Raw genomic sequence first — 56,007 nt, 5'->3', positions numbered from 1 at the left:
GGTCGGCTGTGGTTCCAGCGATACCAGCGATCTGCAGGCCTTCATGGACGAAACCCGGGCCAAGCCGCGTGGTTCCATCGAGCCGTTGCCGCAGTTTCGCGCCTATGAACCCTTCACCTACGCCGCCGCGGCCCTGCGCAGCCCCTTCCAGGCGCCGGTGCGCATCGACCCCACGGTGCGCCAGCGCGGAACCGGCAACATCAAGCCGGACGCGAATCGGCCCAAGCAATTTCTCGAAGGCTTCAACATCGAGACCTTCAGCATGGTCGGCATCCTGGCCAACGCCAGCGGCCGTTATGCACTGGTCAATGGCGCCGGGGGCGTGCATCGCGTCAAGGTGGGGGACTACCTGGGACGCAACGACGGGCGCATCACCAAGATCACTGATGGCGAGATCGACGTGATCGAAATCGTCCCGGATGGCGAGGGTGGCTGGCTGGAACGGCCGCGCACCATCACCTTGAAGGAAAAGACTTAAATGGGCAGGGCGAGCACTGTGAACACTACTATCGCGGGACGACTGGGGCTGGGCCTGGCCCTGCTGCTGAGCAGCCTGGCCGGTCAGGCCCTGGCAGCCGATCTGCAGGCCTTGAACGTCGCCTCCCTGCCCGGGGATCGCATCGAACTCAAGCTGACCTTCGATCAGCCGGTGCCAGTGCCCAAGGGCTACACCATCGAGCAGCCGGCGCGGATCGCCCTGGATCTGCCCGGCGTGGCCAACAAGCTGGGCACCAAGAGCCGCGAGCTGGGCAATGGCAATGCCCGCAGCGTGACGGTAGTGGAGGCGGGCAATCGCACCCGCCTGATCATCAACCTCACCAACCTGGCCAGCTACGACACCCGGGCCGACGGCCGCAACCTGTTCGTCACCATCGGCGGCACCGCGGGTCGTCAGACGGCCAGCGCCCAGGCCAATCTGACGCCCAACCTGCCGCGCGCCGCCGCGCCGGCCACCGTGACCGCGCCCTCGTCCGCCCCCCTGCCCGGTGCGGTCGCCCGCACGCCGCTGCCGCCGACCCAGGCCGCCTCGACCGTGGCGGCCATGACCGCGCCGCGGCCGCAACTGCGCGGCAAGGCGATCCGCCATATCGATTTCCAGCGGGGTCCCCAGGGCGAGGGTAACGTGGTCATCGACCTGAGCGAGACCGGTATCAACCCGGACATCCAGGAGCAGGGCGGCAAGATTCGCCTGACCTTCGCCGGTACCCAGCTGCCCGAAGAGCTGCGGGTGCGCCTGGACGTCAAGGACTTCGCCACCCCGGTGCAGTTCGTCAATGCCTCCGCTGACAGCAGCGGGGCGTCCATCGTCATCGAACCGACCGGGACCTACGACTACCTGGCCTACCAGACCAACAATCGTCTGACCCTGAGCGTCAAGCCGCTCACCACCGAGGAAAAGGAAAAGCGCGCAGCCGATCGCTTCACCTATACCGGCGAGAAACTGTCGCTGAATTTCCAGGACATCGACGTCCGCTCGGTGCTGCAGCTGATCGCCGACTTCACCAACCTCAACCTAGTGGCGAGCGACACCGTGCAGGGCAACATCACCCTGCGCCTGCAGAACGTGCCCTGGGATCAGGCGCTGGATCTGATCCTCAAGACCAAGGGGCTCGACAAGCGTCAGATCGGCAACGTGCTGCTGGTGGCGCCGGCCGACGAGATCGCCGCCCGCGAGCGTCAGGAGCTGGAATCCCAGAAGCAGATCCAGCAGCTGGCCCCGCTGCGTCGCGACCTGATCCAGGTCAACTACGCCAAGGCCGCCGATATCGCCAAGCTGTTCCAGTCGGTGACCAGCGCCGACAAGACCGCCGACGAGCGCGGCTCGATCTCGGTGGACGAGCGTACCAACAGCATCATCGCCTACCAGACCCAGAATCGCCTGGACGAACTCCGGCGTATCGTCTCGCAGCTGGACATCCCGGTGCGCCAGGTGATGATCGAGGCGCGGCTGGTGGAGGCCAACGTCGACTACAGCAAGCAGCTGGGCGTGCGCTGGGGCGGTAACGCCAGTTCGGGCAACTTCGCGGTCTATGGCAAGGACGGCGCCACCACCGTCGATTCCACGACCGGTCAGGTGTTCCTGCCGGGGACCAGTACCGTAGGCGGCTTCACCTCCGCCAGTGGTGTGGCGCCCACGCCCTTCGTCGACATGGGCGTTTCCGGCAGCACCTCGGGCATCGGCGTCGGCTTCATGGTCGGTGGCAAGATGCTCGACCTGCAGCTGTCCGCGCTGCAATCCAGTGGCAACGGCGAAATCATCTCCCAGCCCAAGGTGGTGACCTCGGACAAGGAGACCGCCAAGATCCTGCGCGGTACCGAGATCCCCTACCAGGAAGCCAGCTCCAGCGGTGCCACCAGCACCAGCTTCAAGCAGGCGGCCCTGTCGCTGGAGGTCACGCCGCAGATCACCCCGGACAACCGCATCATCATGGAGGTCAAGGTCAACAAGGACGCCCCTGACTACCAGAACGCCCTCAACGGCGTGCCGCCGATCAGCAAGAACGAGGTCAATGCCAAGGTGCTGGTGAGCGATGGCGAGACCATCGTGCTGGGCGGGGTGTTCTCCAATACCCAGACCAAGTCCACCACCAAGGTGCCGATGCTGGGGGATATTCCCTATGTCGGCCGGCTGTTCCGCCGGGATTCGGTGACCGACAGCAAAGTCGAGCTGCTGATCTTCCTCACGCCGCGTATCATGAACAACCAGGCGATAGCGGTTGGTCGATGACATAAGTGCGTAATCTGTTTCTCGTAGGACCGATGGGCTCGGGCAAGAGCACCATCGGCCGGCTCCTGGCGAAGGAATTGCGGCTGCCGTTCAAGGATTCCGACAAGGTAATCGAAGAACGTACCGGTGCCGACATCCCCTGGATCTTCGATGTGGAAGGCGAGCAGGGCTTTCGCGAGCGCGAACGCGCCGCGATCGCCGAGCTGTGCGCGGAAAACGGCCTGGTAATGGCCACCGGCGGGGGCGCCGTGCTGCGCGAGGACAATCGCCAGGCGCTCAAGCACGGCGGACGGGTCATCTATCTGCATGCCTCCATCGAGCAGCAGATCGAACGCACCTCCCGCGATCGCAACCGTCCCCTCCTGCAGACCGCCGATCCCGCGGCGGTGCTGCGCAATCTCATGGCCATGCGCGACCCGCTGTACCGCGAGATCGCCGATATCGTCATCGAGACCGACGAGCGGCCACCCCGGCTGGTCGTGCTGCAGATACTCGACCGTCTGAAAGCCCTGGCGCCGCATTAAAGCCGCGTGCGTTCTGCGCTATGCTAGGCGCCCTTTGAATCAAGGTGACGGCATGCGGACTCTTCACGTCGAGCTCGGTGAGCGCAGCTACCCGATCTACATCGGCCAGGGCCTCCTGGATCGGCCGGACTGCTTCCTGCCCCATCTCGCCGGGCGCAAGGTGGCGATCGTCACCAATGAAACCATCGCGCCGCTCTATCTGGAGCGCCTGCTGCGCACCCTGGGCGACCGCCAGGTCAGCTCGATCGTGCTGCCCGATGGCGAGGCACACAAGAACTGGGAAACCCTGCAACTGATCTTCGACGGCCTGCTGCAGGATCGCCATGATCGCAAGACCACCCTCATCGCCCTCGGTGGCGGGGTGATCGGCGACATGGGCGGATTCGCCGCAGCCTGCTATCAGCGCGGCGTGGACTTCATCCAGGTGCCGACCACGCTGCTGTCCCAGGTCGATTCCTCGGTAGGCGGCAAGACCGGCATCAACCACCCGCTGGGCAAGAATATGATCGGCGCCTTCTACCAGCCCAAGGCCGTGGTCATCGACACCGACAGCCTGGCGACCCTGCCGGCGCGTGAGCTGTCGGCGGGTCTGGCCGAGGTCATCAAGTACGGCCTGATCTGCGACGAAGCCTTCCTCGGCTGGCTCGAAGAGCACGTCGAGGCGCTGCTGGCGCTGGACCAGCAGGCCCTCACCGCAGCCATCGAGCGTTCCTGCGCGGCCAAGGCCCAGGTGGTCGGCAGCGACGAGCGCGAGTCGGGCCTGCGTGCCATCCTCAATCTCGGCCATACCTTCGGTCACGCCATCGAGACCCACCAGGGCTATGGCGTCTGGCTGCATGGCGAGGCGGTTTCCGCCGGCATGGTCATGGCGTTGCAGATGTCCCTGCTGCTGGGCTGGCTCACGGCTGCCCAGCGCGACCGCGCCCTGCGCCTGCTGGTCCGGGCGGGGCTTCCCGTGGTACCGCCGGCGGACATGCAGCCGGCCGATTTCGAACGCCTCATGGCGGTGGACAAGAAGGTCCTGGATGGACAACTCCGGCTGGTACTGCTCAGTGACCTGGGCCAGGCCGTGGTGACCGCCGACTTCGCCCGCGACATTCTCGAGCAGACGCTGCGTACCGATTACCAAGCGCTGACCGCCCAGTAAGGAGAACAAGAGAGTCCCATGTCCAATCTGCACGCCGACGAAGCCTTCCTCGGTCACTATCAGTTCACTCACGACCCGTTCGCCGCCCGCGTTCCCGGTTTCAAATTCTTTCCGGCGCAGCGCAAGCCGGTGCTGGGCCAGTTGCATCATCTGGCCCGCTACAGCCAGCTGCTGCTGGTGGTCAGCGGCCCCGAGGGCAGTGGCAAGACGCTGCTGCGCCAGGCGCTGGCGGCCAGTACCAAGAAGGAAGCCGTGCACTGCGTGGTGATTTCCGCGCAGAACGGCGGCGACGCCCGCACCGTGCTGGCTCTGGTCGCCAAGGGCGTGGGCGCCGACAGCCAGACGCCGGCGGCCATTCTCGCGCAGGCGGCGGAAGTGCGCCTGGCGGGGCAGGAGGTCTACATCCTGGTGGATGACGCCGAGGCGCTGGCCACCCCCGCGCTGGAAGCCCTGCTGGAGCTGGCCGGTGGCGGCGAAAAGGAGCGCCTGCACGTCTTCCTGTTCGGCGAAGCGGAAGTGGTGATGCGCCTGGAAGACATCGCCCAGGGCGAAGAGCGCTATCACGCCATCGAATTGCTGCCCTACAGCGAGAGCGAGGCCGAGGAATATCTGGCCCAGCGCCTGGAGGGTGCCGGTCAGGGCCTGGAGATCTTTACCGACGAGCAGCTCGCGACCATCCACCAGCGCTCCGGCGGCTGGCCCGGTCGGCTCAACGAAGAAGCCCGGGATGTCCTGGTGGCGGGCATGAGCGCCCGGCGCAAGAAGGCCGCCGCACCGGCGAAAGGCTCGCGCAATCTGCTGGCGGCGTTGCCGCGCAAGCACCTGGTCATTCTCGGGGTGGTGGTGCTGGCAGTCGGCGCCGCGGCGCTGTCGATGAAGGGCGGCAAGAGCGAGACCCCGGCCACCGGCACGGCCGGACAGGACCTGCCCATGGGGGGGCAGAACACCGCGTCCGCCGGCAAGGACGCCCAGGGGGCGCCCATCCAGTTCGACGGCTCTTCCAAGCCGCTGCCCCTGCCGCTGGTGGGTGAGTCGCAGCCGGTCATCCGTGAACCCCTGGCGGAAGCGGCTGGTGGCCGGCAGGCGGGTACCGCGGCCGGTAACGACATGGGCGCTGGCGGCGTGCCGCCGACCGTGACCACCGACGCCCCGCCGGTCAGTGACGAAGACGAACTGCCCAGCCGGACACCGGCACGCACGCCAGCGCCCAGCGCGCCGGCAGTGGCTACCCCGGCGCCCCGGCATACCGCGCCTGCGCCTACCGCCGCGCCGGCACCGGCCAAACCGGCCCCGACGGCGACGCCTGCTCACGCCGGCAGTGCCGCAGCGGGCTGGTACGGCAGCCAGGCCGGTAGCAAATACGCCTTGCAGGTGGTGGGCACCAGCACCGAAAAGGCCGCGCAGGACTTCATCGCCGGCCAGTCCGACAGTGGCAACTTCCGCTATTTCAAGAAGAGCTACCAGGGCAAGGCACTCTATGTGGTGACCTACGGCAACTTCGCCAATCGAGCGGCGGCGGAAGCGGCGGTCAAGCAGCTGCCGGCCAAGGTACAGGCCAGCAAACCCTGGCCGCGGACCTTCGCCAGCATCCAGCAGGACATCGCCACCAGTCGCTGATTCTTGCCTGAGATGCAAATAAAGCCCCGGTGCTATCACGAGCGTGATGCCGGGGCTTTCTTTTTTGCGTCACCAAATTTTCATCAGGTGTCATCAGTGTTTGTCGTAAGCGATTTTTTCGCTACACTGGTCAGCCTTTGACTGTCCGAAAAAAGTTCAAATAAGCGGACCGTTTTGTGATGCCTTCGCAATAACCTGATTGCCGGTGAGAGCGCTATGAAAGCAGGCCTGTTCAATCCCGATAGCTTCAAGGACAACTGCGGCTTCGGCCTGATCGCCCATATGCAGGGCGAGCCCAGCCATGACCTGCTGGAAACGGCCATTGAAGCCCTGACCTGCATGACCCACCGGGGCGGTATCAACGCGGACGGCAAGACCGGTGACGGTTGCGGTCTGCTCATGCAGAAGCCGGACGCCTTCCTGCGCGCCATCGCCCGGGAGCAATTCGGCGCCGAATTGCCCGAGCAGTACGCTGCCGGCGTGGTGTTCTTCAACCAGGACGAGACCCGTGCCGAACGGGCCCGTGCCAACATGAACCTGGAGATCGAGGCCGCCGGCCTGACCCTGGTCGGCTGGCGTAAGGTGCCCATCGACACCTCGGTGCTGGGTGAATTGGCCCTGGCTCGCCTGCCGCGCATCGAGCAGGTGTTCGTCGCCGGTCCGGGTCTCGAAGACCAGCAGTTCGGGGTCAAGCTGTTCTCCGCCCGCCGCCGTTCCTCGGTGCGCAATGCCGAGGACGCCGAGCACTACATCTGTAGCCTGTCGTCCCGGGTCATCGTCTACAAGGGCCTGATGATGCCGGCGGATCTCGCCGCCTTCTATCCGGACCTCGGCGATCCGCGCCTGGCCACCGCCATCTGCGTGTTCCACCAGCGCTTCTCCACCAACACCCTGCCGAAGTGGCCGCTGGCGCAGCCCTTCCGCTATCTCGCCCACAACGGCGAGATCAACACCATCACCGGCAACCGCAACTGGGCCCAGGCGCGGCGGACCAAGTTCGTCAACGAACTGATCCCGGATCTCGACCAGCTCGGTCCGCTGGTCAACCGCGTCGGTTCCGACTCCTCCAGCATGGACAACATGCTGGAATTGCTGGTGACCGGCGGCATGGATCTGTTCCGCGCCGTGCGCATGATCATTCCGCCGGCCTGGCAGAACGTCGAGACCATGGACGCCGATCTGCGCGCCTTCTACGAATTCAACTCCATGCACATGGAGCCCTGGGACGGTCCGGCCGGCGTGGTGCTGACCGAAGGCCGCTACGCGGTCTGCCTGCTCGACCGCAACGGCCTGCGCCCGGCGCGCTGGGTGACCACCAAGAACGGTTACATCACCCTGGCCTCGGAGGTCGGCGTCTGGAACTACCAGCCCGACGACGTCATCGCCAAGGGGCGGGTCGGCCCGGGCCAGATCCTCGCCGTGGACACCGAGACCGGCGAGGTGCTGCAGACCGACGACATCGACAATCGCCTCAAGGCGCGCCATCCCTACAAGCAGTGGCTGCGCAAGAACGCCATGCGTATCCAGGCGACCCTGGACGACAACGATCACGGTTCGGCCTTCTACGACCAGGATCAGCTGCGCCAGTACATGAAGATGTTCCAGGTCACCTTCGAGGAGCGTGATCAGGTGCTGCGCCCGCTGGGCGAGCAGGGCCAGGAAGCCGTGGGCTCCATGGGCGACGACACCCCGATGGCGGTGCTGTCGCGGCGCATCCGTTCCCCCTACGACTATTTCCGCCAGCAGTTCGCCCAGGTCACCAACCCGCCGATCGACCCGCTGCGCGAGTCCATCGTCATGTCCCTGGAGACCTGCCTGGGCGCCGAGCGCAATGTCTTCGAGGAAACCGCCGAGCACGCCGATCGCGCCATCCTGAGCAGTCCGGTGGTTTCGCCGGCCAAGTGGCGGACCATCCTCAACATGCCCAAGCCCGGCTTCGAGCATGTCAAGATCGACCTCAACTACCCCGAGTCCATGGGCCTCGAGGCGGCCCTGCGCAACATCGTCGAGCAGGCCGAGGAGGCCGTGCGCGCCGGCAAGGTGCTGCTGGTGCTGACCGACCGCCACATCGAGCCGGGCAAGCTGCCGGTACACGCGGTGCTGGCCACCGGCGCCGTGCACCATCACCTGGTCAACCTGGGGCTGCGCACCAGCAGCAACATCCTGGTGGAGACCGCCACCGCTCGTGATCCGCACCACTTCGCCGTGCTGCTGGGCTTCGGTGCCACCGCGGTCTATCCGTTCCTGGCCTACGAGGTGCTGGGCGATCTAATCCGCACCGGCGAGGTGCTGGGCGATCTCTACGAGGTGTTCAAGTACTACCGCAAGGGCATCACCAAGGGCCTGCTCAAGGTGATCTCCAAGATGGGCATCTCCACCGTCGCCTCCTATCGCGGCGCCCAGCTGTTCGAGGCCGTGGGTCTGGCGGACGAGGTCACCGACCTCTGCTTCCCCGGGGTCACCAGCCGCATCAAGGGCGCGCGCTTCATCGACCTGGAAGCCGAGCAGAAGCTGCTGGCCGGCGAAGCCTGGAACAACCGCAAGCCGATCCAGCCGGGTGGGCTGCTCAAGTTCGTCTATGGCGGCGAATACCACGCCTACAACCCGGACGTGGTCAATCTGCTGCAGGCCGCCGTGCAACAGGGCGACTACGCCAAGTTCCGCGAATACACCGCGCTGGTGGACCAGCGTCCGGTGGCCATGATCCGCGACCTGCTCAAGGTCAGGACCAGCGACCAGCCCCTGGCGCTGGACGAGATCGAGCCGCTGGCCAACATCTTCACCCGCTTCGACGCGGCCGGCATCTCCCTGGGCGCCCTCTCGCCAGAGGCCCACGAGGCCCTGGCCGAGGCCATGAACCGCCTGGGCGGGCGCTCCAACTCCGGTGAGGGCGGCGAGGACCCGGCGCGCTACGGCACCATCAAGAGCTCCAAGATCAAGCAGGTGGCCACCGGCCGCTTCGGCGTCACCCCCGAGTACCTGGTCAATGCCGAGGTCCTGCAGATCAAGGTGGCCCAGGGCGCCAAGCCGGGCGAGGGCGGACAGCTGCCCGGCGGCAAGGTCAACGGCCTGATCGCCAAGCTGCGCTATGCGGTACCCGGCGTGACCCTGATCTCGCCGCCGCCGCACCACGACATCTATTCCATCGAAGACCTGTCGCAGCTGATCTTCGACCTCAAGCAGGTCAACCCCAAGGCGCTGGTATCGGTCAAGCTGGTGTCCGAGCCCGGCGTGGGGACGGTGGCTGCCGGTGTGGCCAAGGCCTATGCCGACCTCATCACCATCTCCGGCTACGATGGCGGTACCGGTGCTTCGCCGGTGACCTCCATCAAGTATGCCGGCTCGCCCTGGGAACTGGGCCTCGCCGAGGCGCACCAGACCCTGAGGGGCAACGACCTGCGCGGCAAGGTGCGGGTGCAGACCGACGGCGGTCTGAAGACCGGCCTGGACGTGATCAAGGCAGCCATCCTTGGCGCCGAGAGCTTCGGCTTCGGCACCGCGCCGATGATCGCCCTGGGCTGCAAGTACCTGCGCATCTGCCACCTGAACAACTGCGCCACCGGCGTCGCCACCCAGAACGACCGGCTGCGCAAGGAACACTTCATCGGTACGGTGGAGATGGTGATGAATTTCTTCACCTTCATCGCCGAGGAAACCCGCGAGTGGCTGGCCAGGCTGGGCGTGCGCAGCCTGGGCGAGCTGATCGGTCGTACCGATCTGCTGGAAATCCTGCCGGGCGAGACCGCCAAGCAACAGCACCTGGACCTCACGCCGCTGCTGGGCAGCGATCTCATTCCGGCCGAGAAGCCGCAATACTGCCAGGTGGAAAAGAACCCGCCGTTCGACCAGGGCCTGCTGGCCGAGGAAATGGTGCGCCTGTCGCTGCCCGGGATCGAAAAGCTCGAAGGCGGTGACTTCAGCCTGAACATCGGCAACTGCGACCGCTCCATCGGCGCCCGTGTCTCCGGTGAAATCGCCCGGCGTCACGGTAACCAGGGCATGGTCAAGGCGCCGCTGACCTTCCGCTTCAAGGGTACCGCTGGCCAGAGCTTCGGCGTCTGGAACGCCGGCGGCCTGCATATGTATCTGGAAGGCGATGCCAACGACTACGTGGGCAAGGGCATGACCGGCGGCAAGCTGGTCATCACCCCGCCCCAGGGCGCGGGCTTCAAGAGCCAGGAATCGGCCATCATCGGCAACACCTGCCTCTATGGCGCCACCGGTGGCAAGCTGTTCGCCGCCGGCACCGCCGGTGAGCGCTTCGGGGTGCGCAACTCCGGGGCCCACACCGTGGTGGAAGGCACCGGCGACCACTGCTGCGAGTACATGACCGGCGGCTTCGTCTGCGTGCTGGGCAAGACCGGCTACAACTTCGGCTCGGGTATGACCGGCGGCTTCGCCTATGTGCTGGACCTGGACAACGGTTTCTATGACCGGGTCAACCACGAACTGGTGGAGATCCAGCGCATCAACAGCGAGGCCATGGAAGCCTATCGCAGCCACCTGGAAGGGGTGCTGGCCGAATACGTGCGCGAGACCGGCAGTGCCTGGGGCAGCCATCTCCATGAAAACCTGGACGACTACCTGCGCAAGTTCTGGCTGGTGAAGCCCAAGGCGGCCAGCCTGGCGTCGCTGCTGGTCAGCACCCGCGCCCGTCCGGAATAACGACTTCGATGCCGGTGCCGCAAGGCGCCGGTTTCACCGTGATAGCTCGTGGCGCCCTGCTGAAGGGGCGTCGCTTCAAGAGGTTTGGAAATGGCTGAACGTCTGAACAACGACTTCCAGTTCATCGAGGTCGGTCGCAAGGATCCGAAGAAGAAGCTGCTGCGCCAGCGCAAGAAGGAATTCGTCGAGATCCACGATCCCTTCAAGCCCCAGCAGGCCGCCGAGCAGGCGCACCGCTGCCTGGGTTGCGGCAACCCCTATTGCGAATGGAAGTGCCCGGTGCACAACTTCATTCCCAACTGGCTCAAGCTGGTCTCCGAAGGCAACATCCTGGCGGCGGCGGAGCTGGCGCACCAGACCAACACCCTGCCCGAGGTCTGTGGCCGGGTCTGCCCGCAGGATCGGCTCTGCGAGGGCGCCTGTACCCTCAATGACGGTTTCGGCGCGGTGACCATCGGTTCGGTGGAGAAATACATCACCGACACCGCCTTCGCCATGGGCTGGCGCCCGGACATGTCCAAGGTCAAGCCGACCGGAAAGCGCGTCGCCGTGATCGGTGCCGGTCCGGCCGGCCTGGGCTGTGCCGACATCCTGGTACGCAACGGCGTGACCCCGGTGGTGTTCGACAAGCATCCCGAGATCGGTGGCCTGCTGACCTTCGGCATCCCCGAATTCAAGCTGGAAAAGACCGTGCTCAGCCGCCGTCGCGAGGTCTTCGGCGGGATGGGCGTGGAATTCCGCCTCAACACCGAGGTGGGCAAGGACGTGACCATGGACCAGTTGCTCGAGGAATTCGATGCGGTCTTCCTGGGCATGGGCACCTACACCTACATGAAGGGCGGCTTCCCCGGCGAAGACCTGCCTGGCGTGCACGACGCCCTGGATTTCCTGGTGGCCAACGTCAATCGCAACCTGGGCTTCGAAAAGGATGCGGCCGACTTCGTCGACATGAAGGGCAAGCGCGTGGTGGTCCTGGGCGGTGGTGACACCGCCATGGACTGCAACCGCACCTCCATCCGCCAGGGCGCCAAGAGCGTGACCTGCGCCTATCGCCGCGACGCCGCCAACATGCCGGGCTCGCGCAAGGAAGTGAAGAACGCCAAGGAAGAGGGCGTGAAGTTCCTCTTCAACCGCCAGCCCATCGCCATCATTGGCGAAGACAAGGTGGAAGGCGTCAAGGTGGTGGAGACCCGTCTGGGCGAACCCGATGCCCGCGGTCGCCGCAGTCCCGAGCCGATCCCCGGTTCCGAGGAGATCCTGCCGGCCGATGCGGTGGTCATCGCCTTTGGTTTCCGCCCGAGTCCCGCGCCCTGGTTCGAGCAATTCGGCATCGACCTCGACAGCCAGGGCCGCGTGGTCGCGCCAGGGCTGCACGAGTTCAAGCACCAGACCAGCAACCCGAAGATCTTTGCCGGCGGCGACATGGTGCGCGGCTCCGACCTGGTGGTGACCGCCATCTTCGAAGGCCGCAACGCCGCCGAGGGCATCCTCGACTACCTGGGCGTCTAAGCCCGGGCCGTTGGACAGGAGCCGACCGGTGCAAGCCGGTCGGCTTTTTTGTGGATGGGGTCCTGTCGCCACGAGGCGCCGTGCAATATCCGCCAAGCAATCGCGGCCATGGGCCGCTCCTGCAAAAAGCATCACTCTGTAGGAGCGGTCGCTACGGCGCACCGGCATGGCCGCGATCAGCCCGCCGAGCCGTAGGATTGAAAACCGCACAGCGTTTTCCATTTGGATGACCGTCCGGCGATAGGCGAGGCTGTACCGTCACCCTATGGAGCAGCACCCCATCGCCCCGATAGACAAAAGGCACGACCCCTCGCCGTGCCTTTTGCCAGCCGCTTTGCGACAATGCCGGCACTTTTGCTGCCGGATGTCGCCATGACTGCCCTGAAGAACGACCGTTTCCTGCGTGCCCTGCTCAAGCAGCCGGTGGACGTCACCCCGGTGTGGATGATGCGCCAGGCCGGGCGCTATCTGCCCGAGTACCGCGCCAGCCGGGCCCGCGCCGGGGACTTCATGAGTCTGTGCAAGAACCCGCAATTCGCCTGCGAGGTGACCCTGCAGCCGCTGGAGCGCTATCCGCTGGATGCCGCCATCCTATTCTCCGACATCCTCACCATCCCCGATGCCATGGGTCAGGGCCTCTATTTCGAGACCGGCGAGGGGCCGCGCTTTCGCAAGGTGATCAACACGCCGGCCGACATCGAGGCGCTGCCGATCCCCAATGCCGAATCCGACCTGGGCTATGTGATGGACGCCGTGCGCACCATCCGCACGGCGCTGGACGGCCGGGTACCCCTGATCGGCTTTTCCGGCAGCCCCTGGACCCTCGCCACTTACATGATCGAAGGCGGCTCCAGCAAGGATTTCCGCAAGGCCAAGGCCATGCTCTACGACACCCCCGAGGCCCTGCACCTGTTGCTGGACAAGCTGGCCCAGGCGGTCACCGCCTACCTCAATGGCCAGATCCGCGCTGGCGCCCAGGCGGTGCAGATCTTCGATACCTGGGGCGGCAACCTGTCCGCCGCGGCCTACCAGGAATTTTCCCTGGCCTACATGCGCAAGATCGTCGCCGGGCTGATCCGCGAACATGAAGGACGCCAGGTACCGGTGATCCTCTTCACCAAGAACGGCGGTCTCTGGCTGGAAAGCCTGGCCGACAGCGGGGCCGAGGCCCTGGGCCTGGACTGGACCTGCGACATCGGCGAAGCGCGCCGCCGTGTGGGTGCCAAGGTTGCCCTGCAAGGCAACATGGACCCGAGCGTGCTCTACGCCAAACCGGTGGCCATCCGCGCCGAGGTGGGGCGCATCCTGGAAAGCTACGGCCAGGGCAGCGGCCACGTCTTCAACCTGGGCCATGGCATCACCCCCGAGGTGGATCCGGCCCATGCCGGTGCCTTCATCGAGGCCGTCCACGAGTTATCGGGGCGCTACCACCAAGGCTGACTGTGCCGGGATCGGCACGACCGGTCCCAAGTCGAGCGAGCGGGGCGTGGCCGGTTACGGCATAGTCAGGGTTTTCCCGACGGAGCGCCGCCATGGCCCAGATGACCCCGGAAGACCTGCAGCACCTGGCCGAAGAGGTGCTCGCGGCCCACGGCTTCAGTCAGCCGCAGGGCGCGGCCATCGCCGCCATGATGGTGGCCGGCCAGCGTGACGACTGCGCCTCCCACGGCATCTATCGACTCCTGGGCATCGTCAAGACGCTCAAGGCCGGCAAGGTGGTGGCGGATGCCGAGCCACGCGTCGAAGACGTGGCACCGGCCATCGTCCGGGTCGATGCCGGGGGCGGCTTCTCGCCGCTGGCCTTTCACACGGGCCTGCCGCTGCTGGAAGCCAAGGCGCGCAATTGCGGTCTGGCAGCCCTGGCGATCAACAACTGCGTGCACTTCTCGGCGCTCTGGGTGGAGATGGAAGCCCTCACCGCCAGGGGCCTGGTGGCCTTGGCCTGCAATCCGACCCAGGCCTATGTCGCCCCGGCCGGTGGGCGTCGCCCCCTGTTCGGTACCAATCCCATCGCCTTCGGCTGGCCACGGCCGGAAGGGCAGCCCTTCGTCTTCGACTTCGCCACCAGCGCCGTGGCCCGCGGTGAAATCGAATTGCATCGACGCGCCGGCAAGGCCCTGCCCGAGGGCTGGGGGGTGGATGCCAAGGGTGCTCCCAGCAGCGATGCCCGCACCGTGCTGGAGGAGGGCGCCATGCTCACCTTTGGCGGTCACAAGGGCTCGGCGCTGTCGGCCATGATCGAATTGCTCGCCGGTCCCCTGATCGGCGATCTCACTAGTCCGGAGTCTTCCGTGGTCGACGCCGGCGCGGGCGGGTTGCCCTATCACGGCGAACTCATCCTGGCCTTCGATCCCCAGCGCTTTCTCGGCGCGGCAGTGGCCGACTATCAGCAGCGTGCCGAGCAGCTGTTCGCCGGTATCGAGGCCCAGGGCGCCCGCCTGCCGTCGCAACGGCGCTATCAGGCACGGACTCGTAACACTACCCGTGGCTGGGTGGAGGTGCCGGACGAACTCCTGGCCGACGTCCGGGCCCTGCTGCCCGGCTGAGTCGGGACGCGATCCGTATCACCTGGAGGAGACTGCGACAACGCGGTCTCTGAACCCCGCCCCGGACCCAAGGTCCACGACTGGCCCCCTTAGTGCCAGCCTGGGTCTTCATGTACGCCGACGACACCGATCGCCCTCATCACCGCGGCCTGTTGCTGCTGAGCATCACCCTGATGGTGCTGGTGTACTTTCTCGACAACCTGTCGATCGCCCTGGCCAACCGCTATGTCTACGGCGGCCTGGGTATCGACCCGCGCAGCTACAGCCTGGCGACCGCCTGCTACAGCGCCGCGGTCATCGTCATCAGCGCTCCACACCAGTGGTTCGCCCAGCGCCTGGGCTATCGCAACCTGATCTTCGCCGCCGTCGGTATCCACCTGGTCGGCCAGGTGTGCTGCCTGGTCGCTACCGATCTGCCGACCTTCATCATCGGGCGAGTACTGATGGGCGCCGGCGCCGCCACCTTCTTTGCCGGGGCGCGGGTCCTGGTGCAGATGTATTTCTCCGGTCCCCAGTTGCCGACCGGGATCCGCGCCTTCGCCTCGGGTGTGCCCCTGGGGGGTGCGCTCGCCTCCTTCACCACCGCGGAATTGCTGGAAGGCCATCAGTGGCGCGCCATCTTCATGGTGCCGGCGCTGGCCTGCGCGCTGGTGGCGGTGTGCGTCTGGCTGTCGCTGCCGCGGCGCTCCCATCCGCTGCAGAATTCCGGAGCGCCGTCGCTGCTGTCCATGGTGCTGCTGGCGGTGGGCAGCCTGCTGCTGACCACCACCACCCAGCGACTGGCCTTCGACTTCTTCAGCGATGGGCTGTGGCTGGCCCTGGAGCTGCTGCTGGGAACGGCCATCCTCGGACTCTATGTCTACTACGAGCGCGGCCTGGCGCGGCCGACGCTGGACTTCAAGCACGCCATCACTCCGGGCTTTCTCGCCGGCATGCTGTTCATGATGCTCAACTACTTCCTGCTCGGCGCCTACAACTTCATCATCCCCCAGTACGTGGTCAACGGCCTGCAACTGCCGGTCTATACCGCCGGGGGCGTCATGGCGCTGGGCTGGCTGTGCGGTCTGGCACCGCTGCTGATGATCACCTCGGTGCGGCTGCGCGAGCGCTTTCCCTGGGGCGGCTTTCGCAAGTACCTGGTGGCGGGCTACCTGCTGCTGGCCGGCTATGGCTTCTGGATGGTGCGCCAGCACGCCGACGTGCCCCTCTACCAGCAGCTGGTCCCGGGGCTGATGATGCATGGCACCTACCTGATCGGCACCTTCGCGGTGATCATCATGTACACCTTCATGCGCGTCGAGCCGGCCTATTTCAGCCAGGCCTACCAGATCAAGAACATGACCCAGCAACTGGTCATGCCCATGGGCATCGTGCTCTCCAACGTCTTCCTGCAGTGGCGCGACGCCTTTCACGCCGCGGTGCTCAGCGCCGCGGTCAATCCCTATGCGCAGAACTACCAGGCCTATGGCGAACGCTATCGGCAAGCCACCGGCGCCGACAGCGCCCTGGCGCAGATCTCCAGTCTGGTCACCCGCCAGAGCCAGGTGCTGGGCTATCTCGACTATTTCTGGCTGGTCGGCTGGATCGGTCTGGCACTGGCCCTCTACATGGCCGTGCAACGGCATTTTCGCTGAAGCGCGACGTTTGCCGGCCCTTAAGCCGACGTTCAGCTAGCGACCACCATAATGCGGGCTTTTGCAGGTCGCGGCAGCTGCCGGGAGCCTGCGCCGGTCGGCCGCGCCCCAGTCGGTCCGGAGCTTGCATTGCTGGGCTGTCGGGCTTTGTGGAACAATGCGGGCAACGACATTTTTCAAGGGTGGCAGCCGTGATCGACGCTGATGGTTTTCGCCCCAATGTCGGCATCATTCTCGCCAACGATGCCGGCCAGGTACTGTGGGCCCGCCGCATCAATCAGGATGCCTGGCAGTTCCCCCAGGGTGGGATAGATGACCGGGAAACGCCCGAAGAGGCGCTGTACCGGGAGCTGAACGAAGAAGTGGGGCTGAGCCCCGATGACGTCCGCATCCTGGCCTGTACCCGGGGCTGGTTGCGCTATCGTCTGCCGCAGCGCATGGTGCGCACCCACAGCCGTCCGCTGTGCATCGGCCAGAAGCAGAAGTGGTTTCTGCTGCGGCTGACCGCGGAAGAGCAGCGGGTGCGAATGGATGTGACGGGCAAGCCGGAATTCGATGGCTGGCGCTGGGTAAGCTACTGGTACCCACTGGGCCAGGTGGTGACCTTCAAGCGAGAGGTCTATCGGCGGGCGCTCAAGGAGTTGGCACCCCGCTTGCTGGCCTGATTACCGGTACGGCCGGTGCGAAAGAGGTGAGGAGAAGCTGTGGTCATGCAGGATGAACGACACGTGATGCACGCCGGCGGCTCCGCCGGGCGTCGGCTGCGGAGGCGCTAGATGCTTGCAGTTCTGCGCAAGATCGTCCAGGAGGTCAATTCCGCCAAGGATCTGGGGTCGGCACTGTCCATCATTGTGCAGCGCGTTCGCGCGGCCATGCAGTCGCAGGTCTGCTCCGTCTATCTGCTGGATCCGGACACCAACCGTTTCGTGCTGATGGCCACCGAAGGCCTCAACAAGAAGTCCATCGGTCGCGTCAGCATGGCCCCCAACGAGGGCCTGGTCGGCCTGGTCGGGACCCGCGAAGAGCCGCTCAATCTCGAAGACGCCGCCAGTCACCCACGCTTTCGCTACTTTGCCGAGACCGGCGAAGAACGCTATGCCTCCTTTCTCGGTGCGCCCATCATCCACCACCGGCGCGTCATGGGCGTGCTGGTAGTGCAGCAGAAGGAGCGTCGCCAGTTCGACGAGGGTGAGGAGGCCTTCCTGGTGACCATGAGCGCCCAGCTCGCCGGGGTGATCGCCCATGCCGAGGCCACCGGGACCATCCGCGGTCTGGACCGGCAGGGCCGGGGTATCCAGGAGGCCCGTTTCGTCGGCATCCCCGGTTCGCCCGGGGTCGGCGTAGGCAAGGCGGTGGTGGTCCTGCCACCGGCCGACCTGGAAGTGGTCCCGGACAAGACCGTGACCGACATCGACGCCGAGTTGCAGCTGTTCCGCACCGCCATCGAAGGCGTGCGGGCGGACATGAAGGCGCTGTCCAAGCGCCTGTCCACCCAGTTGCGCAAGGAAGAGCAGGCGCTGTTCGACGTCTACCTGATGATGCTCGACGACGCCGCCCTCGGTAACGAGGTTACCACCATCATCAAGAGCGGCCAGTGGGCCCAGGGCGCCTTGCGCCAGGTGGTGATGGAGCACGTCCAGCGCTTCGAGCTGATGGACGACGCCTATCTGCGCGAACGCGCCGCCGACGTGCGCGACCTCGGTCGCCGGTTGCTGGCCTATCTGCAGCAGGCCCACCAGGCCTGCCTGATCTATCCGGAAAACACCATCCTGGTCAGCGAGGAGCTCTCGCCGGCCATGCTCGGCGAGGTGCCCGAAGGACGTCTGGTCGGCCTGATCTCGGTGCTTGGCTCGGGCAACTCCCACGTCGCCATCCTGGCGCGCGCCATGGGCGTGCCCACCGTCATGGGCGCGGTGGATCTGCCGTATTCCAAGGTGGACGGCATCGACCTCATCGTCGATGGCTACCACGGCGAGATCTTCACCAATCCGTCGCCGACGCTGATCAAGCAGTATGGCGACGTGGTGGAAGAGGAGCGTCAGCTGACCCAGGGCCTCGACGCCCTGCGCAGCCTGCCCTGCGAGACCCTCGACGGCCACCGCATGCCGCTGTGGGTCAACACCGGCCTGATGGCCGATGTGGCGCGTGCCCAGCAGCGCGGCGCCGAAGGCGTCGGGCTGTATCGCACCGAAGTGCCCTTCATGGTCAACGAGCGCTTTCCCAGCGAGAAGGAACAGCTCTCCATCTATCGCGAGCAGCTGGCCGCCTTCCATCCGGCGCCGGTGACCATGCGCACCCTGGACGTCGGCGGCGACAAGGCGCTGTCCTATTTCCCGATCAAGGAAGACAATCCCTTCCTCGGCTGGCGCGGGATCCGCGTCACCCTGGACCACCCGGAAATCTTCCTGGTGCAGACCCGCGCCATGCTCAAGGCCAGCGAAGGCCTGAACAACCTGCGCATCATGCTGCCGATGATTTCCGGCGTGCACGAGGTGGAGGAGTCTCAGCATCTGCTGCACCGTGCCTGGTGCGAGGTGCGTGACGAAGGCGTCGACATCCCCATGCCGCCGGTGGGCGTCATGGTCGAGGTCCCCTCGGCGGTCTACCAGGCCCGTGATCTGGCGCGCCAGGTGGACTTCATCTCGGTGGGTTCCAACGACCTGACCCAGTACCTGCTGGCGGTGGATCGCAACAACCCGCGGGTGGCCGACCTCTACGACTACTTCCACCCGGCGGTGCTGCAGGCGCTGCAACAGGTGGTGGACGGCGCCCACGCCGAAGGGGTGCCGGTCAGCATCTGCGGCGAGATGGCCGGCGATCCGGCGGCGGCGGTGCTGCTCATGGGCATGGGCTTCGATACCCTGTCGATGAACGCCACCAACCTGCCCAAGGTGAAGTGGCTGCTGCGCCAGGTCACCCTGGAAAAGGCCCGCGAGCTGGTGCAGCAGATGCGCCAGATCGACAATCCCCAGGTCATCCACAGCGCCCTGCACCTGGCCTTGCGCAATCTCGGACTGGGCCGGGTGATCAACCCGGCAGCCAGCGTCCAGAGCTGAGCGTGTCAGGCGGGAAGGCTGCTTCCCGCCTGACAGGTAGCGGCGTACCATGCCGCCTCTTGCGCCCGAGGTGATGATGGATCTCTTGCTCTTCCTGGTGCTCGGCGCCTGCGCCGGACTGCTGGCCGGTCTGTTCGGGGTCGGCGGTGGCCTGATCATCGTGCCGGTGCTGATCTACAGCTTTACCGCCAAGGGCCTCGATCCGGACATCCTTACCCACCTGGCGGTGGGCACTTCGCTGGCCACCATCGTCTTCACCTCGCTGAATTCCGTCTGGGCCCATCATCGGCTCGGTGCCGTGCGCTGGCGGCTGTTCGCCTGGATGGCCCTGGGCATCGTCTTCGGCAGTGCCCTGGGCGCCCTGACCGCCGCCGCCATCCATGGCCCGCTGCTGCAGAAGATCATCGGCACCTTCGCCGTTCTCATCGCCTTGCAACTGGCGCTGGACCTGCGCCCCAGGCGCCAGGCCGGCGAGCCCGGCAAGCCGGCGCTGACGGTGGCGGGGGTAGTGATCGGCTGGGCTTCGGCGATCTTTGGCATCGGCGGCGGTTCGCTCACCGTGCCCTTCCTGATCTGGCGCAGCCTGTCGATGCAGCAGGCGGTGGCCACCTCGGCGGCCTGTGGCCTGCCCATCGCCCTGTCCGGAGCGCTGTCCTTCATCCTGGTCGGCTGGCAGCAGCCGGGTCTGCCCGCCTGGAGTCTGGGCTATGTCTATCTGCCGGCCCTGCTGGGCATCGCCCTGACCAGCATGTTCTCGGCCCGTTTCGGTGCGCGGCTGGCCCATCGCCTCTCGCCCCGGCTGCTCAAGCGCCTGTTCGCCCTGCTGCTGTTCGGCGTCGGTCTCAATTTCCTACTCTGATCCCTTTCAAGGAGGCACCATGCTGCCGTATCCGCAAATAGACCCGGTGGCCCTGTCGCTGGGGCCGCTGAAGATCCACTGGTACGGCCTCATGTACCTGGTGGGGATCGGCGGCGCCTGGTGGCTGGCCAAGCGGCGACTCAACCGCTTCGATCCGCGCTGGACCAGCGAGACCCTGTCCGACCTGGTGTTCTGGGTGGCGCTGGGGGTCATCGCCGGGGGGCGACTCGGCTACGTGCTGTTCTACAATCTGGCGGAGTACATCGCCAATCCGACGCTGATCTTCGAGGTCTGGAAGGGCGGCATGTCCTTCCACGGCGGCCTGCTCGGGGTGATCCTGGCTGTCTGGTGGTTCGGCAAGCGCCACAACAAGGGCTTCTTCGAGCTGATGGACTTCATCGCGCCGCTGGTACCCATCGGCCTCGGTGCCGGCCGCATCGGCAACTTCATCAACGCCGAGCTCTGGGGCAAGCCCACCGATGTCCCTTGGGCGATGATCTTCCCGCCCTACAGCGATCCGGCCCAGCTGCCGCGCCATCCGTCGCAGCTCTATCAGTTCGCCCTGGAAGGCGTGGCGCTGTTCGTCATTCTCTGGCTGTACTCGCGCAAGCCGCGGCCGACCATGGCCGTGTCCGGCCTGTTCGTGCTCTGCTACGGCATCTTCCGCTTCATCGTCGAATTCGTCCGGGTGCCCGACGCCCAGCTCGGCTATCTGGCCTGGGGCTGGCTGACCATGGGGCAGGTACTCTGCGTACCCATGGTGCTGGGCGGTATCGCGCTCATGGTCTATGCCTACCGCCGTGCGCCGCAGCCGGTCGTCCGCGCCGAATGACGTCTGGGGGCCGCCCGCATGACAAGTGCGGGCGGCCTGTTATAGTTCAGGGACCACCATTACAACCGCGCAAGGGATCAGCCGTATGAATCCGTTCCGTAGCCTGGCCGCCGTGCTGGCGCTGGCCCTGACGATGCAGATCCTGCCGGCGCAGGCACAGCAGGCCCAGGGTGACGTCACCGAATATCAGACCGCCGACCAGGCGTTCGGTGAAGCCCAGGCTCCCGCCGCCTTTTCCATGATCGGCGATCTGCTGATCGCGCGACCGCTGCTGATCGCCGCCACCGTGATCGGTGCGGGCGCCTTCGTGGTCAGTCTGCCGTTCACCGCCGCCGGCGGTAACATCGGCAAGGCCGGCAAGGCGCTGGTGGTCGAGCCGGGCAAGGCGGCCTTCGTGCGCTGCCTGGGCTGCACCCAGAGCGGGTACGGGCGTACCGAGTAGGCCCTGGCGCCCTGGCGCCAGGCCAGGCTGTTTAAGCCTGGCCGCTGATCTTCAGATACTTGTCGTGCAACTGCTCCTTGGTCTCGACATGGTTCTCGTCGAGGGGGATGCAGTCCACCGGGCAGACCTGCTGACACTGGGGTTCGTCGTAGTGGCCCACGCACTCGGTGCACAGGTTCGGATCGATCACATAGATCTCCGCACCCTGGGAGATGGCGCCGTTCGGGCACTCGGGCTCGCACACATCGCAGTTGATGCAATCGTCGGTAATGATGAGGGACATCGTCGGCTCCACGCCGCGCGAACGCGCAGCGATCCAAAAGTCAGGCGCGCATTTTGCCCCATCCGCGCGCCGGCTGCACCCGACAGTCCTTGGGGTTAATCAGCTACCCGGGGCAAAACGCTCCAGCAGCGCCTGATGCACGGTGGGATGGACGAACTTGGTCACGTCGCCGCCGAGCGCCGCGATCTCCCGCACCAGGGTGGAAGACAGGTAGGAATAGTGCTCCGACGGGGTCAGGAACATGCTTTCCGCCTGGGGCGCGAGCACCCGGTTCATGTTGGCCAGCTGGAACTCGAATTCGAAATCCGACACGGCGCGCAGGCCGCGCAGGATGATGGTCGCCTGCTGTTGCTCCACCAGGGTGGCCAGCAGGCAGCTGAAGCCGATCACCTCGACGTTGGGCAGGTGCGCGGTCACCGCCTTGGCCAGCTCGACCCGGCGCTCCAGCGGAAACAGCGGATTCTTCTTGGGGCTGGCCGCCACCGCCACCACGACTTCGTCGAACAGCCGCGAGGCGCGCTCCACCAGATCGCCATGGCCCTTGGTGATGGGGTCGAAGGTGCCGGGGTATAGCACTCGGTTCATGACGCTGTCCTGGGGGCGAAGCTGTTGGGGCTTGGATGGTAGCTCAGGGGCGGAGTGAGGCCAAGGCGACAGCCGCCGGGATCGCCGACCCGTGGGCGTTTATCGGCCGGATGGCGCTGCCCGCTGACTGACCAGCCAGTCGGGGATGCGTCTTTCCAGATAGTAGTCCGGATCGCGGAAGGCGCCGCCGACGAAACCCACGTGGCCGCCGTGGGGCAGGCGCTCGAACAGGGTATCGGGCGCCAGTTCGGCGCGGGCGGGCAGGGCGTCGGTGCCGATGAAGGGATCGTCCTCGGCCTGGATCAGCAGGGTGGGGATGCGGATTCCCCCCAGGTAGTAGCGACTGGAGGCCTGGCGGTAATAGTCCCGGGCATCGCGAAAGCCGTGCAGGGGCGCGGTGTAGCGGTCGTCGAAGTCCCAGAAGGTCTTGAGCCCCTCGGGCGGCCCCAGGCGTGCGAGGATCTCGTGCTGCTCGGGGTGGCGCTCGCGGTCGAACAGCGCTTGCTTGTCGCGCACGTAGCGCGCCAGTTCACGGATGAAGTGCCGCTGGTAGATGCGCGAGAAGCCGAGGCCGATGCGATCGGCGCAAAGGTCCAGACGAAAGGGCACCGAGACCGCGGCTGCGGCGGTGAGACCACTGTCCGCGCCGCGCTCACCGAGATACTTGAGCAGCACATTGCCACCCAGGGAAAAGCCCACCGCATACAGCGGCGCGTGCGGACGACTGGCCTGCAGATGGCGCACCACTGCCGCCAGGTCTTCGCTGACGCCGGAGTGATAGCCGCGCGGCAGGCGGTTGGGTTCGCCGGAGCAGCCGCGCCAGTTGAGGCCGACGCTGGCCCAGCCGCGGGCGGCGAGGGCGAATTGCAGGCCGAGTACGTAGTGGGAGCCGGAGCTGCCGGTGAGGCCGTGGGCGATCAGCACCAGCGGCGCGCGCGGATTCTCGGCGTGGTACCAGTCCAGATCGAGGAAGTCGCCATCCTCCAGCCACAGCCGCTCCCGCGGCCGGGTGATGGGTGGCAGGCGGCGCCACAGCGAGCCCCAGAGGGTCTGCAGGTGCGGGCCGGGCAGCCAGCGCGCCGGGCGAAAGGGTGCGCTGTTCACGCCTGGCGGCGCCAGAGGGCGTAGTGGACGTTGCCGGTCTTCTTCTCGCGGTGCAGCTGCCAGGTCGCGGGCAGGGCCAGGCGCGAGGGCTGGGTCTCGCTCTCGGTGTAGATCCAGGCGTCCGCGGCCAGCCAGCCCTGGGCCTCCAGAGCCGCGCAGGCCGGCTCCAGCAGGTCCTTGGCAAAGGGCGGATCGAGAAACACCAGGTCGAAGGGCGTCGCCGCCGGCTTGGCCAGCGCCTGCAGGGCGTCGGTCTGGCGCACCTCGGCGTGGGCGCAGCCGAGGGCCTGCAGATGGCCGCGCAGGGCATTGGCGGCCTGGGCATTGAGGTCGAAGGCCAGCGCCGGGCCGGCGCCGCGGGAGAGGGCTTCCAGCAGCAGGGCGCCACTGCCGGCGAAGGGATCCAGCACCCGCGCGCCCGGGGTGACGGCGGCCAGCCAGTTGAACAGGGTCTCGCGGACCCGATCCGGGGTGGGTCTCAGGCCCAGGGCATCGGGAAAGACGAAGCGCCGGCTGCGCCAGTCGCCACCGATGATGCGCAGTTGGTTGGCGGTCTTCTGGGCCATGCTAGTGCTCCGGAACGCCGCTGGGCGGCAGGTTGGGAAGAGGGCGGGGTGGCGGCAGCGGCTGCTGGGCGACCCGTGGGCCGGCGCTGACCACGACGAACTTTTCCGGGTCCAGATGGCGCTGCAGGGCGGCATGCACCTGTTCCACCGTCAGGCGGCGGACCTGCTGGAGGAAGTCGTCCAGGTAACTACTGGGCAGGTCGTAGAAGCCGATGTTGCCCAGTTGGGCGACGATGGCGCCGTTGCTGGCGTTGGCCAGCGGGAAGCTGCCTTCGATCTGCCGCTTGGCGCGGTCCAGTTCGGCCTGGGTGGGGCCCTCGGCCAGGTAGTCGCGCAGCAGGTCGCGGACCAGCGCCAGGGTGGCATCGCCCAGTTCGGCGCGGGTCTGCAGGCCGATGGTGAAGGGACCCGGCTGACGCATGGGGGTGAAGCCCGAACTGACGCCGTAGGTGAGCCCACGGCGTTCGCGCAATTCGGTCATCAGCCGACTGCCGAAGCCGCCCCCGCCGAGGATCTGGTTGCCGACGAAGAGGGCGGCGTAGTCAGGATCGCGGCGGGTGATGCCGAGTTGGCCGAGCAGCAGGCGCGTCTGCTGGGCCGGGACCTCCAGCTGCACCACTGCCGGTGCGGCAGGCGCTGGCACCGGCAGTGGCGGCAGGGCAGGACCGCGGGGCAGGGCGCGCGACAGCCGGGCGGCGATCTGTTCGGCGCGCGTTCGATCCAGGTCGCCAGTGAGGGCGATCACCGCATTGCCGGCGGCATAGGCACGGGCATGGAAGGCCCTGAGGCTGGCCTCATCGAGATGGGCCACTCCGGCTGCGGTGCCCCGGGGCGAATGGGCATAGGGGTGATTGCCGTAGAGGCGCTCCTGCAGCGCTTCGCCGGCCAGGCTGGTCGGTTCGCGGCGGCTGGCGGCGATCAGCGTCAGCAACTGGTCACGGATGCGCTGGATGGCCTCGGCGGGAAAGGTCGGGCGACCGACCACCTCGGCCAGCAGCGCCAGGGCCGGTTCGCTGTGGGCCGGATCGGCGAGGGTGCGCAGTCCGACCACCGCCTGATCACGATAGGCGCCATTGCTGAAATCGGCGCCCAGGCGCTCGAAGCCGTCGGCGATGGCGCCGGCATCGCGTCCCGGGGTGCCTTCGTTGAGCAGGCCGTTGGTCAGCATGGCCAGGCCCGGGGTGGTGCCGTCCTGGCTGCTGCCGGCGGCGAAGATCAGGCGCACGTCGAACATCGGCAATTCCGGCGCCGGCACGAACAGCACCTGGGCGCCCTCGGCGGTGCGCCAGCGCTGGATGTCCAGCTGGCGACCCAGGGGCGGTGCGTCCTTGAGCGTCCTGAGGCTGTCCACGGCGGGGTAGGCGCGCGCCAGGTCGCCCACTGGGGTAGGGGACTGGCAACCGGCGAGCAGGCACAGCGACAGCCAGAGCAGCGGCTTCATGGACGATTCTCCGCGGTGGCTGCGGGCTTGAGCTGGGCCAGGGTCAGGCGCTCGCGGGTGAAGTAGGTGCGCGCCACCCGGCGCAGGTCGTCGGGGGTGACCCGGCCCAGTTCGTCGAGCAACCGATCGCCCTGGCGCCAGCCGAGGCCGACGCTTTCCAGCTGACCGATGCTGCTGGCCTGGGCGGTGATGGAGTCGCGGCCATAGACCAGCCCGGCCACCAGCAGGGCGCGGACCCGGGCCAGTTCCTCGGTGCTGGGCGGCTCGCGCTTGAGCAGGTCCAGTTGCGCCCAGAACGCCGCTTCCAGCTGGTCGAGGGTCTTGCCGCGCTGGGTGTTGGGGGTACCGCTGAGCAGGAAGAGGCTGTCGCCACGGGTGTAGGCACCATAGGCGGCGCGCACGCTGCTGGCCACTTCCGCACCGCGTTCGAGACGACTGGGCAGGCGCGCGCCCGAACCGCCGCCGAGCAGGGCGGCCAGCAGTTGCAGCGCATAGGCATCGCGCGGCTGGGCGGCGGTGGCCAGGCTGGGCACGTTGAAGCCCATCAGCAGACTGGGCAGTTCGCGGGCCTGCAGGTCCAGGCGGCGCTCGCCCGGCGCCGGCAGTTCCAGCGGGCGGCGCGGCGCGGGCAGGTCGCTGCGCGGAAGGGTGCCGAACCAGCGCTGTACCTCGGCGCGGATCGCCTGGGGCTCGACGTCGCCCACCACCACCAGGGTGGCGTTGTTGGGCGCGTACCAGGTCTGGTACCAGCGGCGCAGGTCGTCCACGCCGAGGCGCTGCAGGTCCTGGGGCCAGCCGATGGTGGGATTGCGATAGCCGCTGGCCGGGTAGGCGGCGGCCTTGAAGCGTTCGAAGGACAGTGCCTCGGGGCGGTCGTCGGTGCGCAGCCGGCGTTCCTCCTTGATCACCTCCAGCTCGCGACTGACTTCGTCGGGCGCCAGCCGCAGATGCTGCATGCGATCGGCTTCCAGCTCCAGGGCCACCGGCAGGCGATCACGGGCGAGCAGCTGGTAATAGACGGTGTAGTCGTCGGTGGTGAAGGCATTTTCCTCGGCGCCCAGGTCGCGCAGCAGGTGCGAGGCCTCGCCGGCGTCAAGCTTGCGGCTGCCCTTGAACATCAGGTGTTCCAGGGCATGGGACAAGCCGGTCGCACCGGGCGCCTCCAGGCTCGAACCCACGCGGTACCAGAGTTGCACCACGGCGACCGGCGCCCGGTGATCTTCACGGACCACCAGCTTGAGGCCGTTGTCGAGGGTGAATTCCTCGGTGTTCTGCCGGCTGGCATCGGCCAGGGCGAGGGTGGGGAGCAGGCTGAGCAGGACGACCAGGGCGGTCCGACGGGAGCGGGAGGCGGACATCGCGAGAGCAGGCCTTGTAGCGCGGTAGGGGACGAAGCGGCTGCGTCCTGGGGACGGTCGCGCGTTTTTCGCCGACGGGGAAGTCTTCCGCCCGGCAGGCTGCTAGGATACGCATCCCTTTTCCCGACGGCCATGCCTGACGGTCGAGCCCCGCCTGGCGGAGCTCCCGCAGCCGGCTCGTCCGTTCGATACAGAGCCCCGCATGTTTGGATCCGACGACAAGAAGTCTCCCCCCACGGAGAAGAAAGGCCTGTTCGGCTGGTTCCGCAAGAAGACTGCCGAACCCGTAGAGACGCCTGCCGAAACCCCCGCGCCCGACGCCGAGGAGCGCCTGCCCGCGCCGCTGGCCAGCGAGCCGGTGCAGCACCCGGAGCCGGTGCCCGAGCCGCCGGAGGCGATCCCCTCGCTGACCCCGGTGCCGGTCGCCGAAGAGGAGGCGCCGTCGCCGGTGGCGCTCACGGCGCTGGTCGAGCCGCTGGTGGCCGATCCCATCGTGCCGCCGGTCGAGGTCGAGCCGGTGATGGCGCCCGAGGTGGAGCCCGACCCGGTGGCCGTGCCGGTCGCACCGCTGCCCCCGGTTGTGCCGGCGCCCGCTCCTGAGCCTGAGCCTGCTCCCGCCCCGATCGTACCGGTAGCGCCCCTTGCTCCGGTCCGTCCCGAGCCCGTGGTGGTGGCGCCCGCGCCCGAACCTGCTCCGCCAGCCGTCGCCACCCCGCCGACCGAACCCGCCAAGCTGGGCTTCTTCGCCCGCCTGCGCCAGGGCCTGTCCAAGACCAGCGCCAGTCTCGGCGAGGGCATGGCCAGCCTGTTCCTCGGCAAGAAGGCCATCGACGACGACCTGCTCGAAGAGCTGGAGACCCGCCTGCTGACCGCCGACGTCGGCGTTGAGGCCACCGGCGTCATCATGCGCAACCTGACCCAGAAGGTGGCACGCAAGCAGCTGGCCGACAGCGAGGCGCTCTACCAGGCGCTGCAGCAGGAGCTCACCGAGATGCTGCTGCCGGTGGAACAGCCGCTGGTGATCGACACCTCGCACAAGCCCTACGTCATCCTGGTGGTCGGCGTGAACGGCGCCGGCAAGACCACCACCATCGGCAAGCTGGCCAAGCGGCTGCAGAACGACGGCAAGAAGGTCATGCTGGCGGCCGGCGATACCTTCCGCGCCGCGGCGGTCGAGCAGCTGCAGGTCTGGGGCGAGCGCAATCGCATCCCGGTGATCGCCCAGCACACCGGCGCCGATTCCGCCTCGGTGATCTTCGATGCGGTCCAGGCGGCCAAGGCCCGCGGCATCGATGTGCTGATCGCCGACACCGCCGGTCGCCTGCACACCAAGGACAACCTCATGGAAGAGCTGCGCAAGGTGCGCCGGGTGATCGGCAAGCTGGACGCGGCGGCGCCCCACGAGACCCTGCTGGTGCTGGACGCCGGTACCGGCCAGAACGCCCTCAATCAGGCCAAGCAATTCCACAATGCGGTGCCCCTGACCGGCCTGGCGCTGACCAAGCTCGACGGCACCGCCAAGGGTGGGGTGATCTTCGCCCTGGCCAAGCAGAGCGCCCTGCCGATCCGCTATGTCGGCGTCGGCGAAGGCATCGACGACCTGCGGCCCTTCGAGGCGCGGCCCTTCGTCCAGGCCCTGTTCGCGGAGCGGGGCGTCTCATGATCCAGTTCGACCGCGTCTCCAAGCGCTATCCCAACGGTCACGTCGGCCTGCAGGAACTAAGCTTCCGTGCCGAACGCGGCGAGATCCTCTTCGTCACCGGTCATTCCGGCGCCGGTAAGAGCACCCTGATGCGGCTGATCCTGGCCATGGAAAGACCCACCGGCGGCAAGCTGACCCTGGCCGGCCAGGACATCTCGCGCATCACCAATGCGCAGATTCCCTTTCTGCGCCGGCAGATCGGCGTGGTCTTCCAGAACCACCAATTGCTCTATGATCGTACCGTGTTCGACAACGTCGCCCTGCCGCTGCAGATCCTCGGCCTGTCCAAGCCCGAGATCGCCAAGCGCGTGGCCGCGGCGCTGGAGCGGGTCAGCCTCAAGGACAAGCTCGACGACTATCCGGCCGAGCTCTCCACCGGCCAGCAACAGCGGGTCGGCATCGCCCGCGCCGTGGTGCACCGTCCGGCCCTGCTGCTCGCCGACGAACCCACCGGCAACCTCGATCCGCGCCTGGCCTCGGAGATCATGGGCGTCTTCGAGGACATCAACAGCCTCGGCACCACGGTGCTGATCGCCAGCCACGACCATGCGCTCATCGCCCGCCTGCACCATCGCATGCTGACCCTGCAGCGCGGTCGCCTGATCGGTGACGAAGAGGAGAGCCAGTCATGAGTGGCAACGAACTGCCCCGTGGCCAGGAACAGGGCGGCAAGCCCCAGCGTCAGCAGCGCCAGGCCCCGCAGAAACCCAAGAGCGACTGGCGCAGTCCGCTGCATGCCTATCTCGAAGCCCACCGCACCGGGCTGAGAGACAGCCTCAGGCGCATGGTGCAGCAGCCCATAGGGACCTTCCTCACCTGCCTGGTGATGGGCATCGCCCTGGCGCTGCCCATGGGCGTGTCGCTGCTGCTGAAGAACGTCGAGCGCCTCGGCGGCTCCTGGCAGCGCGCGGCGCAGATCTCGGTGTTCCTCGACCTGCGCACCGGTCAGGATCAGGCCGAGGTACTGATGAGCCAGATCAAGGTCTTGCCCGATGTGGCCGAGGCACGCTGGATCAGTCCGGACGATGCCCTGAAGGAATTGCAGCAGGACGCCGGCCTGGGTGAGGCGCTACGCGAATTGCCGCAGAATCCGCTGCCCGGCGTCATCGCCGTGACGCCCAGGGAAATCGACAAGAGTCGCCTCGACATGCTGCGCAGCCAGCTGGCCGAGATGAACGGCGTGCAGCAGGTGCAGCTGGACATGCAGTGGGTCGAGCGGCTCACCGCCATCCTCAAGCTCGGCGAGCGCTTCGTCTTCGGCCTGACCGTGGTGCTGGTGATCGCCCTGCTGCTGGTGATCGGCAACACCATCCGCCTGGCCATCGAGAATCGCCGTACCGAGATCGAGGTGGTCAAGCTGGTGGGCGGCACCGACGGCTATGTGCGCCGGCCCTTCCTCTACATGGGCGCGCTGTTCGGCCTCGGCGCCGGCATCGCCGCCTGGGCCCTGCTGGTGTTCGGCCTGAGCTGGCTCAATGCCGCGGTACTGGATCTGGCCGGCCTCTACGGCAGTGATTTCGCCCTGGGCAGCGTAGCCGTCGAGGACGGGCTGCAGCTGCTGATCGGCGCCGTGCTGCTCGGCTACATCGGCGCCTGGCTGGCGGTTGCCCGCCATCTGCGCGAACTCGCCCCACGCTGACGAACGGCCGTTTCCGACACCTGCGGAAACGGTCTAACCCCCTGATGACACAAGCATTTCACCGTGTTCTTCAGCTGGGGTTAAGGGAACCTCGGCTAGTCTGGCGCTGTCCAAAAAATCAGTGTTAGACTGTCCAGTGCTTAGTGAATCGGAGGATTCGCATGACCACTTCGTTGCAACCTGTTCCTACATTGGTTCCCGGCGCCAGCCTGGAAGCCTATGTACATTCGGTGAACAGCATTCCGCTGCTCACTCCGGAGCGGGAGCGTGAACTGGCCGAGCGCCTCTTCTACAAGGAAGACGTCGAGGCCGCCCGGCAGTTGGTGCTCGCGCATCTGCGTTTCGTGGTGCATATCGCCAAGAGCTATTCCGGCTATGGTCTGGCCCAGGCCGACCTGGTCCAGGAAGGCAATGTCGGCCTGATGAAGGCCGTGAAGCGCTTCAATCCCGAAATGGGCGTACGCCTGGTGTCCTTTGCCGTGCACTGGATCAAGGCCGAAATCCATGAATTCATCCTGCGCAACTGGCGCATCGTCAAGGTGGCTACCACCAAGGCACAGCGCAAGCTGTTCTTCAATCTGCGCAGTCAGAAGAAGCGGCTGGCCTGGCTGAACAACGACGAGGTCCATCGCGTGGCCGAAACCCTGGGTGTCGAACCCCGGGAAGTGCGCGAGATGGAAAGCCGTCTGACCGGGCATGACATGGCGTTCGATCCGGCCAGCGATGCCGATGACGATGCGGCCTATCAGTCCCCGGCCCAGTACCTGGAAGACAGCCGTTACGATCCGGCGCGTCAGCTGGAGGAAGCCGACTGGACCGACAGCTCCACGGCCAATCTGCACGAGGCCCTGGAACACCTGGACGACCGCAGCCGCGACATCCTCTACCAGCGTTGGCTGGCCGAGGAAAAGGCGACGCTGCACGAGCTGGCGGCCAAGTACAACGTGTCGGCGGAGCGTATCCGTCAGCTGGAAAAGAACGCGATGAACAAGCTCAAGGGCAACATCGCCGCCTGATCTGCTTCGTGATCGAAAAGCCGCGCCCCAGGGCGCGGTTTTTTTATGCCTGCGGCTATGACGATCGAGTTCGGATGCCTGGCTAGGGTGGAAAACCGCGCTGCGTTTGCCGCGTGCGCTCCGCGGCGGCAAGACGGCCTGCCTGAATCATGCGCCTGCTGTGGAAAAGGCTGCGCCGTCTGCCACGCTACGTGCCTGGCGCTACTGCCCGGTCATCCGCCGCAGGTAGTCGCTGCCGCCCAGCTGCCGTTCCTGCTGGCGGATCCAGGCGGCGCGTTCGGCGACGTAGGCGCTGGGGCGGCTCGGGCTCCATTCGCGGGGATTGGGCAGCACGGAGGCCAGCAGGCTGGCCTGGCGGTCGGAGAGGTAGGGCGCGCCTATGCCGAAATGGTGACGGGCCGCGGCCTCGGCGCCGAACACCCCGTCGTCCCATTCCACGCTGTTGAGATAGACCTCGAGGATGCGCTGCTTGGACCAGAAGGTTTCCAGCAGCACGGTGAACCAGGCTTCGAAGGCCTTGCGCAGATAGCTGCGGCCGCTCCAGAGAAAGAGGTTCTTGGCGGTCTGCTGGCTGATGGTGCTGGCGCCGCGCAGTGAGCCGCCGGCTTCGTTGTGGCTGAAGGCCTGGCGGATCGCCGCCATGTCGAAGCCCCAGTGCTCGGCGAAGTGCTGATCTTCACCGGCGATCACCGCCATCTTGAGATCGTCCGGCAGCTCCTTCCAGGGTCGCCAGTCGCGCTGCAGGTCGATGGGCTTGCCGTCGATCCAGGACTCGACCTTGCGCTCCACCATCAGCATGCTGCCCGGCGGCGGCACCCAGCGCAGGATCAGCACCAGGGCGGCGCTGAGGAGGGCGAACCAGAGGGCGATACGCAGGAGGCGGCGGAGGAGGGTGAGCAGCATCGGCTTGGTCTTTGGCGGTTAGCGGGCCATTATAACCAGCGCTTCTCTTCCATCGCCCGGTAAAACCCATGTTGCGTCTCTTCCTGCTGTTCGCGGCCCTGGCCGGCTTCACTGGTGTCGGCCTCGGCGCCTTCGCCGCCCATGGACTCAAGGGCCGGCTGACCGCCGACTACCTGGCCGTGTTCCAGACCGGCGTGCTCTATCAGCTCATCCATGCCTTGGCGCTGTTCGGCGTTGCCCTCTTGTCGCTGCACTTCCAGGGGCGCCTGGCGGCCTGGGCCGGTGGCTTTTTCATCGCCGGCATCCTGCTGTTTTCCGGCAGCCTCTATCTGCTGACGCTGACCGGCATCGCGCAGCTGGGCATCATTACCCCCTTCGGCGGGCTGTGCTTTCTCGCCGGCTGGGCCTGCCTGGCCATCCTCGCCTGGCGTCTGGGCAGCCTCTGACCGCGCACTGGCCGTCGTTCCCGGCCCGGCGCCGCTGCAATGCACGCCCGACCGGCGTAGAATGCCGGCTCACCCCGTGACGATGCCTTTGCCATGCAGATTCTGTTGAACGGCGAATCCCTAGAATTGCCGGACGGCGCCACCGTCGCCGACCTGCTCGTGCGTCTCGACCTGACCGGACGGCGAGTGGCGGTGGAACGCAACCTCGACATCGTGCCGCGCAGCCAGCACGCCACCACCGCCCTGGTGGACGGCGACCGGCTGGAAGTGGTCCACGCCATCGGCGGCGGCTAGCCGCGCAAGAGGAATCCAGATGAAAGACACTCCCTTTACCCTGGCCGGGCGCACCTATGAGTCGCGCCTGCTGGTCGGCACCGGCAAGTACCGCGATCTCGAAGAGACCCGCGTGGCCATCGAGGCCTCCGGTGCCGAGATCGTCACCGTGGCGGTGCGCCGTACCAACATCGGCCAGACGCCCGGCGAGCCCAATCTGCTCGACGTGATCTCGCCCGAGCGCTACACCATCCTGCCGAACACCGCCGGCTGCTATGACGCGGTGGAAGCGGTACGCACCTGCCGCCTGGCGCGCGAGCTGCTCGACGGTCACAACCTGGTCAAGCTGGAAGTCCTGGCCGACCAGAAGACCCTGTTCCCCAACGTCATCGAGACGCTCAAGGCTGCCGAGACGCTGGTCGCCGATGGCTTCGACGTCATGGTCTACACCAGTGACGATCCCATCGTCGCCCGCCAGCTGGAGGCCATCGGCTGTATCGCCGTCATGCCGCTGGCCGGTCTGATCGGCTCGGGCCTGGGCATCTGCAATCCCTACAACCTGCGCATCATCCTCGAAGAGGCCAAGGTGCCGGTGCTGGTGGATGCCGGGGTGGGTACCGCGTCCGACGCCACCATCGCCATGGAACTGGGTTGCGAAGCGGTGCTGATGAACAGCGCCATCGCCCATGCCCGCGAGCCGGTGCTGATGGCCGAAGCCATGAAGCACGCCATCGTCGCCGGTCGCCTGGCCTATCTGGCCGGGCGCATGCCGCGCAAGCTCTATGCCACGGCCTCCTCGCCGCTGGACGGCCTGGTCGACTAGGACCTGGCGCCTTCCATCACGCGCCCGGCCTCTGCCGGGCGTCTCTTTTTCCCACTATCGATAACGCCATGACCGATCATCAAGACGACCAGACCCCCGACCGCCCCCGGCGCACCATCAAGAGCTTCGTGATGCGCGCCGGCCGCATGACCGAAGGCCAGCAACGCGGTCTCGACCAGGGTTGGCCACGCTTCGGTCTGGAGCTGACCGACGGCCTGCAGGATTTCGACCAGGTGTTCGGGCGCCAGGCGCCACGTACCTTCGAGATCGGTTTCGGCATGGGCCATTCCACCCTGGAAATGGCCGCGGCCGCGCCCGAGCAGGATTTCATCGGCGTCGAGGTGCATCGCCCGGGCGTGGGCGCGCTGCTCAATGGCGCCATGACCCAGGGCCTGACCAATCTGCGGGTCTACAGCTGCGATGCCCTCGAGGTGCTGCGGCAGTGCGTGGCCGATGCCAGTCTGGACCGGGTGCTGCTGTTCTTTCCCGATCCCTGGCACAAGAGCCGTCACCACAAGCGCCGTATCGTCCAGCCGGCCTTCGCCGAACTGGTCCGGCAGAAGCTCAGGGTCGGCGGGGTATTGCACATGGCCACCGATTGGCAGGCCTATGCCGAACACATGCTCGAAGTCATGAACGCCGCCCCGGGTTACCGTAACCTCGGCGACGCCTCGGGCTATGTGCCGCGCCCCGAGGAAAGACCCATCACCAAGTTCGAACGCCGTGGCGAGCGACTGGGGCATGGCGTCTGGGATCTCAAGTTCGAACGCCAGAGCTGACCGTGTATCTCTGACGAATCGATCTTGAGCTGCCGACGGGCAATTGGCATGATGGCCAATTGCCCTGCTGTGATGGCGGTTGCAGTCGAATTCACAGAGACACCTGGATGTCAGTCCTCTTCAAGAACGTCAACCGGTCCCGTGCCGCCCTTCGTGAGCGGCGGATTCCATGAGGGATCTGGTCCGTCCCGATTCGCCGACGGCCGAGTTGCACGCCGTACGCCGCTGGCTCGAAGTCGAGCGTAGCGCTCGCCAGCGCACCGAGCGCTCGCTGCACCTCATCGCTTCGGCCTTCGCCCTCTGCCGCGACGCCATGGCCGTGCTGACCGAAAGCGGGCAGATCATCGAAGCCAATGACGCCCTGCGCGCCCTGATGCTCAGTGCGGAGCGCAGTGTCAGCGGTCAGTACCTGTCGCACTACATCAAGTTGCCCGAGGCGGCCATCCGCACCTTCGAGCGCGACGGCTATGCCCTGTGCGAAGCCCAGTTCCACGTCTCCGCCAAGCGGATCACGCCGGTGGAGATCAGTCTGAGTCGCTTCGCCGGCGAGGCGGATCGCGAAGGCTACGTGGTCGCCAGTCTGAGGGACATCACCGAGCGCAAGCGCGCCGAGCAGGCGCTGGAGCGCATGGCGCTCAGCGACGCCCTGACCCAGTTGCCCAATCGCACCTCCTTCTACCAGGACTTCGAGGCGCGCCTGCAGGACCTCGAAGAGACCGGCAACCTCGCGGTGCTGTTCATCGATGTGGACGGCTTCAAGGAGGTAAACGACTCCCTGGGCCACGCCGCCGGTGACGAATTGCTCTGCGCCCTGGTGCGCGAGTTGCGCCAGGTGCTGGGGGCCGGTGAGGTGCTGGCGCGCTGGGGTGGCGATGAATTCGTCGCCCTGCTGGACGTGAGCGATCGCGACCAGGCCCGCCAGGTCGCCGAGCAACTGGTGCAGGCGGTGGGTCGGCAGCAGTGCATCGCCGGCCACGATATCCGCGTATCGGCCAGCATCGGCCTGAGTCTGGCGCCCGAAGAGGGGCTGGATGTGGAGACCCTGCTGCGCAATGCCGATGCCGCCATGTACGCGGCCAAGGCGGCCGGCAAGAGCCGGGTGCGCTGCTACGATCCGCAACTGACCTGCGAGGCGCGCAGCAAGGTGACCCTGCTGGCCCATCTGCACGGCGCCATCGAGGCGGAGCTCATCACCTTCGTCCTGCAGCCCAAGTTCGATGCCCGCCAGCGCATGGTCAGCGCCGAGTTGCTGGCGCGCTGGAACTGTCCGGGCGTCGGCGCGGTGCCGCCCAACGTCTTCGTCGCCCTGGCCGAGCAGAACGGCATGGCCTCGGCCCTCGGGCGGCTGGCGATCCGCCGCGCAGCCGCTTGCGCCCGGGCCCTGCAGGACGCCGGTCTGCAGATCCCGGTGGCAGTCAACATCTCGCCGCTGCAGGTGGCCGATGATGAACTGGCCGAGGTTCTCGCGGCCGCCTGCGCCGAATTCGGCATCGAGCCCAGGGCGCTGGAGCTGGAGGTGACCGAGTCGGTATTCCTGCAGCAGGGCACGCCGGAGCGGCGCCTGGCCGCCTTGCGCGAGCAGGGCTTTCGGGTGGCGATGGACGATTTCGGCACCGGCTATTCGTCGCTGGGCTATCTGCACCGCCTGCCCTTCGACACCATCAAGATCGACCGCAGCTTTCTGCTGGCGGTGGACGCCGACGACCGATCCCGGCAGTTGCTGGCGGGCATCGTCAGCCTGTGCCGCGCACTGGACATGCAGATCGTCGCCGAAGGGGTGGAAACCCAGGCCCAGTTCGAATTGCTCAAGGACCTGGGCGTGGACACCTTCCAGGGCTTCCTGCTGGGTCGCCCGCAATCCCTGGAGTGCCTGCTGGACGGTATCCGCGCCCGCTGCCGCTAGCTACGGCGTTCGGCCAGCACGCCCAGCAGGCAGACGCCGATCAGCAGCACCGGGGCCAGGGCATAGTTGTTGAACTGCGCCAGGCCCTTGACCACCCAGGGGGTCAGGAAGGTCATGGCGGCGCCATAGATGGCCAGGCAGGCCAGGGCGAAGGCCGGTATCCGAACGGCGGTCGGCAGGCTGCCCAGCCGCGCCTGGATGAAGGCGTTGACCTGGCTGCCGAACAGCACCAGCAGGGTGGCGGTGACCGCCAGGGCCACCTCGTCCAGGTGGCTGCGGCTCCAGCGGGAGAGGTCGGCGATATGGTCGAGTACGAAGTCCAAGGCAGAGCTCCTCGTCAGTCAGGCAGAAAGGATTGCAAGAGGTCGTTCAGGAACAGCTGGCCGCGGGCGGTTGGGCGCAGTCGCTGTTCATCCTCGGCCAGCAGGCCGGCGCGGCGCGCCGCGGCCAGTGCGGGCGCCAGGCTGTCCAGGGGCTGACCGGTGCGCTGCGGATACCAGGCGGCGGGTACCCCGTCCACCAGGCGCAGGGCGTTCATCATGAAATCGAAGGGCAGGTCGGCCGGCGCCAGCGATTTCGCGCCGGCCTGGAAGGCCTTGGCCGGATCCAGATAGTCCTTGGGCAGGCGGGTCTTCCAGGTGCGTTGCAGGGTGCCGTCCGGGGCGCTGAGCTTGGCATGGGCGCCGGCGCCGATGCCGAGGAAGTCGCCGAAGCCCCAGTAGTTGAGATTGTGCCGCGCCTGGCGCCCGGGCTGGGCATAGGCGGAGGTCTCGTACTGGTGGTAACCGGCGGCCGCCAGCCGCGCCTGGCCGGCTTCCTGGATGTCCCAGAGGGTGTCGTCTTCGGGCAGCTCCGGCGGCTGGCTCCAGAACACCGTGTTGGGCTCCATGGTCAGCTGGTACCAGGACAGGTGGGTGGGCGCGAGCGCGATGGCCTGCTCCAGATCGCCGAGGGCATCGGCGACGCTCTGCTCGGGCAGGCCGTGCATCAGGTCCAGGTTGAAATTGTCGAAGCCTGCGGCGCGCGCCCGGTCGGCGGCGCGAATGGCTTCATCGCGGCCGTGGATGCGCCCCAGGGCCTTGAGCTTGGCGTCCTGGAAGCTCTGGATGCCGATCGACAGCCGATTGATGCCCAGACCGCGGTAGGCGACGAACTTGGCCTGCTCGAAGGTGCCGGGATTGGCTTCCAGGGTGATCTCGATATCCGGCGCGAAGCTCAGCCGCCGGGCCACGCCATCCAGCAGACGGCCCAGGGCCTCGGCGGAAAACAGACTGGGCGTGCCGCCGCCGAAGAAGATCGAGGTCAGCGGGCGGCCATGGACGTGCGCCAGGTCGTTGTCCAGATCCGCCAGCAGGGCGTCGACATACTCGGCCTCCGGCAGGGTCGGGCCGGCCGCATGGGAGTTGAAGTCGCAATAGGGGCACTTGCGCACGCACCAGGGGATATGGATGTAGAGCGCCAGTGGCGGCAGGGCGAACACTTGGGTCACAGGCCGAGTCGTTGCTTGAGCTGGGCCATGGCGCGGGCGCGATGGCTGCGCTGGTTCTTTTCCGCCGGCGCCAGTTCGGCCGCGGAGACCGCCTCGCCATCGGGCTGGAACAGCGGGTCGTAGCCGAAGCCATGCTCGCCCTGGGCGGCATAAAGGATGCGCCCGGGCCAGAGGCCCTCGCAGAGGATCGGCAAGGGATCGTCGGCGTGGCGCACCAGGGCCAATACGCAGACGAACTGGCCGGTACGCTCGGCGTCGGGAACGTTACGCAGCACGTCGAGCAGCTTGGCGTTGTTGGCGGCATCGCCCTTACCGTCGGCGTAGCGGGCGGAATAAATGCCGGGAGCACCGCCGAGGGCATCCACCGCCAGGCCCGAATCGTCGGCCAGGGCCGGCAGGCCGGACAGGCGCGCCGCGTTGCGCGCCTTGAGGATGGCGTTCTCGACAAAGGACAGCCCGGTTTCCTCGGGTTCCACCTGGCTGAATTCGCCCACCGAGCGCACCCGCACCCGGTCGCCGAGCATGGCTTGGAGTTCCTTGAGCTTGCCGGCGTTGTGGCTGGCGAGAACCAGTTCGGTAAGGTCGGACATGGGAGACACCGCGTCGCGTTGAGAAGGGCGGCGTATTGTACGCGAAGCCGTGCCCAGGCTGGCTGCGCCACCCGTGCCTTACGTCATATCGCGACGCGCAGGTCGTGCAGGTGCGGCGCGCTGACCCGGTAGATGCCGATCTCGCCGAGCAGGTTCGGCCATAGCTTGCTGGCCCAGCCATGACGATGCAGGCGGTCCACGGCGAGACGATCCAGCACCTGGGCGCGCTGTTCGCGGCAGAGGCGTTCGAAGTCCTCGAAGGTGCAGAAGTGGATATTCGGCGTGTTGTACCAGGTGTAGGGCAGGAAGTCCGAGACCGGCATCCGTCCCCGGCCGCCCAGGTACAGCCGGCAACGCCAGTGACCGAAGTTGGGAAAGGTGATGATGCACTGGCGGCCGACCCTGAGCATCTCCTGGAGGATGCGATCCGGGTACTGCATGGCCTGCAGCGACTGGGTCATGACCACCACGTCGAAGCTGTCGCTGGCGAAGTTGGCCAGGCCGCCGTCGAGATCCTGCTCGATGACGTTGACGTCCTTGAGCAGGCATTCGGCGATCTTGTCCGGGTCGATCTCCAGGCCGTAGCCGGTGACCTGCTTGTGATCGCGCAGCCAGGCGAGCAACTCGCCGGTGCCGCAACCGAGGTCGAGGACCCGGCTGCCGGCGGGGATCCATTCCTGAATGATGTCCAGATCGGCGCGCACGGCAGCTATACCTCGATGCGGGTCATGTAGTGGGAGAAGGCCTGCAGATAGCGCGGGATGGGGATGAGGAAGGCGTCATGGCCCTGGGGCGCGTCCACCTCCAGGTAGCTGACGTCCTTGCGCGCGGCCATCAGGGCGTTGACGATCTCCTTGGAGCGCGCCGGCGAAAAGCGCCAGTCGGTGGTGAAGGAGACGATCAGGAAGCGCGCCTGCACCCCGGCGAGGGTCTTGGCCAGGTCGCCGCCCTGGGCATGGGCCGGATCGAAGTAGTCCAGCGCCTTGGTCATCAGCAGGTAGGTGTTGGCGTCGAAGCGGCCGGAGAATTCCTCGCCCTGGTAGCGCAGGTAGCTCTCCACCTGGAATTCGACACTGTGGAAGTCGTAGTTGAGCTGGTCGGTCTTGAGTTCGCGACCGAATTTCTCGCCCATCGCCTCGTCGGACAGGTAGGTGATGTGGCCGACCATGCGCGCCAGCATCAGGCCGCGCTTGGGGATCACGCCCTTTTCCTGGAAGTGGCCGGCGTGGAAATCCGGGTCCGAGAGGATGGCCTGGCGCGCCACCTCGTTGAAGGCGATGTTTTCCGCCGACAGCTTGGACGCCGAGGCGATGGCCAGGCAGTAACGGATGCGCTCGGGATAGCTGATGGTCCACTGCAGCGCCTGCATGCCACCCAGGCTGCCGCCGATCACCGCCGCCCACTGCCCGATACCCAGGCGATCGGCCAGCCGGGCCTGGCTGTTGACCCAGTCCTCCACGGTCAGCACCGGGAAGTCCGCGCCATAGGCGCGACCGGTCTCGGGGTTCGGACTGCCGGGGCCGGTGGAGCCGTTGCAGCCGCCCAGGTTGTTGAGGGCGACCACGAAGAACTTGCGGGTGTCGATGGGCTTGCCGGGACCTATGCAGCTGTCCCACCAGCCGGGCTTGCGGTCGTCGAGGCTGTGGTAGCCGGCCGCATGGTGATGGCCGGAGAGCGCGTGGCAGATCAGCACGGCGTTGCTGCGGCTGGCGTTGAGCTCACCATAGGTCTCGACCATCAGGTCGTAAGCCGGCAGGGTGCGACCACAGGCCAGGGCCAGGGGCTCGTTGAAGTGCAGCAGCTCGGGGGTGACCAGGCCGACGGAATCTTCGGGAATGACGCTGGGCATTGACGGCTCGTCCGGGGCGGGGCTCGCCAGTCTAAAGAGCACCGCCGGGAGCGGCAAGGGCAGGCGTGGCGCGGCGGCCAGGGACCGCGCCGCGCGTGGCGGGTGGGGCTAGCCGACCCGCGCCAGCGGCAGGGCGACCACGTTGTCGTGGCGCTGGGACGGTGCCGGCCGGTTGATCTGCTTGAGCATGTCGCTGACCTCGCTGAGCTGCCCGTGCAGGACGTCCTCGTGCACCTGCAGCCGGCGCACCTGCTCCTGGCTGTTGAGATTCTGCTGGGTGAGCTGCTTGAGTGCCAGCATGCTGGTTTCCAGCAACTGCTTCTGCTCGCGGGTGTGCTGCACCAGCGGGGTCAGGGCGCCGTCGTTCCAGCGCAGCACCTGGGCATGGGCGCCTTCCTGCAGCGCCTGGACCTCCTGGGCCACGGTGGCGAAGAAGCGGCGACCCAGGGCGCTCTGCTCGGTGAGCAGGGTCTTGACCTGCCGCTGCACCTCCTCGGTCTTGAGTTGCAGCTGGCGCAGCTCGCGGACATAGGGGCGGATGCGCAGTCGCGGCGCTTCCAGGGGATGCAGCGGATTCTCCACATTGTGCCGCTGGTAGACCGCGCCGAGCACCTTGTTGGCCCGGTCCGCCTCGTTGTCCAGGGCCAGCAGGTCATGCTCGACCACGCGGAAGAAACGGGTGATGGACTGGTTGATGCCGACGGTGGTCAGGCTGGTGCGGAATTCCCGGCGGGCGGTGTCCAGGTGGGCATCCAGCCGCTCCGGCGCGACCAGGTCGGTCAGCAGCTTGCGCTGCCCGGCCAGCATGTTCTGGGTGGTGCGCAGATCCAGCAGGCGGCGGTGGTAGAGGTCGTATTCCTGGCGCGTGCGAGCGGTCTGCAACTCCAGGCCGGCACCGGGCAGTTCCTCGTCGGCCAGTTGCGCGTACTGGGCGCGAATGGCTTCCAGGCGCTGTTCGATAAGCGTGCGGCTGGCGCCCAGCAGACCACTGGCCTGCTGCACGATGCGCTGCTGCAACAGGCGCTCGCGGGCGCCGACGATGCGTTCGGCGAGCAGCTGTTCGAGGCTGTCCAGCTGGCTGCGCGCGAGCAGTTCCAGATCGCCGCGGACCTTGCCCAGCAGCGCCTGCTTGGCCGACAGCGGCAGGATGTGCTCGGCCGGCAGCGCCAGTTGCCGGGCGCTGGCCTGGCGGACGTTTTCCAGGGACTGGGCGACATGGGCAACGCCGCCGAGGTCGTCCCAGAGGCTGTCGATCTTGTTCATTACCGCGAACAGCCGCTCCGGGGCATCGCCCAGCGATGGCTTGACGCACTGCTCCCAGAGCGCGAGATCCGAGGCGGTCACGCCGGTGTCGGCACCGATCAGAAAGAGCACGGCCTGGGCGTGGGGCAGCAGCGACAGGGTCAGTTCCGGCTCGGCGCCCAGGGCGTTGAGACCGGGGGTATCGAGGATGCGCAGGCCCTGGCGCAGCAGCGGATGGTCGATGCTGATCAGCGCATGGCGCCAGGCCGGGATGCTGACCAGACCGTCGCTGTCGAGTTGTTCCAGCTGCTCGGGATCGAAGCCCAGCTGCACGGCGGCGGCGGTTTCCACCTCGCGGGTCTCGGTGACCTTGGCCAGCAGGGCGGCCATGGCGTCCGGGTGGCGGTCGTCCAGGGGGAAGCGTTGCCAGGCCTCGGGCGCCTTGCGCCAGGCGGTCAGGCTGCGTTCGTCGAGGCGGCTGTCGATGGGCAGCAGCTGCAGATAGGGTCCGTCGGACCCGGCGTCATAGAAGATCTCGGTGGGGCACATGGTGGTGCGCCCGGCCTGGGACGGCAGCATGCGCTGGCCGTAGTCGGCGAAGAAGAGGGCGTTGATCAGCTCGGTCTTGCCGCGCGAGAACTCGCCGGCGAAGGCCAGGGTGATGCCGTCGGCCTGCAATTCGCTCTGGCAGGTCGCCAGGGCGGCGTCCAGGGCGGGGGAGGCGAGACGATTACGCTGCAACCAGTCGCGGTAGCGGCCCAATTGGGTATCGAGTTCGGCTTTCCACGTGGCATAGGCACCGACGTGGCGGAACAGGCGTTCCATAGGGGACTTCCTTGACCTGAACAGCAAAGACTGGACGGTGCCCCAGCGTCCGGCGGGACGTCAATGCCGCCTCCGCCACGACGCGGCGGGCGGTCGTGGCGGGTGCGCGAATGGCGCGTCAGAGGAAGGGCGCGAGAATCTGCGGCATGCCGGTGGCCGCGGCCAGCTGGCCGATGACGAAGCGATCCAGCAGATTGATCACGATGAAGGCGAAGATCGGCGACAGATCCAGGCCGCCGAGGCTCGGCAGGATGCGGCGGAAGGGCGCCAGCAACGGCTCGCAGATCTGGTTGACCAGTTCGGCCGCCGGATTGTGGGTCTGGGGCGCGACCCAGGAGAGGATGACGCTGACGATCAGGGCGAAGAAGAACACCTTGAGGAACAGCGACGCCACGCCCAGCAGCGCCCAGATCAGCAGGGCAGGGAACAGGCCGCCGATGCTGGCGCCGAGCAGCACCACCACGACCATCATCAGCGCCAGCTGAACCAGGATCGCCAGCACCAGGGCCGCCAGATCGACGCCGCCGAAGCCGGGGATGATGCGCCGTACCGGCTTGAGCAGCGGCTGGGTGGCGCGCACGGTGAATTGCGACAGCGGGTTGTAGAAGTCGGCCCGCACCAGCTGCAGGATGAAGCGCAGCAGGATGATCAGCAGATAGAGGCTGCCGAGGGTCTGGATGACGTAGACGAGAGCTTGGGCGAAAGCGGACATGGATACTCCTTATCGATCCGGCAACTGGGCCAGTTCCGCAGCCCGGTCGGCCGCGGCGGTGAGGGCTTCTTCCACCAGGTCGGAAAAGGCCCCGGCTTGGAAGGTTTCGATGGCGCGTTCGGTGGTGCCCTTGGGGGACATCACCGAGCGGCGCAATTGTTCGGGGCTGCGGTCGCCCTGACAGGCCATGGCGGCGGCGCCGCGGGCGGTGTGCAGGGTCAGCTGCTGGGCGACCTCGGCCGGCAGGCCGAGCTTGGTGCCGGCCTCGGTCATGGCTTCCATCAGCAGGAAGAAATAGGCCGGACCGCTGCCGGAGACGGCGGTGACCGCATCCAGCTGCTGCTCTTCCTCGACCCAGAGGGCCAGGCCGACCGCGGCGAGGATCTCCTGGGCACGGGCGCGCTGTTCGGCAGTGACCTGGTCATTGGCGAACAGGCCGCTGGCACCCAGGCGCAGCTGCGAAGGCACGTTGGGCATGCAGCGCACCAGGGCGCGCCGGCCCAGCCAGAGTGTCAGGCTGGCGCAGGTAATGCCGGCGGCGACCGAGACGATCAGCTGATCCGGGCGCAGGTGGGGCGCCAGCTCCTGGCAGACCTCGGCCATCACCTGGGGCTTCACCCCCAGCACCACCACGTCGGCATCGGCGAGCACGGCACTGTTGCTGGCCTCGACGCGGATGCCATGGTCCCGGGCCAGGGCTTCGCGCTTGGCCGGGTTGCGATTGCTGGCGCTGAGCTGCCGGGCCGGCATGCCCTGGGCGAGTAGCCCGCCGATGATGGCGCCGGCCATGTTGCCGGCGCCGATGAAGGCGATGCGGGTGTCTTTCATCGAGACTTCCTAGGTTGAAGGGGTGGCGCCGTAGTCACGGGCGCCAAAGAGGGCGGTACCGACGCGGACCCAGGTGGCCCCTTCGGCGATGGCGGCTTCCAGATCCTGGCTCATGCCCATGGACAGGGTGTCCAGGCCCAGGTTCAGGGCTTCGCTCAAGGTGCGCAGTCGGGCGAAGGCCGCGCGCTGGCTGGCCGGGTCCTCGGTGGGTTCGGGGATGGCCATCAGGCCACGCAGGCGCAGGTTGGGCAACTGGCTGACCGCGGCGGCCAGGGCCGGCAGGTCGTCGGGGTGGCAGCCGGACTTGCTGGCCTCGCCACTGACGTTGACCTGCAGGCAGATGTTCAGCGGCCCGCGCTCGGGCGGACGCTGTTCGGCCAGGCGCTGGGCGATCTTCAGGCGATCCACCGAATGCACCCAGTCGAAGTGGCAGGCGATGGCGCGGGTCTTGTTGGACTGGATGGGGCCGATGAAATGCCACACCAGTGGCAGGTCGGCCAGCGCCGGCTGCTTGTCCAGCGCCTCCTGCAGGTAGTTCTCGCCGAAGTCGCGCAGGCCCGCGGCGGCGGCCTCGCGCAAGGCGGCGGCGGGCTTGGTCTTGCTCACCGCCAGCAGGCCGACAGTCGCGGGATCGCGGCCTGCCGTCCGGCTGGCGGCGGCGATGCGTTCGAGTACGGTTGCGCTATTCTCGGCTATCGTGGACATTCAGCCCCTGCTTGCGTCGGCGCATCCGGCAGGCCTCGGCGTACCGGATGAGTGAGTGGCGGTGACCAGGTCAGACCGCCAGTGCTGCGCGGCATTCTACCTGCTTGCTCGACATCTGGGAGTCCCATGGATATCACCGAATTGCTGGCCTTTTCCGCGCGGCAAGGCGCCTCCGACCTGCACCTGTCCGCCGGCCTGCCGCCGATGATCCGCGTCGACGGCGACGTGCGCCGCATCAACCTGCCGGCCTTCGAGCACAAGCAGGTGCACGCGCTGATCTACGACATCATGAACGACAAGCAGCGCAAGGACTTCGAGGAATTCCTGGAGACCGACTTCTCCTTCGAGGTGCCGGGCGTGGCGCGCTTCCGGGTCAATGCCTTCAACCAGAATCGTGGCGCCGGCGCGGTGTTCCGGACCATCCCTTCCAAGGTGCTGAGCATGGAAGAGCTGGGCATGGGCGAGGTGTTCAAGAAGATCACCGATGTTCCGCGCGGCCTGGTGCTGGTGACCGGGCCGACCGGTTCGGGCAAGTCCACCACCCTGGCGGCCATGCTCGACTATCTCAACAACACCAAGTACCACCATATCCTCACCATCGAGGACCCCATCGAATTCGTCCACGAATCCAAGAAGTGCCTGGTCAACCAGCGCGAGGTGCACCGCGACACCCTGGGCTTCTCCGAGGCCCTGCGCTCGGCGCTGCGCGAGGACCCGGACATCATCCTGGTCGGCGAGCTACGCGACCTGGAGACCATCCGCCTGGCGCTGACCGCGGCCGAGACCGGGCACCTGGTGTTCGGCACCCTGCACACCACCTCGGCGGCCAAGACCATCGACCGGGTGGTGGACGTCTTTCCGGCGGAAGAAAAGTCCATGGTGCGCTCCATGCTGTCCGAATCCCTGCAGGCAGTGGTCTCCCAGACCCTGCTGAAGAAGGTCGGCGGCGGCCGGGTGGCGGCCCACGAGATCATGATCGGCACCCCGGCCATCCGTAACCTGATCCGCGAGGACAAGGTGGCGCAGATGTATTCCTCGATCCAGACCGGGGGCGGCCTGGGCATGCAGACCCTGGACATGTGCCTCAAGGCGCTGCTGGCCAAGGGGCTGATCAGCCGCGACGCGGCCCGCGAGAAGGCCAAGACGCCGGAGAACTTCTGATGGATTTCGACAAGTTCCTGCAGCTGATGGTGGACAAGGGGGCGTCCGACCTCTTCATCACCACCGGCGTGCCCCCTTCGATGAAGATCAACGGGCGCATGACGCCGGTCACCAAGGATTCGCTCACGCCGGATCAGTGCCGAGCCATAGTGCTGGGGGTGATGAACGACGAGCAGCGCCAGGAATTCCAGCAGAAGCGCGAGTGCAACTTCGCCATCAGCGCCCGCGGCATCGGCCGCTTCCGGGTCAGCGCCTTCTATCAGCGCAACCTGGTGGGCATGGTGCTGCGCCGCATCGAGGTCAACATCCCCACGGTCGAGCAGCTGCGCCTGCCGGAGATCATCAAGAAGCTGGCCATGACCAAGCGTGGCCTGGTGATCTTCGTCGGCGCCACCGGCACCGGCAAGTCCACCTCGCTGGCGGCCATGATCGGCCACCGCAACAAGAACTCGGCGGGGCACATCATCTCCATCGAGGACCCCATCGAATACATCCACCAGCACCAGGGCTGCATCGTCACCCAGCGCGAGGTGGGCATCGACACCGAGTCCTTCGAGGTGGCGCTGAAGAACACCCTGCGCCAGGCACCGGACGTCATCATGATCGGCGAGATCCGCAGCCGCGACACCATGGAGCACGCCCTGGCCTTCGCCGAGACCGGTCATCTGTGCCTGGCCACCCTGCACGCCAACAATGCCAACCAGGCGCTGGATCGCATCATCCACTTCTTCCCGGCCGATCGGCACGGCCAGACCTGGATGGACCTGTCGCTCAACCTCAAGGGCATCGTCGCTCAGCAGCTGGTGCCCACCACCGACGGCCAGGGCCGCCGCGCGGTGATCGAGGTGCTGCTCAACACCCCGCTGGTCGCCGACCTGATCCGCAAGGGCGAGGTGCATGAACTCAAGGCGCTGATGAAGAAGTCCGGCGAACTGGGCATGCAGACCTTCGACCAGTCGCTCTACAGCCTCTATCGTGACGGTGAGATCAGCTACGAAGCGGCCCTGGCCCACGCCGATTCCGCCAATGACCTGCGGCTGATGATCAAGCTGGGGTCGGAGACGGATGCCGATCACCTCAATCAGACCACCCGCAATCTCTCGGTGGACATGGGCGACGATCCGCCCAAGCGCTTCCGCTAGCCTTCGGCTGCCAGGGTCCTGGCCTCGCGCAGGGCCGCCACCAGGGCCTGGCGCGCCTGCTCCTGCTGCTCGGCGTCCGGGGTGCGCAGGATGTAGGAGGGATGATAGGTGGCAATGATCCAGCGCTCGTCCAGCCGCAGCGGTCGGCCCATGAACTGCGCCAGGCCCCGGGGCTTGCGCTTGAGCAGGGCTTCCAAGGCCGTCGAGCCCAGGGCCACCACCACCGTCGGCTGGATGTCGCGCAATTCCTGCTCCAGCCAGTAGCGGCAGGGGGCGATCTCCGGTCCCGGGGTGACGTGCTTGCGCCTGCGCCCCTGGGGAATCCACTTGAAGTGCTTGACCGCATTGGTCAGGAACACCTCGCTGCGCTCGAGGCCGGCCTCGGCCAGGGCCGCCATCAGCACCTGCCCGGCCGGGCCGACGAAGGGCCGACCCGCCAGGTCTTCCTGATCACCGGGCTGTTCGCCCAGCAGCAGGATGCGCGCGGTGCGCGGGCCTTCGCCGGCCACCGGCTGGGTGGCCTTTTCCCACAGCTCGCAGCGGCGGCAGTCATCGAGGGTGGTGGGCAGCGGTCGCTCCGGCTGCGCACGTTCCGCGGCGATCAATACCTCGCGACCGCTCTGGCGACCCACGGCCTCGGCCTGAGCCAGGCGCTGGGCGCCGGCGCGGGCTTCGCTGAGCAGCGCCGGGATCAGCGACCCTTCCGGCAGATCCTTCCAGAAGCGCGCCGGCATGTTGCCCCTGAGGGTGCGCGGATTGGCCCGCGCCGGATTGAAGGTGCTGCGGTAATAGGCGCGCCAGAGTTCATCGCCGGCGTTGCGGTCATCGTCTTCCGGCGTCTGCCGCGCCAGCTGCTGCAGCTCGGCGGGGCAGGGTTCCACCAGTTGCAGCGCCTGGCCGTCCCAGAGCGCGGCGGCCTCGGGGGTCGCGATCAGCCAGCTGCTGTTGCCCATGCGGTCGCAGAAATGCGGCGCCGCCAGGGCCAGGACGTCGTGGGCCGGCTGGTGCCAGGCCACCCAGGCCGGCGGACCGGCGCTTTCCGCCCGCGGACGAAAGCGCAGGAAGGCATGCACATGGTGGATCTCGCGGCGGATCGCCTTGACCCGACGCTGCAATTCGCTGCCATCCTCGTCACCGGCGAGCATCGCCGCGCGTTCTCCCCGCGCGACCCGCCAGAGCACCTGGTAGAGCAGGGCCCAGCGATCATCGCTGCGAAAGCAGGCGGCGTAGTTCAGGGCCTCCGCCAGTTGGGGCGGAATGCGTATGGCGCCACTTGGCGGAGGCGCCGTGCCTTCGACCGGTTCGTCGAACAGATCGCCCAGGCCCCGACTCTCCTGCCAGCTCACCTGGGCCGGGGCGATACCCGCCTGCAGCAACCGGCGCGCTTCCTTGCGCCAGCCGGCGAAGGTGCCGTCGAAATCGACTCTCTGCATCTAGAGCAGGGCGAGCTGGGCGGGCGGCTCGGCAAGTTGCCGGCGCAGGTCGAGGGACTCGGCCAGGCGCGGTTGCGGGCGATAGTCCTGGGTGATGATGAAGGGCCGCGCCTTCTCCACGCTGCATTTCAGGCGGATCAGGTCGGCGTAGCGGATGCGCCGCTCGCGTCTGAGCTCTACCAGTCGCTTGGCCGAAAGCACGCCGATGCCGGGCACCCGGGCGATCAGCACCTGGTCGGCCCGATTGAGATCCAGCGGGAAGATGGCGCGGTTGTGCAGCGCCCAGGCCAGCTTGGGGTCCACGTCCAGCGGCAGCTGGCCATTTTCGGTAGGCAACTCCTCCGCCTGGAAGCCATAGCCACGCATGAGGAAGTCGGCCTGGTACAGGCGGTGCTCGCGCAGCAGCGGCGGCGGTTGCAGCGGCACCGTGCCGGGGCTCTCCGGAATGGGGCTGAAGGCCGAATAGTAGACGCGCTTGAGGCGATAGGCGCCATACAGCGTCTGGGCGGTATCGAGAATGGTGCGGTCGTCGGTGGCATCGGCACCCACGATCATCTGGGTGCTCTGGCCCGCCGGGGCGAAACGCGGTGCCTTGGCTTCGGCCTCGGCTTCCTCCAGGCCCAGGCGGATATTGCCCATGGTCTTGCGGATACTGCTGCCGTTCTTTTCCGGCGCCAGCTTGATCAGGCTGCTCTCGGTGGGCAGCTCGATGTTCACCGACAGGCGATCGGCATAGAGACCCGCCTGGGCGATGATCTCGGGATCGGCGTCGGGAATGGTCTTGAGGTGGATGTAGCCGCGGAACTGGTGCTGCTCGCGCAACAGCTGGGCCACTCGGGTCATCTGCTCCATGGTGTAGTTGGAGGAGCGGATGATGCCGGAGCTGAGAAACAGTCCGCTGATGACATTGCGCCGGTAGAAGTCGAGGGTCAGCTGCACCACTTCCTCGGGCGTGAAGCGCGCCCGCGGCACGTTGCTGCTGCGACGATTGACGCAGTACTGGCAGTCGTACTGGCAGAAGTTGGTCAGCAGCACCTTGAGCAGCGCCACGCAGCGCCCATCGGGGGTGAAACTGTGGCAGATGCCCATGCCATCGGTCGAGCCCAGGCCGTCCTTGCCCTTCGAGCTGCGTTTGGGCGCGCCGCTGCTGGCGCAGGACACGTCGTACTTGGCGGCATCGGCGAGAATGATCAGCTTGTCGGCGAGCTCCATCGAGATCTCCTGGACTGTGATTGCATACAGTATCCAGGAAGCGGAGCGTCGTTCAATGGCTTTGCGCCGGGCGGCGCCGAGTGGAGCGACACTCCGCCGGGCGGTAGCGACCCGGCGGAGCGAGGGGAGGGATCAGGACTTGCGGGTACGCTTGGTACGCGGCTTGTCCGCGACGGGATCGGTTTCCGCCGCCAGGGTGTTGGGCTGCTGCAGCACGCGCTTGGCCGACGCGAACCTCTTGGTCCAGTAGGGCTTGCTCAGGTGGTCGACGCGCACGCTCTCGCCACTGCGCGGGGCATGGACGAAACGATCGTTGCCCAGATAGATGGCGACGTGATCGATGCCGCTGCGTTGACCGGTCTTGAAGAACACCAGGTCGCCGGCCTTGAGATCGCCACGAGCGACCTTGGGGCCCTTGAGCTGGGACAGTTCACGGGAGGTACGCGGCAGCTTGACGTTGTGTACGTCGCGATAGACGTAGTTCACCAGCCCGCTGCAATCCAGGCCGTTCTGCGGATTGGTACCGCCGAAGCGATAGGGCGTACCGACCAGGTCCATGGCGCGGGTTGCGACCTGGGCACCGACGTTGCGGGTGGCAGCCTGGGCGGTGGCCTGTTTACGGTGCAGGGCGCTGGTGGCGCGGGCGGCGTGCTTGGCACGGGCGGCGGAGGCGGCCTGGGTAGGGTCCACCTTCGCGACGCGGCGAGCGGCGGCCTTGGGTGCGGGTGCAGCGGAGGCGTGCCGGGCGGCGGTCTTGGGAGCTGAGGCGGCGGTGACATGCCGGGCTGCGACCTTGTGGACCGGAGCGGCAGTGCGCGCTGCAGAGTTCTCTTTCGCCTGCACCGCCGCTGGCAGTACAAGACAGGCGGAGAGCCATGTCAGAAGAAATAGACGCATTGTCGTAGGGGTGTCTGAAGATCGAAGCAGGGGATTCTATACCAACCCTGTGGATATTTTGTGCACCTCTCATCAAGAAATTATGTAATTTTTAGCGGAAAGTGAGGTCCCTTGAGCGCCAACCAGTGAGACTCCCTGGGCATTCATCCAGTTTTCGACATAAAGTCACGGTGAAGGTAAGGGTGTAGGTAAGGCGGGTCTTTTCCTTAAGTCGCGAGGTCGTAGGCATGCGGTATCAGGACACTCACAGCAAGGTCATGGGCTATCTGCTGTGGATCTTCGGTTTTCTCGGCGCCCATCGCTTCTACTATGGCAAGCCGGTCACCGGCACGATCTGGTTCTGCACCCTGGGCCTGCTGGGCATCGGCTGGCTGATCGATCTGTTCCTGATCCCGGCCATGGATCGCGAGGCGGATCTGCGCTTCCAGTCCGGCTCCCTCAACTACAGCCTCGGCTGGATCCTGCTGACCTTTCTCGGCCTCTTCGGTGTCCATCGTCTCTACCTGGGCAAGTGGATCACCGCCATCCTCTATTTCTTTACGGCGGGTTTCTTCCTGCTGGGCGTGCTCTACGACTTCTGGACGCTCAACTCGCAGATCTCCGAAGAGAACCGCCGGCGGCTGGTGCGCTAGGTTCGGTTGAGTGGCAAGCAGAAGGGGCTCCGCGGAGCCCCTTCTGCTATTCAGGCGTCACGCCGGTAGGTGGTGCGGCCCCCCACCAGGGTGCGCTCGACGCGTCCCGCCAGGGTGAGGCCCCGGAAGGGGCAGTTGCGGCCACGGGACAGCCAGGGTGTCGCGGCCTGGGTAATCGGCTGCTGGGCGAACAGCACCAAGTCCGCCGGCAGGTCCTTGACCAGGCGGCCCGCGTCGAGGCGCAGGGCCTGGGCCGGACCCTGGGTCAGGCGGGCCAGCAGGGTCGGCAGATCCAGCAGGCCGTCTTCCACCAGCGTCAGGGCCAGCGGCAGCAGCAGTTCGACACTGCTGATGCCCGGCTCGGTGGCGGCGAAGGGGGCCAGCTTAGCATCCGCCTCATGGGGCTGGTGGTGGCTGGAGATGGCACCGATCACGCCGTCTCGCACCCCGGCTCTCAGGGCGTCGCGATCTCGCGCGGTACGCAGCGGCGGCTTGACGTGGTAGAGGCTGGAAAAGCCCTGCAGCGCCTCGTCGGTGAGCAGCAGTTGGTAGAGCGCCACATCGGCGGTCACCGGCAGGCCGCGGGCCTGGGCGGCGGCGATCATCTCCACCGCGCGAGCACTGGTCAGCTGCCCGAAGTGGGCGCGTACGCCGCTCTGCTCCACCAGCAGCAGGTCGCGGGACAGGGCGATGGTCTCCGCCGTCTCCGGAATCCCGGTGAGCCCCAGGAAGCTGGCGGTGGGGCCTTCATGGGCCAGGCCGCCGTGGGCCAGGTCGGCGTCCAAGGCGGTAAAGACCACAGTGAGGTCGAAGGTGGCGGCATATTCCAGCGCGCGCCGCTGTACCCGCAGATTCTCGAAGGGTTGCAGGCCGTTGGTAAAGGCCACGCAACCGGCGTCGCGCAAGGCCATCAGCTCCGACAGCTGCTCGCCGGCCAGGCCCTTGGTCAGGGCGCCGATGGGGTAGACGCGGGCGTGATCGGCGGTGCGCGCCCGATCGAGGATGAGTTCGGCCACCGCGGTGGTGTCCAGCACCGGACGGGTGGTGGGCGGGCAGCACAGGCTGGTGACGCCTCCGGCCGCAGCGGCGCGGGTCTCGCTGTCGACATTGCCCTTGCGGGTCAGGCCCGGTTCGCACAGGGCGACATCCAGGTCGACCAGGCCAGGGGCCAGGATCAGGCCGCTGGCGTCGAGCTGCTCGTCGGCCTGAAAGCCCTGGGGCGCTTCACCGAGGGCCAGGATGCGACCCTGGTCGACATGGACATCGCTGATCTGGTCGAGACCGGTGGCCGGGTCGATCACCCGGGCATTGCGGATGCTCAGGCTCACTGCGCATTCTCCTGTAGCTGACGCTGGGCCGTCTGCCCGCTCATGGTCATCGACAGCACCGCCATGCGGACCGCGATGCCGTAGGTGACCTGGTTCAGGATGACCGATTGCTCGCCATCGGCGACCGCCGATTCGATCTCCACGCCGCGGTTGATCGGGCCGGGGTGCATGACGATGGCATCGGGCTTGGCGCGGGCCAGGCGTTGGCGGGTCAGGCCGAACAGCCGGTAGTACTCGCCTTCGCTGGGCAGCAGGCCGCCCTGCATGCGTTCGCGCTGCAGGCGCAGCATGATCACCACGTCCACCCCTTCCAGGCCCTCGGCCAGGTCGGTACAGGTGCGCACGCCATAGAGCTCTTCGAGGCCGACCGGCAGCAGGGTGCGCGGCGCGACCACGCGGATGTCGCGGCAGCCCAGGGTGCGCAGCGCCAGCATGTCGGAGCGGGCGACCCGGGAGTGCAGGATGTCGCCGACGATGGCCACCGAGAGGTTGGCGAAGTCGCCCTTGTGGCGGCGGATGGTCAGCATGTCGAGCATGCCCTGGGTAGGGTGCGCATGGCGGCCGTCACCGCCATTGATGATGGCCACGTCCGGGCAGACGTGCTCGGCGATGAAGTGGGCGGCGCCGGAATCGGCGTGGCGCACCACGAACATGTCGGCGGCCATGGCTTCCAGGTTGCGCAGGGTGTCGAACAGCGTCTCGCCCTTGCTGGTGGAGGAGGTGGAGACGTTGAGCGTGATGACGTCCGCCGACAGCCGCTTGGCGGCCAGTTCGAAGGTGGTGCGGGTGCGGGTCGAATTCTCGAAGAAGACGTTGCACACGGTCTTGCCGCGCAGCAGCGGCACCTTCTTCACCGCCCGGGCACCGACCTCCAGAAAGGAGTCGGCGGTATCGAGCAATTCGGTGAGGAGTTCGGCGGGCAGGTCGTCGAGTGACAGGAAATGGCGCAATTGGCCCTGGGCGTTGAGTTGCAGCGAGCGCGTAGCGTCGGTCATGGCAGCGAATCCAGGTCAGGCGGCGGGGACGTCGCGGTATTCGAGGGCGAGCGGCGTGGGGCCGGTCAGCTTGACGCGCTGGGTGGGGGCCAGGCTCAGGGTGGCGCCCACCACGTCGGGCTGGATCGGCAATTCGCGGGCATTGACGTCCAGCAGGCAGACCAGGGTCACACTGGCGGGACGGCCATAGTCGAAGAGTTCGTTGAGCGCCGCCCGCACGGTGCGGCCGCTCATCAGCACATCGTCCACCAGCACCAGATGGCGACCGTCGATCTCGAACGGCAGGGCCGAGGGGCGCACCTGCGGGTGCAGGCCCTTCTGGGTGAAGTCGTCACGGTAGAAGGAGACGTCCAGGCTGCCCAGCGGGGTGTCCAGGCCGAGTTCGGCCAGCAGAGCCTCGGCGACCCAGAGGCCGCCGGTGTGGATGCCGACGAAGCCGGGATCGGTGATGCCACGGCGATCCAGCGACAGACGCAGGTCGGCGGCCAGCCGCGGCAGGAGCTCGGCGGGAGAGGGCAGGTGCATGGCTACTCCGATTGCGGGCGCGCGGCCCGTTCCAGTTGTTGGGTCAGCCAGCCTTCCAGGAGGAGGGCGGCGGCAAGGGCGTCCACCGGGCGTTCGCGATAACCGTCGCGCTGACCGCCCTGCAGGCGCTCGCCCTTGGCGGCATAGGTGGTAAGGCGCTCGTCATGGGTATGCACGGGCAGGCCGTAGCGCCCCTGCAGGCGGCGGGCGAAACGTTCGGCGCGCTCGCTCATCTCGCTGGGCGTGCCGTCCATGTTCAATGGCAGACCGACCACCAGGGCAGTGGGGCGCCACTCGTCCAGCAGGCGCTGGATCTGTTGCCAGTCGGGTACGCCGTTCTGCGCCTTGAGGGTGAGCAGTTCACGGGCCTGGCCAGTCACGGCCTGGCCGACGGCGACGCCGATCTGACGGCTGCCGTAGTCGAAGCCCAGATAGAGACCGCTGGGCGCGCTCATGCGTGACCCGCCTGACGCGAGAGCAGGCGCAGGTCGACCCCCAGCAGGGCGGCGGCCGCGCCGAGGCGCTGTTCGCTCGGCGTCTCGAACAGCAGGGCGCTGGTGGCCGGGGTGGTGAGCCAGAGATTGGCCGCCAGTTCTTCTTCCAGCTGGCCGGGGCCCCAGCCGCTGTAGCCCAGGGTGATCAGGTGGCGGGTCGGGCCGTTACCGTCGGAGAGGGCGAAGAGCACGTCCGGCGAGGTGGTCAGGCTGAGGGCTTCGAGTTCCAGGGTGTTCTGGAACACCGGGCCGGCGTCGTGCAGGACGAAGCCGCGATCGGTCTGTACCGGGCCTCCGGCATAGAGCACGACCTGGGCATCTTCCTGGGTGGCCGGTATCTCGGGACGCAGCTGTTCGAGCAGGTCGTCCAGGTGCAGGCCATTGGGGCGGTTGATCACCAGGCCCATGGCGCCATCCGGGCCGTGGTCGACGAGGTAGATCACCGTCTCGGCGAAATTGGGATCGTCCATCTGCGGCATGGCGATCAGGAGCTGGTGCTGTAGGGTGGTGCTGGAGGTCGGCTTCATGACCGGCAAGTTTCCCGGTTGCGCGGTCCGGCTTCAAGTCCAACGGCGTCCCGGACTATTGACTGGACAGGCGGTCGCCACGCTCGAAGCGCCAGGTGCGGATGATCTCCAGCCGGTCGATGTCGGCCAGATCGCCACTGAAGGGGGCGAAGGGCGCCGCCAGCCGGACGATGCGCAGCGCCGCCTGGTCCAGCACCTGGCGTCCCGAGGATTCCAGCACCTGGACCTCGTAGAGCGAGCCGTCCTTGTTGATGGCCACCAGCAGGCGCAGGCTGCCGTAGAGGCGGTCGCGCTTGGCCTGCTCGGGGTAGTTGAGATTGCCGATGCGCTCGATCTTGCGTCGCCATTCTTCCTTGTAGCGGGCGCCCTTGTCCTTTTGCGTCGAGGCGGCATTGATCCGCCAGATCTTCGGCCGCTTGGCGTATTGCTGGCGTTCCTCGGCGAGCTGAGCCTCCAGGCTGGCGAGTTCGGCGGCCTGGCTGTCGGACTCGGGGCTGGGCGCATCGCGCTGCTCCCGCTCCGGCGTCTCGCGGCTGGGTTCGGCCTTGGTCGGCCGCGCGGCGCGGGTGGTCACCGCGGCCTTGGGCGCCTGGGCGCGATCCGCCGCCGGCGGGCGAGCCGGGGGCGCGGCCTGGCGGATCTCGCTGTCGTGGAAAGGCGCCTGCACCGGCGTGCTCGGCGCCGCCGCCTTGTCCAGCGTACCGCTGCCCTGCTGATTTTCCTGGGCCAGGAAGTCGGCCTGCTTGGGCGCCTCGTCGCTCTTGAAGCTGGCCAGCGTCACCTCCAGGGTGCGACTGATCTGGGTAGGCTCGGGCAGCGAAAAGCCGACGCCGAGAATCAGCACGACGTGCAGCAGGGTCGCGATGAGCAGCGTGAAGCCCAGGCGGTCGGCGGGACGAACCTGGGCGGCGGGAGAGGAGGCGGTGCTGGGCATTGACTGGGTCGGCAAGGGCAGAGGACGCGCGGCAGGGCTGGCGCCAGTCTGCGGATTGTGTCCGCGGGTTTTGCAGCCCCCCCCCCCCGCGAGGGGCCACCCCCCCC

Annotated in this window: 52 protein-coding genes (1 of these 52 only partly in view); 27 read left to right on the top strand and 25 right to left on the bottom strand. The window is 67.1% G+C overall.

What is annotated here, in order from left to right:
• The 15 genes from QMX82_RS06830 to QMX82_RS06760 all read left to right on the top strand — a co-directional run.
• A protein-coding gene (locus QMX82_RS06830) for a pilus assembly protein PilP (protein ID WP_133861491.1) crosses the window boundary here: on the top strand, positions 1 to 478 show its 3' portion. Its footprint begins 41 nt before the window's first position; only the last 478 of its 519 coding nucleotides appear in the window; the start codon falls outside the window, past its left edge; its stop codon occupies positions 476 to 478.
• Positions 479 to 2,728 (top strand): type IV pilus secretin PilQ, encoded by a 2,250-nt coding sequence (gene pilQ, locus QMX82_RS06825; RefSeq protein WP_282281752.1) that lies wholly within the window; start codon positions 479 to 481, stop codon positions 2,726 to 2,728.
• 5 nt (positions 2,729 to 2,733) lie between these two features.
• The gene (aroK, locus tag QMX82_RS06820; protein ID WP_282281750.1) at positions 2,734 to 3,252 is read left to right on the top strand and encodes a shikimate kinase AroK; all 519 of its coding nucleotides are present in this window, start codon (positions 2,734 to 2,736) and stop codon (positions 3,250 to 3,252) included.
• Between the two features lie 52 nt (positions 3,253 to 3,304).
• The gene (aroB, locus tag QMX82_RS06815; RefSeq protein ID WP_208693845.1) at positions 3,305 to 4,399 is read left to right on the top strand and encodes a 3-dehydroquinate synthase; all 1,095 of its coding nucleotides are present in this window, start codon (positions 3,305 to 3,307) and stop codon (positions 4,397 to 4,399) included.
• 18 nt (positions 4,400 to 4,417) lie between these two features.
• Positions 4,418 to 6,016, top strand: a complete 1,599-nt coding sequence (locus QMX82_RS06810; RefSeq protein ID WP_282281747.1) for an AAA family ATPase — start codon at positions 4,418 to 4,420, stop codon at positions 6,014 to 6,016.
• Positions 6,017 to 6,232: 216 nt separating this feature from the next.
• Positions 6,233 to 10,681 carry a glutamate synthase large subunit gene (gltB, locus tag QMX82_RS06805; RefSeq protein ID WP_282281743.1) on the top strand — a complete coding sequence of 1,483 codons (4,449 nt, stop codon included), beginning with the start codon at positions 6,233 to 6,235 and terminating at the stop codon, positions 10,679 to 10,681.
• Positions 10,682 to 10,771: 90 nt separating this feature from the next.
• The gene (locus QMX82_RS06800; protein ID WP_133861485.1) at positions 10,772 to 12,190 is read left to right on the top strand and encodes an FAD-dependent oxidoreductase; all 1,419 of its coding nucleotides are present in this window, start codon (positions 10,772 to 10,774) and stop codon (positions 12,188 to 12,190) included.
• Between the two features lie 372 nt (positions 12,191 to 12,562).
• Positions 12,563 to 13,630 (top strand): uroporphyrinogen decarboxylase, encoded by a 1,068-nt coding sequence (gene hemE, locus QMX82_RS06795; RefSeq protein WP_282281739.1) that lies wholly within the window; start codon positions 12,563 to 12,565, stop codon positions 13,628 to 13,630.
• Between the two features lie 92 nt (positions 13,631 to 13,722).
• Positions 13,723 to 14,736, top strand: coding sequence for an Ldh family oxidoreductase (locus QMX82_RS06790; protein WP_282281737.1), 1,014 nt, complete (start codon positions 13,723 to 13,725; stop codon positions 14,734 to 14,736).
• Between the two features lie 92 nt (positions 14,737 to 14,828).
• Positions 14,829 to 16,370: an MFS transporter gene (locus QMX82_RS06785; protein ID WP_222613572.1), complete on the top strand. Its 1,542-nt coding sequence runs from the start codon at positions 14,829 to 14,831 to the stop codon at positions 16,368 to 16,370.
• 191 nt (positions 16,371 to 16,561) lie between these two features.
• The gene (locus QMX82_RS06780) at positions 16,562 to 17,035 is read left to right on the top strand and encodes an RNA pyrophosphohydrolase (RefSeq protein ID WP_007161635.1); all 474 of its coding nucleotides are present in this window, start codon (positions 16,562 to 16,564) and stop codon (positions 17,033 to 17,035) included.
• A 111-nt stretch (positions 17,036 to 17,146) separates the two neighbouring features.
• Positions 17,147 to 19,426: a phosphoenolpyruvate--protein phosphotransferase gene (ptsP, locus tag QMX82_RS06775; protein ID WP_208693851.1), complete on the top strand. Its 2,280-nt coding sequence runs from the start codon at positions 17,147 to 17,149 to the stop codon at positions 19,424 to 19,426.
• 76 nt (positions 19,427 to 19,502) lie between these two features.
• A complete protein-coding gene (locus tag QMX82_RS06770; protein ID WP_282281810.1) occupies positions 19,503 to 20,285 on the top strand; it encodes a sulfite exporter TauE/SafE family protein in 783 nt (260 codons plus the stop codon).
• A 19-nt stretch (positions 20,286 to 20,304) separates the two neighbouring features.
• Positions 20,305 to 21,117 (top strand): prolipoprotein diacylglyceryl transferase, encoded by an 813-nt coding sequence (gene lgt, locus QMX82_RS06765; protein WP_059313521.1) that lies wholly within the window; start codon positions 20,305 to 20,307, stop codon positions 21,115 to 21,117.
• A gap of 85 nt (positions 21,118 to 21,202) precedes the next feature.
• A complete protein-coding gene (locus QMX82_RS06760; protein WP_187980372.1) occupies positions 21,203 to 21,559 on the top strand; it encodes a multidrug transporter in 357 nt (118 codons plus the stop codon).
• 31 nt (positions 21,560 to 21,590) lie between these two features.
• Here QMX82_RS06760 and QMX82_RS06755 read toward each other — a convergent pair whose 3' ends face one another.
• From QMX82_RS06755 to QMX82_RS06730, 6 genes are all read right to left on the bottom strand, one after another.
• Positions 21,591 to 21,842 carry a YfhL family 4Fe-4S dicluster ferredoxin gene (locus tag QMX82_RS06755; protein ID WP_007161640.1) on the bottom strand — a complete coding sequence of 84 codons (252 nt, stop codon included), beginning with the start codon at positions 21,840 to 21,842 and terminating at the stop codon, positions 21,591 to 21,593.
• A 99-nt stretch (positions 21,843 to 21,941) separates the two neighbouring features.
• On the bottom strand, positions 21,942 to 22,427 hold the full coding sequence (coaD, locus tag QMX82_RS06750) for a pantetheine-phosphate adenylyltransferase (protein WP_133861478.1): 486 nt from the start codon (positions 22,425 to 22,427) through the stop codon (positions 21,942 to 21,944).
• A gap of 99 nt (positions 22,428 to 22,526) precedes the next feature.
• Positions 22,527 to 23,531 (bottom strand): hydrolase, encoded by a 1,005-nt coding sequence (locus tag QMX82_RS06745; protein WP_282281719.1) that lies wholly within the window; start codon positions 23,529 to 23,531, stop codon positions 22,527 to 22,529.
• Positions 23,528 to 24,097: a 16S rRNA (guanine(966)-N(2))-methyltransferase RsmD gene (gene rsmD, locus QMX82_RS06740; protein ID WP_187980370.1), complete on the bottom strand. Its 570-nt coding sequence runs from the start codon at positions 24,095 to 24,097 to the stop codon at positions 23,528 to 23,530. The genes QMX82_RS06745 and rsmD overlap by 4 nt, the downstream gene beginning before the upstream one ends.
• Before the next feature lies 1 nt (position 24,098).
• The gene (locus QMX82_RS06735; protein ID WP_282281715.1) at positions 24,099 to 25,538 is read right to left on the bottom strand and encodes a M16 family metallopeptidase; all 1,440 of its coding nucleotides are present in this window, start codon (positions 25,536 to 25,538) and stop codon (positions 24,099 to 24,101) included.
• Positions 25,535 to 26,896: a M16 family metallopeptidase gene (locus QMX82_RS06730; RefSeq protein WP_208693855.1), complete on the bottom strand. Its 1,362-nt coding sequence runs from the start codon at positions 26,894 to 26,896 to the stop codon at positions 25,535 to 25,537. Before QMX82_RS06730 ends, QMX82_RS06735 begins: the two co-directional genes overlap by 4 nt.
• Before the next feature lie 202 nt (positions 26,897 to 27,098).
• Between QMX82_RS06730 and ftsY the strand changes: the two genes are divergently transcribed.
• The 4 genes from ftsY (at position 27,099) to rpoH (ending at position 31,253) form a co-directional block, all read left to right on the top strand.
• Positions 27,099 to 28,559, top strand: a complete 1,461-nt coding sequence (gene ftsY, locus QMX82_RS06725; protein ID WP_208693856.1) for a signal recognition particle-docking protein FtsY — start codon at positions 27,099 to 27,101, stop codon at positions 28,557 to 28,559.
• Positions 28,556 to 29,230: a cell division ATP-binding protein FtsE gene (gene ftsE, locus QMX82_RS06720; RefSeq protein ID WP_282281709.1), complete on the top strand. Its 675-nt coding sequence runs from the start codon at positions 28,556 to 28,558 to the stop codon at positions 29,228 to 29,230. The genes ftsY and ftsE overlap by 4 nt, the downstream gene beginning before the upstream one ends.
• Positions 29,227 to 30,237, top strand: coding sequence for a permease-like cell division protein FtsX (gene ftsX / locus QMX82_RS06715; protein ID WP_208693858.1), 1,011 nt, complete (start codon positions 29,227 to 29,229; stop codon positions 30,235 to 30,237). Before ftsE ends, ftsX begins: the two co-directional genes overlap by 4 nt.
• A gap of 161 nt (positions 30,238 to 30,398) precedes the next feature.
• Positions 30,399 to 31,253, top strand: a complete 855-nt coding sequence (gene rpoH / locus QMX82_RS06710) for an RNA polymerase sigma factor RpoH (RefSeq protein WP_064309252.1) — start codon at positions 30,399 to 30,401, stop codon at positions 31,251 to 31,253.
• A 201-nt stretch (positions 31,254 to 31,454) separates the two neighbouring features.
• Here rpoH and mtgA read toward each other — a convergent pair whose 3' ends face one another.
• A complete protein-coding gene (gene mtgA, locus QMX82_RS06705; RefSeq protein WP_282281703.1) occupies positions 31,455 to 32,156 on the bottom strand; it encodes a monofunctional biosynthetic peptidoglycan transglycosylase in 702 nt (233 codons plus the stop codon).
• A 68-nt stretch (positions 32,157 to 32,224) separates the two neighbouring features.
• Here mtgA and QMX82_RS06700 point away from each other — a divergent pair, with 68 nt between their 5' ends.
• The 5 genes from QMX82_RS06700 (at position 32,225) to QMX82_RS06680 (ending at position 36,380) form a co-directional block, all read left to right on the top strand.
• Positions 32,225 to 32,602 (top strand): DUF423 domain-containing protein, encoded by a 378-nt coding sequence (locus QMX82_RS06700; RefSeq protein ID WP_282281701.1) that lies wholly within the window; start codon positions 32,225 to 32,227, stop codon positions 32,600 to 32,602.
• 93 nt (positions 32,603 to 32,695) lie between these two features.
• Positions 32,696 to 32,896, top strand: coding sequence for a sulfur carrier protein ThiS (gene thiS, locus QMX82_RS06695; protein ID WP_017640999.1), 201 nt, complete (start codon positions 32,696 to 32,698; stop codon positions 32,894 to 32,896).
• A gap of 19 nt (positions 32,897 to 32,915) precedes the next feature.
• Entirely contained in the window at positions 32,916 to 33,698 is a 783-nt protein-coding gene (locus QMX82_RS06690) for a thiazole synthase (protein ID WP_282281696.1), read from the top strand.
• 68 nt (positions 33,699 to 33,766) lie between these two features.
• On the top strand, positions 33,767 to 34,477 hold the full coding sequence (trmB, locus tag QMX82_RS06685; protein ID WP_273860899.1) for a tRNA (guanosine(46)-N7)-methyltransferase TrmB: 711 nt from the start codon (positions 33,767 to 33,769) through the stop codon (positions 34,475 to 34,477).
• 169 nt (positions 34,478 to 34,646) lie between these two features.
• On the top strand, positions 34,647 to 36,380 hold the full coding sequence (locus QMX82_RS06680) for a putative bifunctional diguanylate cyclase/phosphodiesterase (protein ID WP_273860898.1): 1,734 nt from the start codon (positions 34,647 to 34,649) through the stop codon (positions 36,378 to 36,380).
• Here QMX82_RS06680 and QMX82_RS06675 read toward each other — a convergent pair.
• From QMX82_RS06675 to QMX82_RS06635, 9 genes are all read right to left on the bottom strand, one after another.
• A complete protein-coding gene (locus tag QMX82_RS06675) occupies positions 36,377 to 36,703 on the bottom strand; it encodes a DUF3392 family protein (RefSeq protein WP_133861465.1) in 327 nt (108 codons plus the stop codon). The two genes, QMX82_RS06680 and QMX82_RS06675, sit on opposite strands and share 4 nt — an antisense overlap.
• A gap of 14 nt (positions 36,704 to 36,717) precedes the next feature.
• A complete protein-coding gene (gene hemW / locus QMX82_RS06670; RefSeq protein WP_282281688.1) occupies positions 36,718 to 37,869 on the bottom strand; it encodes a radical SAM family heme chaperone HemW in 1,152 nt (383 codons plus the stop codon).
• Positions 37,866 to 38,459 (bottom strand): RdgB/HAM1 family non-canonical purine NTP pyrophosphatase, encoded by a 594-nt coding sequence (gene rdgB, locus QMX82_RS06665; RefSeq protein ID WP_208693863.1) that lies wholly within the window; start codon positions 38,457 to 38,459, stop codon positions 37,866 to 37,868. The genes hemW and rdgB overlap by 4 nt, the downstream gene beginning before the upstream one ends.
• Before the next feature lie 83 nt (positions 38,460 to 38,542).
• Positions 38,543 to 39,163, bottom strand: coding sequence for a methionine biosynthesis protein MetW (gene metW, locus QMX82_RS06660; RefSeq protein ID WP_133861462.1), 621 nt, complete (start codon positions 39,161 to 39,163; stop codon positions 38,543 to 38,545).
• A gap of 5 nt (positions 39,164 to 39,168) precedes the next feature.
• Positions 39,169 to 40,308: a homoserine O-succinyltransferase MetX gene (gene metX / locus QMX82_RS06655; protein ID WP_282281686.1), complete on the bottom strand. Its 1,140-nt coding sequence runs from the start codon at positions 40,306 to 40,308 to the stop codon at positions 39,169 to 39,171.
• Between the two features lie 108 nt (positions 40,309 to 40,416).
• On the bottom strand, positions 40,417 to 42,375 hold the full coding sequence (locus QMX82_RS06650) for a dynamin family protein (RefSeq protein ID WP_208693865.1): 1,959 nt from the start codon (positions 42,373 to 42,375) through the stop codon (positions 40,417 to 40,419).
• A gap of 118 nt (positions 42,376 to 42,493) precedes the next feature.
• On the bottom strand, positions 42,494 to 43,087 hold the full coding sequence (locus QMX82_RS06645; RefSeq protein ID WP_017640989.1) for a YggT family protein: 594 nt from the start codon (positions 43,085 to 43,087) through the stop codon (positions 42,494 to 42,496).
• Positions 43,088 to 43,096: 9 nt separating this feature from the next.
• Positions 43,097 to 43,915: a pyrroline-5-carboxylate reductase gene (gene proC / locus QMX82_RS06640; protein WP_282281678.1), complete on the bottom strand. Its 819-nt coding sequence runs from the start codon at positions 43,913 to 43,915 to the stop codon at positions 43,097 to 43,099.
• Positions 43,916 to 43,924: 9 nt separating this feature from the next.
• The gene (locus QMX82_RS06635; protein ID WP_187980364.1) at positions 43,925 to 44,620 is read right to left on the bottom strand and encodes a YggS family pyridoxal phosphate-dependent enzyme; all 696 of its coding nucleotides are present in this window, start codon (positions 44,618 to 44,620) and stop codon (positions 43,925 to 43,927) included.
• Positions 44,621 to 44,746: 126 nt separating this feature from the next.
• Here QMX82_RS06635 and pilT point away from each other — a divergent pair, with 126 nt between their 5' ends.
• Both pilT and QMX82_RS06625 read left to right on the top strand, forming a co-directional pair.
• The gene (pilT, locus tag QMX82_RS06630) at positions 44,747 to 45,781 is read left to right on the top strand and encodes a type IV pilus twitching motility protein PilT (RefSeq protein ID WP_007161666.1); all 1,035 of its coding nucleotides are present in this window, start codon (positions 44,747 to 44,749) and stop codon (positions 45,779 to 45,781) included.
• A complete protein-coding gene (locus QMX82_RS06625) occupies positions 45,781 to 46,923 on the top strand; it encodes a PilT/PilU family type 4a pilus ATPase (protein WP_282281660.1) in 1,143 nt (380 codons plus the stop codon). The genes pilT and QMX82_RS06625 overlap by 1 nt, the downstream gene beginning before the upstream one ends.
• Here the strand turns inward: QMX82_RS06625 and QMX82_RS06620 are convergent.
• The 3 genes from QMX82_RS06620 to QMX82_RS06610 form a co-directional block, all read right to left on the bottom strand.
• Positions 46,920 to 48,356, bottom strand: a complete 1,437-nt coding sequence (locus tag QMX82_RS06620; RefSeq protein ID WP_282281658.1) for a UdgX family uracil-DNA binding protein — start codon at positions 48,354 to 48,356, stop codon at positions 46,920 to 46,922. The two genes, QMX82_RS06625 and QMX82_RS06620, sit on opposite strands and share 4 nt — an antisense overlap.
• Positions 48,357 to 49,568 (bottom strand): putative DNA modification/repair radical SAM protein, encoded by a 1,212-nt coding sequence (locus QMX82_RS06615; protein WP_208693870.1) that lies wholly within the window; start codon positions 49,566 to 49,568, stop codon positions 48,357 to 48,359.
• Between the two features lie 132 nt (positions 49,569 to 49,700).
• Positions 49,701 to 50,258, bottom strand: a complete 558-nt coding sequence (locus QMX82_RS06610) for a C40 family peptidase (protein ID WP_133861455.1) — start codon at positions 50,256 to 50,258, stop codon at positions 49,701 to 49,703.
• Between the two features lie 434 nt (positions 50,259 to 50,692).
• Here QMX82_RS06610 and QMX82_RS06605 point away from each other — a divergent pair, with 434 nt between their 5' ends.
• Positions 50,693 to 51,097 (top strand): NINE protein, encoded by a 405-nt coding sequence (locus QMX82_RS06605; RefSeq protein ID WP_133861454.1) that lies wholly within the window; start codon positions 50,693 to 50,695, stop codon positions 51,095 to 51,097.
• Between the two features lie 50 nt (positions 51,098 to 51,147).
• On the opposite strand, the gene QMX82_RS06600 is transcribed toward QMX82_RS06605, so the two are convergent.
• From QMX82_RS06600 to QMX82_RS06575, 6 genes are read right to left on the bottom strand one after another with little or no spacing between them, the layout of a single operon-like run.
• Entirely contained in the window at positions 51,148 to 52,425 is a 1,278-nt protein-coding gene (locus QMX82_RS06600; protein ID WP_282281651.1) for a dihydroorotase, read from the bottom strand.
• Positions 52,422 to 53,420 carry an aspartate carbamoyltransferase catalytic subunit gene (locus QMX82_RS06595; protein ID WP_158893597.1) on the bottom strand — a complete coding sequence of 333 codons (999 nt, stop codon included), beginning with the start codon at positions 53,418 to 53,420 and terminating at the stop codon, positions 52,422 to 52,424. The genes QMX82_RS06600 and QMX82_RS06595 overlap by 4 nt, the downstream gene beginning before the upstream one ends.
• 15 nt (positions 53,421 to 53,435) lie before the next feature.
• The gene (gene pyrR, locus QMX82_RS06590; RefSeq protein WP_282281645.1) at positions 53,436 to 53,945 is read right to left on the bottom strand and encodes a bifunctional pyr operon transcriptional regulator/uracil phosphoribosyltransferase PyrR; all 510 of its coding nucleotides are present in this window, start codon (positions 53,943 to 53,945) and stop codon (positions 53,436 to 53,438) included.
• 2 nt (positions 53,946 to 53,947) lie between these two features.
• Entirely contained in the window at positions 53,948 to 54,400 is a 453-nt protein-coding gene (gene ruvX, locus QMX82_RS06585) for a Holliday junction resolvase RuvX (RefSeq protein ID WP_133861450.1), read from the bottom strand.
• Entirely contained in the window at positions 54,397 to 54,966 is a 570-nt protein-coding gene (locus QMX82_RS06580; RefSeq protein WP_208693874.1) for a YqgE/AlgH family protein, read from the bottom strand. The genes ruvX and QMX82_RS06580 overlap by 4 nt, the downstream gene beginning before the upstream one ends.
• Positions 54,967 to 55,021: 55 nt before the next feature.
• A complete protein-coding gene (locus QMX82_RS06575) occupies positions 55,022 to 55,900 on the bottom strand; it encodes an energy transducer TonB (protein WP_187980360.1) in 879 nt (292 codons plus the stop codon).
• Between the last annotated feature and the right edge of the window lie 107 nt (positions 55,901 to 56,007).

The sequence above is a fragment of the Pseudomonas sp. PS02302 genome, assembly GCF_029959585.1.
GTDB lineage: Bacteria > Pseudomonadota > Gammaproteobacteria > Pseudomonadales > Pseudomonadaceae > Chryseomonas > Chryseomonas aestiva.
The sequence above is the reverse complement of the archived record's forward strand: the minus strand, read 5'-3'. Positions and strand labels throughout refer to the sequence as shown.

What these genes read in the sequence shown, in the direction of transcription:
- QMX82_RS06760 (WP_187980372.1), top strand. Translation starts at nt 21,203, where the DNA reads ATGAATCCGTTCCGTAGCCTGGCCGCCGTGCTGGCGCTGGCCCTGACG.
- coaD (WP_133861478.1), bottom strand. Translation starts at nt 22,427, where the DNA reads ATGAACCGAGTGCTATACCCCGGCACCTTCGACCCCATCACCAAGGGC.
- ftsX (WP_208693858.1), top strand. Translation starts at nt 29,227, where the DNA reads ATGAGTGGCAACGAACTGCCCCGTGGCCAGGAACAGGGCGGCAAGCCC.
- QMX82_RS06615 (WP_208693870.1), bottom strand. Translation starts at nt 49,568, where the DNA reads ATGGAGCTCGCCGACAAGCTGATCATTCTCGCCGATGCCGCCAAGTAC.
- ftsE (WP_282281709.1), top strand. Translation starts at nt 28,556, where the DNA reads ATGATCCAGTTCGACCGCGTCTCCAAGCGCTATCCCAACGGTCACGTC.
- QMX82_RS06625 (WP_282281660.1), top strand. Translation starts at nt 45,781, where the DNA reads ATGGATTTCGACAAGTTCCTGCAGCTGATGGTGGACAAGGGGGCGTCC.
- QMX82_RS06580 (WP_208693874.1), bottom strand. Translation starts at nt 54,966, where the DNA reads ATGAAGCCGACCTCCAGCACCACCCTACAGCACCAGCTCCTGATCGCC.
- QMX82_RS06690 (WP_282281696.1), top strand. Translation starts at nt 32,916, where the DNA reads ATGAAAGACACTCCCTTTACCCTGGCCGGGCGCACCTATGAGTCGCGC.
- QMX82_RS06700 (WP_282281701.1), top strand. Translation starts at nt 32,225, where the DNA reads ATGTTGCGTCTCTTCCTGCTGTTCGCGGCCCTGGCCGGCTTCACTGGT.
- QMX82_RS06755 (WP_007161640.1), bottom strand. Translation starts at nt 21,842, where the DNA reads ATGTCCCTCATCATTACCGACGATTGCATCAACTGCGATGTGTGCGAG.
- ptsP (WP_208693851.1), top strand. Translation starts at nt 17,147, where the DNA reads ATGCTTGCAGTTCTGCGCAAGATCGTCCAGGAGGTCAATTCCGCCAAG.
- proC (WP_282281678.1), bottom strand. Translation starts at nt 43,915, where the DNA reads ATGAAAGACACCCGCATCGCCTTCATCGGCGCCGGCAACATGGCCGGC.
- QMX82_RS06605 (WP_133861454.1), top strand. Translation starts at nt 50,693, where the DNA reads ATGCGGTATCAGGACACTCACAGCAAGGTCATGGGCTATCTGCTGTGG.
- QMX82_RS06680 (WP_273860898.1), top strand. Translation starts at nt 34,647, where the DNA reads ATGAGGGATCTGGTCCGTCCCGATTCGCCGACGGCCGAGTTGCACGCC.
- QMX82_RS06810 (WP_282281747.1), top strand. Translation starts at nt 4,418, where the DNA reads ATGTCCAATCTGCACGCCGACGAAGCCTTCCTCGGTCACTATCAGTTC.
- pilT (WP_007161666.1), top strand. Translation starts at nt 44,747, where the DNA reads ATGGATATCACCGAATTGCTGGCCTTTTCCGCGCGGCAAGGCGCCTCC.
- QMX82_RS06595 (WP_158893597.1), bottom strand. Translation starts at nt 53,420, where the DNA reads ATGACCGACGCTACGCGCTCGCTGCAACTCAACGCCCAGGGCCAATTG.
- rdgB (WP_208693863.1), bottom strand. Translation starts at nt 38,459, where the DNA reads ATGTCCGACCTTACCGAACTGGTTCTCGCCAGCCACAACGCCGGCAAG.
- rpoH (WP_064309252.1), top strand. Translation starts at nt 30,399, where the DNA reads ATGACCACTTCGTTGCAACCTGTTCCTACATTGGTTCCCGGCGCCAGC.
- mtgA (WP_282281703.1), bottom strand. Translation starts at nt 32,156, where the DNA reads ATGCTGCTCACCCTCCTCCGCCGCCTCCTGCGTATCGCCCTCTGGTTC.
- rsmD (WP_187980370.1), bottom strand. Translation starts at nt 24,097, where the DNA reads ATGGCCCAGAAGACCGCCAACCAACTGCGCATCATCGGTGGCGACTGG.
- lgt (WP_059313521.1), top strand. Translation starts at nt 20,305, where the DNA reads ATGCTGCCGTATCCGCAAATAGACCCGGTGGCCCTGTCGCTGGGGCCG.
- QMX82_RS06800 (WP_133861485.1), top strand. Translation starts at nt 10,772, where the DNA reads ATGGCTGAACGTCTGAACAACGACTTCCAGTTCATCGAGGTCGGTCGC.
- gltB (WP_282281743.1), top strand. Translation starts at nt 6,233, where the DNA reads ATGAAAGCAGGCCTGTTCAATCCCGATAGCTTCAAGGACAACTGCGGC.
- ruvX (WP_133861450.1), bottom strand. Translation starts at nt 54,400, where the DNA reads ATGAGCGCGCCCAGCGGTCTCTATCTGGGCTTCGACTACGGCAGCCGT.
- pyrR (WP_282281645.1), bottom strand. Translation starts at nt 53,945, where the DNA reads ATGCACCTGCCCTCTCCCGCCGAGCTCCTGCCGCGGCTGGCCGCCGAC.
- QMX82_RS06575 (WP_187980360.1), bottom strand. Translation starts at nt 55,900, where the DNA reads ATGCCCAGCACCGCCTCCTCTCCCGCCGCCCAGGTTCGTCCCGCCGAC.
- QMX82_RS06620 (WP_282281658.1), bottom strand. Translation starts at nt 48,356, where the DNA reads ATGCAGAGAGTCGATTTCGACGGCACCTTCGCCGGCTGGCGCAAGGAA.
- trmB (WP_273860899.1), top strand. Translation starts at nt 33,767, where the DNA reads ATGACCGATCATCAAGACGACCAGACCCCCGACCGCCCCCGGCGCACC.
- ftsY (WP_208693856.1), top strand. Translation starts at nt 27,099, where the DNA reads ATGTTTGGATCCGACGACAAGAAGTCTCCCCCCACGGAGAAGAAAGGC.
- QMX82_RS06730 (WP_208693855.1), bottom strand. Translation starts at nt 26,896, where the DNA reads ATGTCCGCCTCCCGCTCCCGTCGGACCGCCCTGGTCGTCCTGCTCAGC.
- pilQ (WP_282281752.1), top strand. Translation starts at nt 479, where the DNA reads ATGGGCAGGGCGAGCACTGTGAACACTACTATCGCGGGACGACTGGGG.
- QMX82_RS06790 (WP_282281737.1), top strand. Translation starts at nt 13,723, where the DNA reads ATGGCCCAGATGACCCCGGAAGACCTGCAGCACCTGGCCGAAGAGGTG.
- QMX82_RS06635 (WP_187980364.1), bottom strand. Translation starts at nt 44,620, where the DNA reads ATGTCCACGATAGCCGAGAATAGCGCAACCGTACTCGAACGCATCGCC.
- thiS (WP_017640999.1), top strand. Translation starts at nt 32,696, where the DNA reads ATGCAGATTCTGTTGAACGGCGAATCCCTAGAATTGCCGGACGGCGCC.
- hemE (WP_282281739.1), top strand. Translation starts at nt 12,563, where the DNA reads ATGACTGCCCTGAAGAACGACCGTTTCCTGCGTGCCCTGCTCAAGCAG.
- metX (WP_282281686.1), bottom strand. Translation starts at nt 40,308, where the DNA reads ATGCCCAGCGTCATTCCCGAAGATTCCGTCGGCCTGGTCACCCCCGAG.
- QMX82_RS06650 (WP_208693865.1), bottom strand. Translation starts at nt 42,375, where the DNA reads ATGGAACGCCTGTTCCGCCACGTCGGTGCCTATGCCACGTGGAAAGCC.
- QMX82_RS06770 (WP_282281810.1), top strand. Translation starts at nt 19,503, where the DNA reads ATGGATCTCTTGCTCTTCCTGGTGCTCGGCGCCTGCGCCGGACTGCTG.
- QMX82_RS06645 (WP_017640989.1), bottom strand. Translation starts at nt 43,087, where the DNA reads ATGTCCGCTTTCGCCCAAGCTCTCGTCTACGTCATCCAGACCCTCGGC.
- aroB (WP_208693845.1), top strand. Translation starts at nt 3,305, where the DNA reads ATGCGGACTCTTCACGTCGAGCTCGGTGAGCGCAGCTACCCGATCTAC.
- QMX82_RS06735 (WP_282281715.1), bottom strand. Translation starts at nt 25,538, where the DNA reads ATGAAGCCGCTGCTCTGGCTGTCGCTGTGCCTGCTCGCCGGTTGCCAG.